General features: G+C 66.7%; 44 protein-coding genes (1 of these 44 running past the window's edge). 23 read left to right on the top strand and 21 right to left on the bottom strand.

All coding sequences use genetic code 11. From position 1 onward, the window contains the following. Positions 1-124: 124 nt before the first annotated feature. Positions 125-454: a rhodanese-like domain-containing protein gene (locus AB0N05_RS33645; protein WP_364701463.1), complete on the bottom strand. Its 330-nt coding sequence runs from the start codon at positions 452-454 to the stop codon at positions 125-127. An 82-nt stretch (positions 455-536) separates the two neighbouring features. Between AB0N05_RS33645 and AB0N05_RS33640 the strand changes: the two genes are divergently transcribed. Further along, positions 537-998 (top strand): MarR family transcriptional regulator, encoded by a 462-nt coding sequence (locus AB0N05_RS33640; protein WP_364701461.1) that lies wholly within the window; start codon positions 537-539, stop codon positions 996-998. A 421-nt stretch (positions 999-1,419) separates the two neighbouring features. Here AB0N05_RS33640 and AB0N05_RS33635 read toward each other — a convergent pair whose 3' ends face one another. After that, positions 1,420-2,241, bottom strand: coding sequence for a hypothetical protein (locus AB0N05_RS33635; protein WP_364701459.1), 822 nt, complete (start codon positions 2,239-2,241; stop codon positions 1,420-1,422). Positions 2,242-2,400: 159 nt separating this feature from the next. Between AB0N05_RS33635 and AB0N05_RS33630 the strand changes: the two genes are divergently transcribed. After that, positions 2,401-3,531: a glycosyltransferase gene (locus AB0N05_RS33630; protein WP_364701457.1), complete on the top strand. Its 1,131-nt coding sequence runs from the start codon at positions 2,401-2,403 to the stop codon at positions 3,529-3,531. 57 nt (positions 3,532-3,588) lie between these two features. Here AB0N05_RS33630 and AB0N05_RS33625 read toward each other — a convergent pair whose 3' ends face one another. Further along, positions 3,589-4,704, bottom strand: a complete 1,116-nt coding sequence (locus AB0N05_RS33625) for a hypothetical protein (protein ID WP_364701455.1) — start codon at positions 4,702-4,704, stop codon at positions 3,589-3,591. Between the two features lie 205 nt (positions 4,705-4,909). Continuing rightward, positions 4,910-5,797: an LLM class F420-dependent oxidoreductase gene (locus AB0N05_RS33620; RefSeq protein WP_364701453.1), complete on the bottom strand. Its 888-nt coding sequence runs from the start codon at positions 5,795-5,797 to the stop codon at positions 4,910-4,912. A gap of 108 nt (positions 5,798-5,905) precedes the next feature. Between AB0N05_RS33620 and AB0N05_RS33615 the strand changes: the two genes are divergently transcribed. Further along, entirely contained in the window at positions 5,906-6,214 is a 309-nt protein-coding gene (locus AB0N05_RS33615) for a helix-turn-helix domain-containing protein (protein WP_364701451.1), read from the top strand. Positions 6,215-6,394: 180 nt separating this feature from the next. Then, positions 6,395-7,501 carry an alanine dehydrogenase gene (gene ald / locus AB0N05_RS33610; protein ID WP_364701449.1) on the top strand — a complete coding sequence of 369 codons (1,107 nt, stop codon included), beginning with the start codon at positions 6,395-6,397 and terminating at the stop codon, positions 7,499-7,501. Positions 7,502-7,564: 63 nt separating this feature from the next. On the opposite strand, the gene AB0N05_RS33605 is transcribed toward ald, so the two are convergent. Next, positions 7,565-8,071, bottom strand: a complete 507-nt coding sequence (locus AB0N05_RS33605) for an Lrp/AsnC family transcriptional regulator (protein ID WP_364701448.1) — start codon at positions 8,069-8,071, stop codon at positions 7,565-7,567. A 224-nt stretch (positions 8,072-8,295) separates the two neighbouring features. Between AB0N05_RS33605 and AB0N05_RS33600 the strand changes: the two genes are divergently transcribed. Continuing rightward, entirely contained in the window at positions 8,296-9,204 is a 909-nt protein-coding gene (locus tag AB0N05_RS33600) for an EamA family transporter (RefSeq protein WP_364701447.1), read from the top strand. 126 nt (positions 9,205-9,330) lie between these two features. On the opposite strand, the gene AB0N05_RS33595 is transcribed toward AB0N05_RS33600, so the two are convergent. The 3 genes from AB0N05_RS33595 to pruA all read right to left on the bottom strand — a co-directional run bounded on the left by AB0N05_RS33595 (position 9,331) and on the right by pruA (position 13,743). Next, positions 9,331-10,764 (bottom strand): amino acid permease, encoded by a 1,434-nt coding sequence (locus AB0N05_RS33595; RefSeq protein WP_364701445.1) that lies wholly within the window; start codon positions 10,762-10,764, stop codon positions 9,331-9,333. Positions 10,765-11,122: 358 nt separating this feature from the next. Further along, positions 11,123-12,082: a proline dehydrogenase family protein gene (locus AB0N05_RS33590; protein ID WP_364701443.1), complete on the bottom strand. Its 960-nt coding sequence runs from the start codon at positions 12,080-12,082 to the stop codon at positions 11,123-11,125. Next, complete coding sequence (gene pruA, locus AB0N05_RS33585) at positions 12,082-13,743, bottom strand: L-glutamate gamma-semialdehyde dehydrogenase (protein ID WP_364701441.1); 1,662 nt, start codon at positions 13,741-13,743, stop codon at positions 12,082-12,084. The genes AB0N05_RS33590 and pruA overlap by 1 nt, the downstream gene beginning before the upstream one ends. A 160-nt stretch (positions 13,744-13,903) precedes the next feature. On the opposite strand from pruA, the gene AB0N05_RS33580 reads away from it, so the two are divergent. From AB0N05_RS33580 to AB0N05_RS33560, 5 genes are all read left to right on the top strand, one after another. Then, a complete protein-coding gene (locus AB0N05_RS33580; protein WP_364701439.1) occupies positions 13,904-15,580 on the top strand; it encodes a helix-turn-helix domain-containing protein in 1,677 nt (558 codons plus the stop codon). Between the two features lie 785 nt (positions 15,581-16,365). After that, complete coding sequence (locus tag AB0N05_RS33575) at positions 16,366-17,556, top strand: inorganic phosphate transporter (protein WP_364701437.1); 1,191 nt, start codon at positions 16,366-16,368, stop codon at positions 17,554-17,556. Between the two features lie 13 nt (positions 17,557-17,569). Then, positions 17,570-17,866, top strand: coding sequence for a hypothetical protein (locus AB0N05_RS33570; protein WP_364701435.1), 297 nt, complete (start codon positions 17,570-17,572; stop codon positions 17,864-17,866). Between the two features lie 3 nt (positions 17,867-17,869). Then, positions 17,870-18,178, top strand: a complete 309-nt coding sequence (locus tag AB0N05_RS33565) for a DUF3349 domain-containing protein (protein WP_364701433.1) — start codon at positions 17,870-17,872, stop codon at positions 18,176-18,178. Positions 18,179-18,210: 32 nt separating this feature from the next. After that, the gene (locus tag AB0N05_RS33560) at positions 18,211-18,525 is read left to right on the top strand and encodes a DUF3349 domain-containing protein (protein WP_364701431.1); all 315 of its coding nucleotides are present in this window, start codon (positions 18,211-18,213) and stop codon (positions 18,523-18,525) included. Positions 18,526-18,723: 198 nt separating this feature from the next. On the opposite strand, the gene AB0N05_RS33555 is transcribed toward AB0N05_RS33560, so the two are convergent. From AB0N05_RS33555 to AB0N05_RS33540, 4 genes are all read right to left on the bottom strand, one after another. Further along, on the bottom strand, positions 18,724-19,773 hold the full coding sequence (locus tag AB0N05_RS33555; RefSeq protein WP_364701429.1) for an ABC transporter ATP-binding protein: 1,050 nt from the start codon (positions 19,771-19,773) through the stop codon (positions 18,724-18,726). Next, positions 19,770-20,528, bottom strand: coding sequence for a molybdate ABC transporter permease subunit (gene modB / locus AB0N05_RS33550; protein ID WP_364701695.1), 759 nt, complete (start codon positions 20,526-20,528; stop codon positions 19,770-19,772). Before modB ends, AB0N05_RS33555 begins: the two co-directional genes overlap by 4 nt. A 278-nt stretch (positions 20,529-20,806) precedes the next feature. Further along, positions 20,807-21,589, bottom strand: coding sequence for a molybdate ABC transporter substrate-binding protein (gene modA / locus AB0N05_RS33545; protein WP_364701427.1), 783 nt, complete (start codon positions 21,587-21,589; stop codon positions 20,807-20,809). 5 nt (positions 21,590-21,594) lie between these two features. Continuing rightward, entirely contained in the window at positions 21,595-21,993 is a 399-nt protein-coding gene (locus AB0N05_RS33540) for a helix-turn-helix transcriptional regulator (protein ID WP_364701425.1), read from the bottom strand. Between the two features lie 182 nt (positions 21,994-22,175). Between AB0N05_RS33540 and AB0N05_RS33535 the strand changes: the two genes are divergently transcribed. Next, on the top strand, positions 22,176-22,412 hold the full coding sequence (locus AB0N05_RS33535) for a DUF6374 family protein (RefSeq protein ID WP_364701423.1): 237 nt from the start codon (positions 22,176-22,178) through the stop codon (positions 22,410-22,412). Positions 22,413-22,433: 21 nt separating this feature from the next. Here AB0N05_RS33535 and AB0N05_RS33530 read toward each other — a convergent pair whose 3' ends face one another. Beyond that, on the bottom strand, positions 22,434-22,976 hold the full coding sequence (locus AB0N05_RS33530; RefSeq protein ID WP_364701421.1) for a hypothetical protein: 543 nt from the start codon (positions 22,974-22,976) through the stop codon (positions 22,434-22,436). A gap of 384 nt (positions 22,977-23,360) precedes the next feature. Here AB0N05_RS33530 and AB0N05_RS33525 point away from each other — a divergent pair, with 384 nt between their 5' ends. Then, positions 23,361-24,845, top strand: coding sequence for an alpha/beta hydrolase (locus AB0N05_RS33525; RefSeq protein ID WP_364701419.1), 1,485 nt, complete (start codon positions 23,361-23,363; stop codon positions 24,843-24,845). A 206-nt stretch (positions 24,846-25,051) separates the two neighbouring features. Then, positions 25,052-26,527, top strand: coding sequence for a DUF222 domain-containing protein (locus tag AB0N05_RS33520; protein WP_364701417.1), 1,476 nt, complete (start codon positions 25,052-25,054; stop codon positions 26,525-26,527). A 1,292-nt stretch (positions 26,528-27,819) separates the two neighbouring features. Here AB0N05_RS33520 and bla read toward each other — a convergent pair. Both bla and AB0N05_RS33510 read right to left on the bottom strand, forming a co-directional pair. Next, positions 27,820-28,746, bottom strand: coding sequence for a class A beta-lactamase (gene bla / locus AB0N05_RS33515; RefSeq protein WP_364701415.1), 927 nt, complete (start codon positions 28,744-28,746; stop codon positions 27,820-27,822). A gap of 40 nt (positions 28,747-28,786) precedes the next feature. After that, positions 28,787-30,517, bottom strand: a complete 1,731-nt coding sequence (locus AB0N05_RS33510) for a penicillin-binding transpeptidase domain-containing protein (protein WP_364701692.1) — start codon at positions 30,515-30,517, stop codon at positions 28,787-28,789. 192 nt (positions 30,518-30,709) lie between these two features. On the opposite strand from AB0N05_RS33510, the gene AB0N05_RS33505 reads away from it, so the two are divergent. After that, entirely contained in the window at positions 30,710-31,612 is a 903-nt protein-coding gene (locus AB0N05_RS33505; RefSeq protein WP_364701413.1) for a serine hydrolase, read from the top strand. Here AB0N05_RS33505 and AB0N05_RS33500 read toward each other — a convergent pair. Then, on the bottom strand, positions 31,564-32,514 hold the full coding sequence (locus tag AB0N05_RS33500) for a LysR substrate-binding domain-containing protein (RefSeq protein WP_364701411.1): 951 nt from the start codon (positions 32,512-32,514) through the stop codon (positions 31,564-31,566). The genes AB0N05_RS33505 and AB0N05_RS33500 overlap by 49 nt on opposite strands. 195 nt (positions 32,515-32,709) lie before the next feature. On the opposite strand from AB0N05_RS33500, the gene AB0N05_RS33495 reads away from it, so the two are divergent. Further along, positions 32,710-33,717 carry an LLM class flavin-dependent oxidoreductase gene (locus AB0N05_RS33495; RefSeq protein ID WP_364701689.1) on the top strand — a complete coding sequence of 336 codons (1,008 nt, stop codon included), beginning with the start codon at positions 32,710-32,712 and terminating at the stop codon, positions 33,715-33,717. A gap of 76 nt (positions 33,718-33,793) precedes the next feature. Next, positions 33,794-34,177: a hypothetical protein gene (locus AB0N05_RS33490; protein WP_364701409.1), complete on the top strand. Its 384-nt coding sequence runs from the start codon at positions 33,794-33,796 to the stop codon at positions 34,175-34,177. Positions 34,178-34,179: 2 nt separating this feature from the next. Here AB0N05_RS33490 and AB0N05_RS33485 read toward each other — a convergent pair whose 3' ends face one another. Continuing rightward, positions 34,180-34,785, bottom strand: a complete 606-nt coding sequence (locus AB0N05_RS33485; protein WP_364701406.1) for a dihydrofolate reductase family protein — start codon at positions 34,783-34,785, stop codon at positions 34,180-34,182. A 182-nt stretch (positions 34,786-34,967) separates the two neighbouring features. Here AB0N05_RS33485 and AB0N05_RS33480 point away from each other — a divergent pair, with 182 nt between their 5' ends. Both AB0N05_RS33480 and AB0N05_RS33475 read left to right on the top strand, forming a co-directional pair. Then, complete coding sequence (locus tag AB0N05_RS33480) at positions 34,968-36,620, top strand: amidohydrolase (RefSeq protein ID WP_364701404.1); 1,653 nt, start codon at positions 34,968-34,970, stop codon at positions 36,618-36,620. An 84-nt stretch (positions 36,621-36,704) separates the two neighbouring features. Then, on the top strand, positions 36,705-37,127 hold the full coding sequence (locus AB0N05_RS33475) for a hypothetical protein (protein ID WP_364701402.1): 423 nt from the start codon (positions 36,705-36,707) through the stop codon (positions 37,125-37,127). A gap of 16 nt (positions 37,128-37,143) precedes the next feature. Here the strand turns inward: AB0N05_RS33475 and AB0N05_RS33470 are convergent, their stop codons facing one another. Continuing rightward, a complete protein-coding gene (locus AB0N05_RS33470; RefSeq protein WP_364701400.1) occupies positions 37,144-37,947 on the bottom strand; it encodes a hypothetical protein in 804 nt (267 codons plus the stop codon). Positions 37,948-38,097: 150 nt separating this feature from the next. Between AB0N05_RS33470 and AB0N05_RS33465 the strand changes: the two genes are divergently transcribed. Continuing rightward, on the top strand, positions 38,098-38,577 hold the full coding sequence (locus AB0N05_RS33465) for a hypothetical protein (RefSeq protein WP_364701398.1): 480 nt from the start codon (positions 38,098-38,100) through the stop codon (positions 38,575-38,577). Positions 38,578-38,609: 32 nt separating this feature from the next. Here the strand turns inward: AB0N05_RS33465 and AB0N05_RS33460 are convergent, their stop codons facing one another. Further along, positions 38,610-40,424 carry a serine/threonine-protein kinase gene (locus AB0N05_RS33460; protein ID WP_364701396.1) on the bottom strand — a complete coding sequence of 605 codons (1,815 nt, stop codon included), beginning with the start codon at positions 40,422-40,424 and terminating at the stop codon, positions 38,610-38,612. Positions 40,425-40,696: 272 nt separating this feature from the next. Here AB0N05_RS33460 and AB0N05_RS33455 point away from each other — a divergent pair, with 272 nt between their 5' ends. Both AB0N05_RS33455 and AB0N05_RS33450 read left to right on the top strand, forming a co-directional pair. Continuing rightward, entirely contained in the window at positions 40,697-41,401 is a 705-nt protein-coding gene (locus AB0N05_RS33455; RefSeq protein WP_364701686.1) for a VIT family protein, read from the top strand. 95 nt (positions 41,402-41,496) lie between these two features. Then, on the top strand, positions 41,497-42,285 hold the full coding sequence (locus tag AB0N05_RS33450; RefSeq protein WP_364701394.1) for a hypothetical protein: 789 nt from the start codon (positions 41,497-41,499) through the stop codon (positions 42,283-42,285). A 122-nt stretch (positions 42,286-42,407) separates the two neighbouring features. Here AB0N05_RS33450 and AB0N05_RS33445 read toward each other — a convergent pair whose 3' ends face one another. Continuing rightward, complete coding sequence (locus tag AB0N05_RS33445; RefSeq protein WP_364701392.1) at positions 42,408-47,873, bottom strand: carboxyl transferase domain-containing protein; 5,466 nt, start codon at positions 47,871-47,873, stop codon at positions 42,408-42,410. A 252-nt stretch (positions 47,874-48,125) separates the two neighbouring features. Between AB0N05_RS33445 and AB0N05_RS33440 the strand changes: the two genes are divergently transcribed. Continuing rightward, positions 48,126-48,494 carry a hypothetical protein gene (locus tag AB0N05_RS33440; RefSeq protein WP_364701390.1) on the top strand — a complete coding sequence of 123 codons (369 nt, stop codon included), beginning with the start codon at positions 48,126-48,128 and terminating at the stop codon, positions 48,492-48,494. 65 nt (positions 48,495-48,559) lie between these two features. Here AB0N05_RS33440 and AB0N05_RS33435 read toward each other — a convergent pair whose 3' ends face one another. Next, complete coding sequence (locus tag AB0N05_RS33435; protein WP_364701388.1) at positions 48,560-48,931, bottom strand: hypothetical protein; 372 nt, start codon at positions 48,929-48,931, stop codon at positions 48,560-48,562. A 321-nt stretch (positions 48,932-49,252) separates the two neighbouring features. Here AB0N05_RS33435 and AB0N05_RS33430 point away from each other — a divergent pair, with 321 nt between their 5' ends. After that, positions 49,253-49,798 carry the 5' portion of a helix-turn-helix domain-containing protein gene (locus tag AB0N05_RS33430; RefSeq protein WP_364701386.1) on the top strand. The gene runs 297 nt beyond the window's last position, so the window shows 546 of its 843 coding nt (coding positions 1-546); the start codon lies at positions 49,253-49,255; its stop codon lies beyond the right edge, outside the window.

Here is a 49,798-nt window from a genome sequence, read left to right as displayed (position 1 = left end):
ACTTTTTTAATAAAACATTGTTAAAAAATATTATGGGGGGGGGCCCCTGGGGCGGGCGTTTGGTTTGGGGGGGGGGGCCGGGGGGTTCCCCCGCGCCCCGACGCTCGGTGCGGTACCGCCGGGCTCAGTGACCGGACTCGACGGTCAGGCCCGCCTCGCTCCAATCCTGGATGCCTTCACGGTACTTGCGGACATTGGTGTAGCCCAGGGCTTCCAGCTTGGTGGCCACCTGCTGGCTGTTGCCGCAGGCGGCATTGGAGCAGTAGGTGACGATGGCCGCGGTGCGGTCCGGGAGCAGTTGCGCGGCCCGGGTTTCCACATCGCTTTCGACGAGTTCGAGCGCGCCGGGCAGGTGGGCCTTGGCGTAGTACTCGCCGCCGAGAGCGTCGATCACCGTCACCGTGCCCGCCTTGATCTGCTGCTCGAGTTCATCGCGGGTGATCAGTGCAGTCATGGGATTGCCTTTCTCCGAAATTTGCGTGCGTGCACACGCTACTAGATGCGTGCGCGCGCACGCAAATGGTTACACTGGTCCGATGCCGCACTCCCGCAATGACTCCCCGGCCGCCGCCTGGTCCGCACTGCTGCGGGTGCACGCCCAGGTGGTGCCCGCGCTCGATGCCGACCTGCGCCGCAGCGTCGGCATCCCGCTCGCTTGGTATGACGTGCTGCTGGAACTCGATGGTCTCGATCGGCTGCGCATGAGCGACCTCGGTGAGCGCGTCGTCTTGAGCCGCACCCGAGTGAGCCGACTGGTCACCGAACTCGAATCGCACGGCCTGGTCCGGCGCGAATCCAATCCCGACGACGGGCGTTCGGCATTCGTCGCCATTACCGAGGCCGGGCGGGCGAAGTTCCGCGAGGCCGCGCCGCGATACCTCGCGGGGATCGAGCGAAGGTTCGCCGCGCGGCTCGATCCGGGCGAACTGGCGGCCGTCGCGAGCGCTCTGCGCAAGGTGCTGGGGCCGGAAGAATTACCGTCACCTACGTTCCAATAATGACGTGCAATGTATCACAGATGAGACAGGAGGTCTCGCCTCCGGATAACCGTCAAGACGGTGGTGAGGCGCATGTTTACACTGTTGGATGCCATTTTGCTCGACAAATACGCTCGAGCTGATTCCCGCTTCAGTGCCTTGCTGGGTCGTATCAAGGTCGATACGTTGTGTCTTGTAAACAGAACGTATCGAACGAAAGAGGCAGTCAGACATGATCCCTTTGGGTAGCTCGATCATCGACCTGGGTTCCGCCACCGGCAGCGCGGCCCTCACCGGCATCCTGAACACGCTCTTCACCGGCTCGTTCGGCCGCTAGTCGCAGCCGACACGACCGAAACCGGCCGCGGAACCCCTCTGGGTTCCGCGGCCGATTTTTGCTGTATGTGCTATTCGATTAACCCAGCTGCGCTGCAGTCGGCAGCTATTGGATGTCGTTGACGCAGTAGCCTTCCGAGCCGACGGTCAGGCTGAAAGTCGTTGGCTGCGATACGCCTGAGGAGTTGGTCACCGGGACCGATACTTCGACATCGGAGCGGCTGATCTTTTCCGAGGTCATCTGGGAGGCGGCGAATGCGGTGGTCCCGGTGAGTTTTCCGGGGTTGTTCGCGAGGGTGGAACCGGCGCAGACCAGAGGGTATTTGCCTTCGGTGTCGTTCGCGTTCACCGGTTTGCCGATCCAGCGGGACAGGTAGCGCTGCACCGTGTATCGGGCGTCGGCGTCATTGAAGCCGATGGTGGTTCCGGCCGCGGCGACCCGGGGGCAGGCGTATCCGGAGGTGATCTCGGTGCGCTTGACGCTGACCGTCTGCGCGGGGCCCTTCCAGATGACCGCGAACTGGCCGTCGATACCGGGCTGGGCGAGGGCGGCGAGGATGCCGTCCTGGTCGGCGTACATGTCCCGCGCATTGTCGGGGTCGATGGTCCAGCATTTGCGGACCAGCGCCTCGAGGTCACCGGCGAGCAGGTCGCGCGCCCACGGCTGCAGCGCGGTGGCGGCGTTCGGATTGCCGGGGACCTCGCCGATCGTCACGTTCACGGCCGGGGCCGCACTGGTCGTCGCCGGGACCGGCTGTGCGTTCACGGTCGAACTCGCTTGTGCGGGTGCGGATGTCGTGGCTCGCGGCTTGGGTGAATCCGTGTCGGGGATGCCGACCTGGTCGTCGGTGAGGCCACAGCCGGCCACCAGGGTGCACGCGGCCACGGCGGCCAGCGCACCGGCATTGCGCGCGACGATCTTGATCATGCGCACGACCATAGCGACGAAACCGCCTGCACGACAGTTTCGGAGAGCTCGGCGGGCAATACGCGCCGACGAGGCGGTTTCCCGGGTCTTATGCCGGAGTTCACGCGATGTTGGGGGTGGGGGCGCTGAGGGGCACCCCGTGCCCTGGACGATCAGCGCGTGCGCATAGTTCAGCTGGCTAATTTCTATGGTCCGCGCTCCGGGGGGCTGCGCACCGCACTGCATCATCTCGGCGCGGGGTATGTCGAGGCGGGGCATGAGGTGGTGCTGATCGTGCCTGGTCCACGGCGCGGCGAGGAGATATTGCCATCCGGGGTCGTGCGGATCACGGTGCCCGCTCCGGCGATTCCGTGGACCGGCGGCTATCGGGCGGCTCATCCGCGCCGGGTCGCGGATGTGCTGCGGGGCCTGCGCCCGGATGTGCTCGAGGTGTCGGATCGGTTGACATTGCGTGGCTTCGGACGGTGGGCGCGGCGGCACGATATCGCCGGGGTGATGATCTCCCATGAGCGCCTGGACCGGCTGCTCGGGCAGGTGCTGCCCGGACCGGCCGCGCGCCGGGCCGCCGACGCCGCCAATCGCCGGACTGCGCAGAACTACGACATCGTGGTCTGCACAACAGAATTCGCGCGCGCGGAGTTCCAGCGCATCGATGTGCCGAATGTCGAACTGGTGCCGCTGGGGGTGGACCTGGACATGTTCCGGCCGGACCGCCAGAACCTGCGCCTGCGTACCGATCTGGGGGCCGACGGCTACCCGCTGCTGGTGCACTGTGGCCGGTTGTCGGTGGAGAAGCGGGTGGATCGCAGCATCGAGGCGGTGAGCGCACTGCGCCGCAGCGGGGTCGATGCCCGGCTGGTGGTCGCCGGTGACGGGCCGCGCCGCGAGAACCTGGAGCGGCGGGCGCGCGGCATTCCGCCGCTGCGGGCGGGATTGCCCGCCGTGCACTTCACCGGATTCATCGACGACCGAACCGAATTGGCGACCCTGCTGGCCACGGCGGACGTGTCCCTCGCACCCGGCCCGCACGAGACCTTCGGACTGGCCGCCCTCGAGGCCCTGGCCGCGGGCACCCCGGTGGTGGCCAGTCGATCCTCGGCCCTGGCCGATATCGTCACCGCCGACTGTGGCGCGGTCGCGGCCGATCGTGCCGCGGCCTTCGCCGAGGCCGTCACCGATGTGCTCGCACGTCCCACCGATGCACGCCGTCAGGCCGCGCGTAGCCGAGCCGAGCAATTCACGTGGCCCGCCGCGGTGTCGAGCATGCTGGGGCTGCTGGGCTCGGCGTAAACGACTGCGGCGCAACGGATTGCTGTGGGGGTCCGGTGCGCCGCAGTCACCCGTTGGTCAGTCGCGAGTCGGGTCGGGCTGCCACGGGAGATAATCACGGCCCTCGGTTTCGGCCGCGGTACGTGCCGAATTCAGCTGATACGGGGTGATGCCGCCGGGCTGCCACGGCCCGACCGATCCGGCGGCGACCGCCGTATCGGTCTTGGGCACCAGTCCGATCTCATTGCGCACCACCGTGATCGGACGATCGGCGAGGGTGAACCAGTCCAGGTCGAGGAAGTCGTGGCTGCCCTGGGTGAGCGCCCCGCGCCGCATGGCATCGGCCAGGCGCCCCGCCATGCCCGTCGATTGCAGATGGCCCTCATTGGCTTCGAACAGGCCCGCGCCGGTGCGCAGATACCCCGTCTCGAACAGCGAGATCACCATGGCGAGCAGGCTGAAGGCGCGCGGATCGTCATTGGCGCGCGCCATGAACGCGAACACCTCGATCTCGTTCTCCAGAGTTGTGCCGTAACCGGCCAGCACATGGACCCAATCGTGCTGGGCGAGCAGCGGTGGCGCGGAACCCTCCAGGCCGGGCGTGACGAACCCGCGGTCGCGATAGAAGTCCGCCACCCCGCGCCCGAGCGTGCCGACCGGCAGGTCGCGCAATTGCGCCCAGCGCCCGGCCAATCCGGGGTCATGGGTGACCTCGCCCCACGAGCTGTCCAGTTCCGTGGTGTGCAGCGCGCTGAGCCGACTCACGTCGAGCCCGCCCAGATACCCATTGCGTGCGAAGTCCACCGCCGCCAGATCCACCGCGCCTTCGGCGTAACTCTGCGCCACCGCGATCATGTCGTCGTCCACGCCCAGCGCGTCGGCGAATTCGCGCAGCTTGGTCGCGACCAGCGGCGGCAGCGGCCGCACCACGAGCGCCGAGAGCAGCATGGTCTGCACGATCCGCGACCGGAACACCTGATTACGCCGCGACAGACCCTGCGCGCACTCGGCCGCACTGATCGGCGTCAGCGTCTCGAGCTCCACCCGATGCCCGGTCATCGACAGGAACAGCGCCGGAATCAGCAACTGCTGCAACGGCGTCAGCCCCTCCTCCCCCGCGGCCGCGGCCACCACCCCGCGCGCCAGCAGTTCGACCTCGGCCGCATCGGGCGGAGTGAGCAATACGTCATTCATCTGGGCACCCTCCAGCGCAGCGCATTCCTATCGGATACGGCCATTCTCGACACGAATCACCAACGGTGCGTGCCCGTTTCACTACGGGCTTAAGCTAGCCCCCGTGACTGGCGGCCCGCCATCGGTCATCTGCCCCATTCGAGGCGCCTCGATCCCGGTGCCAGTCGCGGAATCGGGATCTGCGATCGCGCGGGTGATCGGCGGGTCAGTCGAGCAGTGCCGGTGCCAGCTCACGCCACTGGGCGCGCGGGAGCTGCCAGCTGTCCGGGGTGGCGTGCACCATGCCCTCGATGAGCACCGCGACCGCGACGTGATCGGCTCCGGCGTCCAGGTGTTCGTGCACGCGCTTGCGGATGGTGTCCGCATCGCCCCAGGCGACGAGGTAGTCGACCAGGCGGTCGCTGCCGCCATTGCCGAAGTCGTCGGCGGTGAATCCGAGTCGCAGGAGGTTGTTGGTGTAGTTGGGCAGCGCGAGATAGTAGGCGATATTGCCGCGGGCGATGGCGCGCGCCTTGGCCGGGTCGGTTTCCAGAACCACTTTTTGTTCCGGCGCGAGCAGCGGGCCCTCACCGAGGATCTCGCGCGCGGTGGCGGTGTGATCGGGCGTGGTCAGGAACGGGTGCGCGCCCAGGCTGCGCTGTCCGGCCAGGGCCAGCATCTTCGGTCCGAGCGCGGCCAGGATGCGGTTCTCGGTGGGCAGCGCGGCGGCGTCGAGCTGGTCGAGGTAGTCCACGGTCTTGCTGAACGGCTTCTCATAGCGCGTCCCGGAGGTGGGATCCACCGCGGGAGCATGGCTGTTACCGATGCCCAGCAGCGCCCGATTCGGGTGCTGCGCAGCGATTTCCGCGTATCGGGTGGCGAGGGCTCCGGCGGGATTGTTCCAAATATTGACGATGCCGCTGGCGACCGTCATGCGCCGACTGCCGTCCAGCACGGCCGACACCACGTTCAGGTCGCCGCCCTCATTGCCGACCCAGGTGGTGCCGTAGCCGAGTTCATCCAATTCGGCCGCGACCGTGCCGGTGTCCGATCCCGCCTTCGCCCAGACGAAGGACGCCGCCCAGATTCCCACGCGTCCGATGTCGATCGTCATCTCGAGCCTTCTCTCACTGACTGCCGCACGCGGCTAGACTGTTCGTTCAGGATCGAACAATAGCAGAGTGTTCGATGACCATCAAACACTTGGAGGTGTCCGCCCGCCATGCGCACGCTGACCCATACCCACCCGAAGGACGCCTCGCTGCACACCGTGCTCGCGGCACTCGCCGATCCGGTGCGCTTCCAGATCGTGCATGAGCTCGCCGTCGACGAGAACGAACGCGCGTGCGGGACGTTCAATGTGACCGTCGGCAAGGCGACCTTGAGTCATCACTTCGCCGTGCTGCGCGACGCGGGACTCATCGAACAGCGCGATGCGGGGCCGCGCCGGATGAATCGACTGCGCCGCGAAGAGCTCGACGAACGCTTCCCCGGATTGCTCGATCTGATCCTGCGCGAGCCGCGACCCTGACCCGAAGATGCTTCGGTGACACCACTCACAGACTCCTCGATTTCGATGATGTGAGCAATGAACTTACTGCTCAAAGAATTATCTTCAGCAATGTGGCATTGATCTCGCATAATCTTCATACTCACTTCCGAAGCGGCAGCGCGCGCCGAATCCATTCGAGACGATGCTCAGGAGTGTGAAATGAAGATCGGAATCCCCCGCGAGGTCAAGAACCACGAGTACCGGGTCGCCTGCACACCGGCCGGTGTGCACGAACTGGTGGCGCGCGGGCACGAGGCCTATATCGAGACCGGCGCGGGCGTGGGCTCCACCTTCGAGGACACGTCCTACACCTACGCCGGTGCGCGGGTGCTGGGCTCCGCCGACGAGGTCTGGGGCACCGCCGACCTGGTCCTGAAGGTGAAAGAGCCGGTCGCCGAGGAGTATTCGCGCATGCGCTCCGGGCAGGTCCTGTTCACGTACCTGCACCTGGCCGCCTCCAAGGACTGCACCGACGCCCTGCTGAGCTCCGGCATCACCTCGATCGCCTACGAGACGGTCACCGCGCGCGACGGCTCGCTCCCCCTGCTCGCCCCCATGAGCGAGGTCGCCGGACGCCTTGCGCCCCAAGCCGGTTCCTACCACCTGATGCGCAATGGCGGCGGCCGCGGCGTCCTCATGGGCGGCGTTCCCGGCGTGCGCCCCGCCAAGGTCGTCGTCATCGGCGCGGGCGTCTCCGGCCGCAATGCCATCGCCGTCGCCCACGGCATGCACGCCGACGTCACCGTCCTGGACCTGAACATCGCCCGCCTGCGCGAGATCGACGACCTCTACCACGGCCAGGTGCGCACGGTCATGTCCAACAAGCTGGAGCTGGAAAACCTGGTCCGCGAGGCCGATCTCGTCATCGGCGCGGTCCTGGTCCCCGGCGCCAAGGCGCCCACCCTGGTCTCCAATGACCTTGTCGCCCAGATGAAGTCCGGCTCGGTGCTGGTCGATATCGCCATCGACCAGGGCGGCTGCTTCGAAGACTCGCACCCGACCACCCACGCCGACCCGACCTATCGGGTCCACGACTCGATCTTCTACTGCGTGGCCAATATGCCCGGCGCGGTCCCGCACACCTCCACGGTCGCTCTCACCAACGCGACCCTCCCCTACGCCATCGCGTTGGCGGACAAGGGCTGGCGCGCCGCGGTCGACGCCGATCCCGGCCTGGCCGCGGGCCTGAGCACCCACGAGGGCGTCCTGCTCTCCGAATCCGTCGCCGCCGCACACGGTTACGCGGCTCGCAGCCTGGTCGCCTGACACCTGCCCGCACGAGTTCGCACCCCTTCTATTCGGAAGGGGTGCGTTCTGCTTCCGAGGGCCTCAGGCCGTGGGGCGGGCGCTACCGGGACGGACGTGTTCGAAGATGAGGATGGTCTCGGTCGACGCGACCGCCGGGTGGGCGCTCAGGTTTCGCAGGACGAAGTCTCGCAGGCCCGCGGAGTTGGCGGTGGCCACGTGCACCAGGTAGTCGTCCGCGCCTGCGATGAAGTAGACATTTTCTACTTCGGGCAGGGCGGTCATCTGGGAGCCGAATTCGGCCAGGTGCTTACGAGCTTCGGCATGGAGGCGGACCGCGACCATGGCTTGGAGGTCGCGGCCCAGGGCCGCGGGGTCTATGTCGGCATGGAAGCCTCGGATCACGCCTCGTTCGATGAGGGAACGGACCCTGCCCAGGCAGGTGGAGGGGGCTATGCCCGCGGCGGCGGCCAGGGCGTTATTGGTCATGCGGCCGTCGTGGGCCAGCTGGTCCAGCAGGAGACGGTCGATGTCGTCGATCGGGGCGGGGGTTCGCGGTGGTGGGGGTGCGGCCGAAGGAATTTTCGTCACGGTAGGACTGTATCGAATATTGTTCGGCCGATTGTCGAGTCGGATACCATCGTCGCGTGGGTACCTACTGGCACACCGTTACGCCGCCGCCGGCCGCCTGATCGGGCGCATCGGCTGATATTTGTTTCGCGCTCCGGCTGACTCTTTTCGAGGACAGTCCGGATTCGTCGTGCGCCCGTTTCGATTCCTTCCCCCTTCGGAATTCGACGACGGAGTACACGGCTGTGCCGAATCAGACTCTTACCCAATCCCTCTCACCCGCCAAGACCTGGCGGGGGCCCGCACCCATTCTGGTGGCCTCGGTGCTGTGGGGCAGCACGGGCACCGCTGCCTCGTTCGCACCGGACGGGACACCCGCGGCCGCAATCGGATCCGCGGGGCTCGCGCTCGGCGGGTTGCTGCTGTTCGCCTCCACTCGCGGTAATCGGCTCAAATGCACGCGATCCGAGCGGTGGTTGCTGCTGCTCGGCGCGTGTGCGGTCGCGGGATATCCGGTCACGTTCTATCCGGCGGTGGCGCGCAGCGGGGTCGCGGTGGCCACTGTGATCGCCCTGGGGAGTGCACCGGTGTTCGCCGGATTGCTGTCCTGGATCACCGGACACGGGAGGCCGACCGCACGTTGGGTGCTGGCGACCATGGTCGCTGTAACCGGTTGTGCGGTACTAGTTCTCGGTCCTGAGATCAGCGGTGGTGCCAGGCCTGTCGATCTCGTCGGCATTGCGCTCGCGGCGTGTGGCGGGCTCGCCTATGCGGTCTATTCGCTCGTCGGCGGCAAGCTGATCGCCCGGGGGCATGCCTCGGGCACGGTGATGGGCTCCATGTTCGGCATGGCTGCCGTGCTGGTGTTGCCGGTGGTGCTCGGTGCGGGCATCGGCTGGCTGGTGACCCCGCGCGGCGCGGCGGTGGCATTGCATCTGGCGGTGTTCACCACGTTCATCGCTTACACCCTGTTCGGATATGGCTTGCGGCACACCGGTATTGCCACGGCGACCACGCTGACCCTCACCGAATCCGCAGTCGCGGCCGTGCTGGGCGTGGTGGTGGTCGGTGAGCGGCTGCCGCTGATGTCCTGGTGCGGAATGGCGGTGCTGGCGGCGGCGCTGGTCTTGCTCACCGTGCCGACGCGGGAGTGACGCGGCGGCTGGGTGGGTGGCACGAAGGCCCACCCACCCAGCCGATCCGAGGAGAGGTGGCGTCGGGTCCGCTCCCCGGAGTCTGTGCGGCTCAGCGCTTTCGGCCGAGCCATTGTTCGAGCAGCATCAGCCCTTTTCGAGCAGCACCGGATTGGTGCCTTCGAGCTTGGAGTGCGTGCGCGAGTAACCGAAGTAGACGACGAACCCGACCAGCAGCCACGCCACGAACCGCACCCAGGTCTCCCACGGCAGCGACCAGATCAGGTAGATGGAGAATCCGATGCCGACGATCGGGATCACCGGCATGATCGGCATGCGGAATTCGCGGGGTTCCTCGGGCCGGGAGTAGCGCAGCACGATGACCGCGATGCTGACCACGATGAAGGCCATCAGAATGCCGATATTGGTCAGCTCGGCAACGGTATTGATCGGCAGCAGGCCCGCCAGGATCGCGGAACCGACGCCGACGATCCAGGTCACGCGGGTCGGAACCTTGCGTGTGGGATGGGTTTTGGCGAACCAGCCGGGCAGCAGCCCGTCACGGCTCATGGCGTACCAGACGCGGGTCACGGCCAGCATGAAGGCCAGCACCACGGTCGCGATGCCGATGATCGCGCCGATCGCGATGACATTCGCGATATTCGGCATGCCGACGGACTTGAACGCGCTGGAGAAGCCGCTGGTCGGGTTGATATCGCTGTACTTCTGCATACCGGTGAGCACCAGGGTCGCCAGCACATAGAGCACCATGGCGATGCCGAGCGAGTACAGAATCGCCTTGGGCAGATGCTTTTTCGCCTCGACCGACTCCTCGGCCGCGGTACTCATGGCGTCATAGCCGAAGACCGCGAAGAACACCGTCGCCGCACCCGTCCACACCGCGGCCGTGCCGTGCGGGAAGTACGGGTCGTAATTGGCGCTATTGATATGGAAGACGCCCAGCCCGATGATCAGCAGCACCACCGCGACCTTGACCGCGACGAACACCGTCTCGAACCGGCCCACGCTCTTGATTCCGCGCGAGAGCACCCATGCGGTGCCGAGACAGAACAGCATGGCGAACACATCGACCCGATGCCCGTCCCCGGTGCCCGAGGCACCGAGCATCCAGTGCGGCAGGTCTATTCCGACCTGATCGAGCAGGAAGTTGAAGTAGCCCGACACGCCGATGGCGACCACCGCCGCCACGGCCGTGTATTCGAGCAGCAGATCCCAGCCGATGAACCAGCCCGCCAGCTCGCCCATGGACACATACCCGTAGGTGTAGGCCGATCCGGCCTTGGGCACCATGCCCGCGAATTCGGCGTAGCACAGCGCCGCGCACGCGCTGGCCACACCGGCGATGAGGAACGAAATCAGCACCGCGGGCCCGGTGGTCTTATTGGCGACCGATCCGGCCAGCGAGAAGATGCCCGCGCCGATAATGCCGCCCACGCCGATGGCGGTGAGCTGCCAGAGTCCGAGGTGTCTCGCCAACTGCTGATCGGCGGGAGTGCCTTCCTCCAGGTCGGTGATGGGTTTGCGGCGCAATATCTGGCTGCGCAACTCCGCAATGGACATGCGGCATCCTTTCGTTCCTCTGCGTTCCGGCGTCGATGCAGTAACGCAGGTCACACTCGAGCTGGCTCAGCTAATACGACCACGGGTGAGCCTGTGATCGGCTGATTAGTTAAATAAAGTTCAGAAGGTTTGTACGACCGGCCGAAGCGGAGGGCCCAACTCTCGGGACTCTCAGGGGCTCCGCCCCCGAACCCCCTCGAAACCGCGGGGGCTTCGCCCCCACACCCCGGGTGGGAGGAAACCGCTGACGCGGAGTCCCGGGGGCTTCGCCCCCACACCCCCTGAGAGCTCAGGGGGTTCGCCTCCAACCCTGATTTGCTCGGGCGTCCTGCCCCTCATGGCAGGACGCCGGACCCGACTACCGCCGCGCGCCCGGGCGCAGGGAGCGCAGGAAGAAGGCCAGGTTGGCGGGGCGTTCGGCGAGGCGGCGCATGAAGTAGCCGTACCACTGGTCGCCGTAGGGGACGTAGACGCGCAGGTGCTGGCCGTCGGCGACCAGGCGTTGTTGTTCGGCGTCGCGGATGCCGTAGAGCATTTGGAATTCGAAGCGGTCGGGCAGGCGTTCGGCGGCGAGGGCGCTGCGGTGGGCGGCGGCGATCATGGCCGGATCGTGGGTGGCGACCATGGGGTAGCCGTGACCGTGCATGAGGATGTCGAGGCAGCGCAGGTAGGAATTGTCGACCTCGGCGCGGGTTTGGTAGGCGACGGCGGACGGTTCGCGATATGCGCCCTTGCACAGGCGGATTCGTGAGCCCGGGCCCGAGAGGTCGAGGCAGTCGGTTTCGGTGCGGTGCAGGTATGCCTGCAGGACCGTGCCCAGCCAGGGGAAGTCGGCGCGCAGGTCGTGGACGATGCCGAGGGTGGAATCGGTGGTGGTGTGGTCCTCGGCGTCGACGGTGACCCAGATTCCGGCGACCGCGGCGGCGGTGCAGATCTGGTGGGCGTGCTCGCGGGCGATGGCGTCGCCGTCCTTGGGCAGGGACTGGCCCAGCGCGGAGAGTTTGAGTGAAACCTCCAGCGGGCGTATCGATCCCGTGGAGTCGTGCAACTCCCCCAGGGTGCGCAAGAGGTCCAGGTAGTGCGCCACCGTCGCCTGGGCTTGGGAGATATCGGTGGTGTCCTCGCCCAGAAAGTCGATGCTGACGAAGCGGTTCGATTCCAGCAGCGAGCGGGTGGCGGCGGCCGCGTGCGCCTCGGATTCTCCGGCGACGAAGCGGTCCACCAGTTTCCGGGTCGAGGACATGGCGGTGACCTTGCGTTGCACGCGTGGCGAGCGGGACGCGGACAGCAGTGCGGGGCGCAGCACGGTGGTGAACATCAGCGATCCTCCGATTCGATTGCGGCGCTGCCCTGGTGGGGGTACAGGTGCTCGGTCGGCGGGACGAAGGTTTCCTTGATGGTGCGGGCGGAGGTCCAGCGCAGCAGGTTCTGCGGGGATCCGGCCTTGTCATTGGTGCCCGAGGCGCGCGAACCGCCGAAGGGCTGCTGGCCGACCACCGCGCCCGTGGGCTTGTCATTGATGTAGAAGTTCCCGGCGGCGAAGCGCAGCCGCTCGGTGGCGCGGGTGATGGCGGTGCGGTCGTCGGCGATGACCGCACCGGTCAGGCCGTAGGGGGAACCCTTGTCGACCAGGTCCAGGACCTTCTCGAAACCGTCCGGGGTGGCGTCGTCGTAGACGTGCACGGCCAGGATGGGGCCGAAGTATTCGGTGCGGAAGGCCTCATCGGTGGGGTCGTCGCCGAGCAGCACGGTGGGTTCGACGAAGTAGCCGACGCTGTCATCGGCCTTGCCCCCGGCGAGGATGGTGAGGCCGGAGGTGGCCTTGGCGCGGGTGAGCGCCTCGGCATTGCGGTCGAAGGCGCGCTGATCGATCAGCGCCCCACCATAATTCGTGAAATCGCGGACATCGCCGTAGGTGAGCGCCGAGACCTTGTCGATGAAGTCGCCGGACATCTTCTCCCACACCGATTTCGCGACGAACGCGCGGGAGGCGGCCGAGCACTTCTGGCCCTGATAGTCGAACGCGCCGCGAATCAGGGCGGTGGTCAGCACCTGCGGATCGGCCGAGCTGTGCGCGAGGACGAAATCCTTGCCGCCGGTCTCGCCGACCAGGCGCGGGTAGGTGTCGTAGTCGGAGATATTCGTCGCGACCGAGCGCCACAGATGCTGAAAGGTTTTGGTGGAACCGGTGAAATGAATGCCCGCCAGCCGTCGGTCCGCCAGCGCCACATCGGAGATCTTCGGCCCGGGACCGTGCACCAGGTTGATCACGCCGGGCGGCAGTCCCGCGGCTTCGAGCAGTTTCATGGTCCAGTACGCGGCGACCGCCTGGGTCGGTGAGGGCTTCCACAGCACCGTATTGCCCATGAGCGCGGGCGCGGTGGGCAGATTGCCCGCGATGGCGGTGAAATTGAAGGGCGTGATCGCGTAGACGAAGCCTTCGAGGGGGCGGTACTCCACTCGGTTCCACACCCCGGGTGTGGAGATGGGCTGTTCGGCGAGGATGTCGCGGGCGAAGGCCACATTGAAACGCCAGAAGTCGATCAGCTCGCAGGGCGCGTCGATCTCGGCCTGATAGGCGGTCTTGGACTGACCGAGCATGGTTGCGGCGGCAATGGTTTCGCGCCACGGCCCGGACAGCAGATCGGCCGCACGCAGGAATACCGCCGCGCGATCCTCGAAGGACATGGCCCGCCATTCGGGCGCGGCGCTCGCGGCGGCCTCGATGGCGTCGCGCACGTCCTGCGGCCCGGCGTAGGTGAGTGTGCCGAGGACGGCCGAATGCCGGTGCGGCTGCACCACTTCGACGAGGGAACCGGTCCCGCGCCGATGCTTGCCGCCGATGACATGGTGGATCTCGGTCGGCGTTGCCTCGAGTTCGGCCAGTTTTGCTTGCAGCCGAGCCCGTTCCGGGCTCCCCGGCGCGAAGCTGCCGACCGGTTCGTTCACCGGGCGCGGCGGGGTGGTGATGGCGTCCATGCGTCCTCCTATGGACTTGTGGGTCGGGTCACATGTCGATTGGCTCGAAGTCAACTCCGGATCGCGCCGCCGAGATTGAGCCGATCGGCCAAAGTACCTGTGCCGGTGTTGTACGGTCGGCTGAAGCTGGCAGCCGGGTCGGAAAGCGGAGGCGTGACGAATGGCCGCTGAGGATTCGGGAATCGCATTGCGCGAACTATTGGGCGCGCTGGGCAGCACGCTGGTCGAACTCGTGGACGCTCCGGGCGGGGACGGCGTCGCCATTCGCTCGGTGGCGCTGGTGGAGAGCTCGGATCTGGCGCTGGAGCAGGATTCGCGTTCGCCCCTGCCGGATATGTATCTGCATGTGGGGATCGCCGAGTCCGAGGCCGTGCGATGGTTGCGCGAGATCGCCAAGCGTCCGTCGGCGCAGCGCCCGCGCGCGATGCTGTCCAAGACCGCGCTCGAATCCCCCGCCCTGCGCCGGGCCGCGCACCGGGCCGGGGTCGCGGTGGTGGCGGTGCATCCGCAGGCGCGCTGGGATCACGTCTATCCGCTGACCCAGCGCATGCTCGATCGCTCGCGGCGGGCGTGGGAGGGCGAGGATCAGGAGCTGCTCACCACCGATACCGACCTGTTCGGCCTGGCCCGGATCGTGGCGCAGAACGCGGGCGGCATGGTGAGCATCGAGGATCCGCAATCGCATGTGCTGGCCTATTCGGCCTCCAATGAGGCCGCCGATCGGCTGCGCATTCAGTCGATTCTCGGTCGCGAAGGGCCGCGCGAATATCTGCGAGTCCTCCAGCAGTGGGGCGTATTCGACCGATTACGCCAGACCGACGAGGTCATCGATCTGCCGCCGCATGAGGATCTGGATATCAAACATCGTCTGGTGGTGAGCATTCGACGCCCCGGCGAGGGAAGCCATCCCACCTCGACGGTGCTCGGCTCGATCTGGCTGCAAGAGGGTGACCGGCCGTTCAAACCCGCTGCGGCGGAAGTGCTTCGGGGTGCGGCGGCCATTGCCGCACGCATCATCTCCCGTAATCTCGACGCGCCCTCCACCGAAGCGCTGGTGATTCAACGCCTGTTCGGCGCGCGCGGGGGCGGAGTGGACGTGCCGTCCCTGGCCAGCGCTCTCAATATCCCCATGACCGGCCCGGCGGCGGTGATCGGGTTCGCGCTCACCGCCGATTCCCCCGGCAATCAACAGTATTCGGCGCTCGGAAGCACAATGCGCCTGCACGCCAGCGCTTTCCGCCGCGATTCCCTGGCTACCGTGATCGGTGACCGCGCCTATGTGCTGCTCCCCCGCTATCAGTCCGCCCGGGCGGTGACCGCGTGGACCCGCCAGCTGGTCGAGCAGCTCGAATCGACCCGCTCGCTACGGCTGCGTGCCGCCATTGCCATCCCCGTCGCCGACCTCACCGAGGTCGCCCGCGCCCGCGTCGAAGTCGACCGTGTCCTGGACAGCACCGCCGCCACCTATCCCCGGGGCCGGGTCACCACCCTCGCCGAATCCCGGACCGCGGTCCTGCTCGGGGAGATTCTCGACCTGCTCGGTGCGCGGCCGGAACTCCAGGATCCGCGCCTCACCGCGCTCCTCGGCTACGACCGGGACCATTCCGCCGACCTCGGGGCCAGCGTCGAAACCTATCTCCACCGGCACGGGGATGTCCGTGCCGCCGCCGAGGCGCTGCGGATCCATCCCAATACGCTGCGCTACCGCATCCGCCGGGTCGAGCACATCACCGGCATCGACCTCGCCGATCCCGCCGACCGGCTGCTGCTCGAGCTCCAGCTCGCGCTCCGTCGCCGCACCGAGAGCCACGCCGACGAACCGGCCCACCTCGGGTGAATCGACGGATTCGAGTCTGGGGCGCTTGACTTCGCCGAGGGATTCGAGCTCGGCGCGCAGGGCCGCGACCTCGGCGGCCAGCTTGTCGCGCAGTAGTTCACGCTCTCGCAGGCTGGCGCGCAGGCTTTCGATGGTGTCGTCCATGGCGGCCAGGTCCACGTCGGCCCCGCGTAGTCGCCAGCGGATGACGGCTCGGCGGTCCACGTCATAGCTGGCGTTCTCGACCCATTCGACGACGTATTCGAGCCAGTCGGGCTGCTTGGGCATGGGGGTGGAATCCCAGCCCTTACGCGCTGCGGCCTTGAGGGCCAGGACTCGTTCGCCGCCCTGTTCTTCGGTGGGGGCGGTCATTTGCACGAGGCTGAGTTTTCCCGCGCTGGTCACCACGGCCAGGAGTCGATAGCGACCGGCGAGGTGCATGCGCAGTTCCGCGGTGCCGCGGCCGTCGGCGTCCATGGTGCCGAGCCACGGGCCGTCGGCGGAGTCGATAATGGACTCCAGCACGCCGAGCTGCCCGATGCCGCGTCCGAGTCGCGTCGCCCGCCTGCGTAGGTCGTCAGTCGTGGCGGTCATCTGATCCCAGTGCATCGCACTCCTGCTTCCTCGTCGACCGGCTCCCAGGCCCGGGAGCATGAACGAACATATCGCGCCGACGCATGATTCTCCGTATGTCCTCGCAGCGGCTGGTCATTTTCTGGACACGGCGCGAAATCCAGCGGTTGAACAACCAGTGAATAGACATTGGGGCGCGGCCCGGCCGTGCGCGGACGCCTGACACTGAAGCGGTGAGCTCCGAGGTTATTGTTCTCCTGATCGTGATATTCACCGCATTGGCTTTCGATTTCACCAACGGCTTTCACGACACCGCGAATGCGATGGCCACGTCTATCGCCACCGGCGCACTGACTCCCCGTGTGGCAGTAGCGCTTTCGGCCGTGCTGAATCTTGTCGGCGCATTCCTGTCCGTCGAAGTGGCCAAGACCGTCTCCGGTGGGCTGCTCAGTATCGGGAACGTTCACCATATGGCCCTGCTGCACATAGTGTTCGCGGGTTTGGTGGGCGGGATCCTGTGGAATCTTTTCACCTGGCTCTTCGGTATTCCGTCGAGTTCCTCCCATGCCTTGTTCGGTGGTCTGATCGGTGCGGCGCTGGCCGCGCTGGGGACCAGTGGCGTCCTCTGGACCGGGGATCAGAAGACGGGGGTGATCAACAAGATCATCGTTCCGGCGGTGCTGGCACCGTTCGTCGCGGCCCTGGTCGCGGGGCTGGGCACCTACCTGGTGTACCGGCTGACCCGCCGGGCCCGGCCGGACAAGGTGCAGACCGGTTTTCGCTGGGGCCAGATCGGTTCGGCCTCGCTGGTCTCGCTCGCGCACGGCACCAATGACGCGCAGAAGACCATGGGCGTCATCTTCATGGCGCTCGTCGCGCACGGCACCTTCCAAGGCACCGAGGACATTCCGTTGTGGGTCAAGGTCTGTTGCGCGCTGGCGATTGCCGCGGGCACGTACCTGGGCGGGTGGCGCATCATCCGCACCCTCGGCAAGGGCCTGGTCGAGATCGACTCGCCGCAAGGCTTCGCGGCCGAGACCTCGTCGGCCGCCATCATTCTCACCTCGGCGCAGTTCGGCCTGCCGCTCTCGACCACGCAGACCGCGACCGGGTCGATTCTCGGCACCGGACTCGGCAAGCCGGGTGCGGAGGTCCGCTGGGGCGTCATGGGCCGCATGGCCACCGCGTGGCTGTTCACCCTGCCCCTTGCCGGGTTGGTGGGCGCATTGTGCTGGTGGATCGCGGATCTCGCGGGCGGGCTGCTCGGCGTGCTGATCGACTTCTCGGTCCTGGTGGCCCTGTCCGCGTACATGTATCTGCGGTCGCGGCGCAGCCCGGTCGACACCAGCAATGTGAATGCCGAATGGGACGAGGGCGGGCTGACCCCGCCGAGCGCCCGCACCAAGACCGGCGCGTCGGCTTGAGGAGGCCCCTGCCATGCATACCTTCACCGCCCTCGTGAAATCTCTCGCCGAGGTCATGGCGATCGCCCTCGTCCTGGGCGTGGGAGTGCCGCTGATCTTCGCGATCGGCATCCGGTTCTGGTCCATGGAACCCGCGACGGCCGACGGGCGAGCGGTCACCACGCGTTACTCGGTGCCGCAACTCGTCGCCTACCTGTGCTTCGCGGTCGTGGCGATTGTCGTCGGGGTCGGAATCCTCTATGTCGCCAGGGATTTCATCAGCCACACTTTCGACATCCAGTTGCTGGGCGCGAAACCCAAGAAGAAGTGAGCCATGACGACGAACCGCTCGATACTTGCCACGATCCTGCACTGGTTGCGCGCGGGGTATCCGCACGGTGTCCCGCGTGAGGACTATGTGGCGCTGTTCGCGGTCCTGCACCGCAGGCTCACCGACCAGGAGGTCATGGAGATCTTCGAAGAACTCGTCGCGGCCGACACCGACGGGGTGGTGGAACGCGGCGAGATCGAGGCGGCGATCGCCGCTCTCGCGCATGAGAAGGCGGGCGAGGACGATGTGAACCGGGTCGCCGCGCGCCTGGCCTCCGGCGGCTGGCCGCTCGCCCATCCCTCCGATATCTGAAACCCGAACTCACACAAGGGAACCCCGTATCGATGGCGCTATCGGATTTCCTCGGCAAGGTGGTCGAGTGGTTGCGGGCCGGGTACCCGCAGGGCGTGCCGGACACCGACTATGTCCCGCTCGTCGCACTCCTGGCGCGGCGGCTCTCCGAGGACGACGTGCGGCAGATTGCCGCCGCACTGGTCCAACAGGGGTCGCTGCCCGCGGACAAGGCCGATGTCGGAGTGATCATCACCCAGTTGACCGACGAGATGCCCCGCGAAGCCGACCTGGCCCGCGTGCGGGCGCAACTGCGCGCGGGCGGATGGCCGATCGATGACAGCTGGCCCGGGCACGACGGCCAATAGTGCGGCGTGCGCGTGTCGAATCGGGCCGGTAGGTGTGGATTCGGTGGCCTGTCCTGGGCAGGACGGTGAGTAGGCCGGGCGTTCGTGTCGAAGGCGCGGACTGAGTCGAATTCGGTCAGGTCGAGTGGGAGCGATGCGCGGTGCTCGCCTCCCAGCAGTGATCCCGCCGGGCGGTAGCCCACACCCGGGGGCCAGGAATCAGGCCGGGTAGGTGTGGATTTCGGTGGCCTTGAGCGACGCCCACAGGCGTGCGCCGGGGTGTAGACGCAAGTCGGCCACCGCGGCCGTCGTGATGTCCGCCGAGACCGGGGGTAGGCCGTCCAGGCGGACGCGGGTGGTGTTGGCGTACTGCTCGAGGCCGATGACGGTGACGGGCCAGGTGTTTCGGGGGCTGCCATCGGGCCGGTCCGCGTGCAAGCTGACCGCGGTGGGCGGGAAGGCCGCGTACACCGGGCCGGTGGCGGGGTCGGAGACGGTGAGCACGCCACCGTCCTCGAGGGTGACGTGGGTGCCGTCGGCCTTGCCGCGATACAGGTTGAGGCCCACCAGGTTCGCGACATAGTCCGAGCGGGGGCGACGGGCGATCTCGGCGGGCGGCCCCTGTTGGACGACCTTGCCGTTCTCGAGAATGATCAGGCGATCGGCCAGCACCATCGCATCGAGCGGGTCGTGGGTGACAAGCACGGTGTGGCCGGTGTAATCGCGCAGATGATGGGCGAGGTCGGCGCGCACCTGGAGCCGGGTGCCCGCGTCCAGGGCCGACAAGGGTTCATCGAGCAGCAGCAGTTGCGGCTCGGTGGCCAGCGCGCGGGCGAGCGCGACACGCTGGGCTTGGCCGCCGGAGAGCTGGCGGGGGCGGTCATTCGCGAAGTCGGACAGGCCGACTCGGTCCAGCCAGTGCGCGGCGCGGGCGCGGGCGGCCGGGCGGCGCTCGCCACGCGCACGCAGGCCGAAGGCGACATTGTCGAGCGCGGACAGGTGCGCGAAGAGCAGATAATCCTGGAACACGACCCCGGCCGAACGGCGCTCGGGCGGCAGGAATACCGAAGGGGGTGCGTCCCACGTGGTTTCACCGAGCCGGATGGTGCCCTCGGTCAACGGCGTGAGACCCGCGAGCGCCCGCAATGCGGTGGTCTTGCCCGCCCCATTCGGGCCGAGCAGCGCGATCACCTCGCCCGGCGCGGAGGTGAAGTCGAGGTCGAGCGCGAATCGTCCACGGTCGATCCGCAATTCGGCGTGCAGCGTCACACCGCACCTCGAATCCAGCGCTCCCGCAGGGCCACCAACACCACCACCGAGACCAGCAGCAACACCAGGCTGAGCACGATCGCGGCATCCGGATCGGTTTCCAGTGCGAGATACACGGCCAGCGGCATCGTCGTGGTCCTACCGGGGAAATTACCCGCGAAGGTGATGGTCGCGCCGAACTCCCCCAGCGCGCGAGCCCAGCACAACACCGACCCCGCAACGACTCCCGGCAATACCGAAGGCAACGTGACCCGCCGGAAGGTATACCAACGCGAGGCACCCAGCGTCGACGCCGCCTCCTCGAATCGCGGATCCGCCGCGCGCAACGCCCCCTCGACCGAGATCACCAGAAACGGCATGGCCACGAAAGCCTCAGCCACCACCACCCCCGCAGTAGTGAACGGCAGCGAAACCCCGAACCATTCATACAAATGCCGCCCCACCAGCCCCCGCCGCCCGAGCACCAGCAGCAGCGCCACACCACCCACCACCGGCGGCAACACCAGCGGCACCGTCACCAACGCCCGAATCAATCCGCGCCCAGGCAATTCCGCCCGCGCCAGCAACCACGCCAGCGGAATCCCCAGCACCAGACAAATAACCGTCGCCGACGTGGCGCACACCAGCGAAAGCCGCAGCGCCTGACCGACTTCGGCACTGAACAGCCGATCCGGCAGCGTCTCCCAGGGTGCCCGCGTGAGCAGCCCGATCAGCGGCCCGACCAGAAAAATCAGGCCGCCGATCGCGGGGACCATGAGAATGAGCGGCCGCCGCCCACGAACCGCACGCCGCCGGGCGAAGCCCGCACTCCTACGGCCACCCCGGCGCACTGCACCGAGCGAGCCTGCAGGCATGACCTCACGCGACTTCCCCGCTGTGCGCTGAGCATCGGGAGAAGGTTCGGTCTCCTGTGAGCCACCCACGGCGCGTTGAGCTTCGAGTGCGGGGCTGCTTCCGCGCGGGGAATCGGTCCGCTGCCCGGTCCCTACTGGGATATTGGGCAGCGGGCTGTCGTCCCCGCGCGGTAGGTCATTCACGCCGCGTCGAATCCTGCCTGGGTGAAGACGGTCTTGGCCTGGTCGGACTTGATGAAGTCGACGAAAGCGGTCGCCGCGGCGGCATTGGGGGCCTTGGCGAGCGGGGCGATCGGGTAGTCGTTGACGGCCTTGGCGGACTCGGGGAACTCGATGCCCTCGACCTTGTCGCCCGCGGCCTTCACATCGGTCTTGTAGACCAGCGCGGCGTCGACCTCGCCGAGGGTCACCTTGGTGAGCACGGCCTTGACGTCCTGCTCGCGGGTGTCGGGCTGCGGGGTGATTCCGGCGGTCTCGAAGACCGTCTTGGCCGCGGCGCCACAGGGCACCTGCTCGGCGCACAGCGCGATCTTGGGTTCGGCCTTGCCGAAGTCCGCCAGGCCGGTGACGTGTCCCGGATTACCCTTGGGGACAGCGATTTCCAGGCGGTTGTGCACGAAAGTGGCGGGGCTGCCGGTGATATCGCCCGCGTCCACGACCTGCTGCATATTCTTGGGTGCGGCGGAGGCGAAGACGTCGGCGGGGGCGCCCTGTTTGATCTGTTCTGCCAGTGCGGAACTCGCGCCGAAGCTGTAGACCACCTTGACGCCCGGATGCGCGGCCTCGAACTGCTTGCCGAGCATGGTGAATGTCTCGGTGAGCGAGGCGGCGGCGAAGACCGTCACCGTGCCGGAGAGCTTGTCGCCCGCCGGGGCGGACTTGGCGTCATCGGAGCCACAGCCCGCGACCGAGACCGCGACCAGTGCGGCGGCGCCCACGCTCAGCGCGCGAATCATTCTCATTCTCATCAACTTTCCGGTACCTCGACCACTACATGGGTGGACTTGACGGACGCGACGGCAATGCTGCCGACCTCGAGCCCGAGCTCATCGACCGATTCCCGGCTCAGCAGCGAGACCAGCCGGAACGGCCCGGCCTGCATCTCCACCTGTGCCATCACGGTGTCCTTGACGATCCGCGTCACGATCCCGCGCATGCGATTGCGCGCGGACGCGGCCACTGTCACGCCGGGTTCGGGAGTTTCGGCCGTGGCCCGCAAAAACTCGGCCACCTCCCGCCCGCTGACACCCTTGCGCCCGTTCTCGAGCTGGATCGCGGTCAAGCGGCCCTGGTCGATCCAGCGCCGCACCGTGTCATCGCTGACCCCCATGAGCGCGGCCACCTCACTGATCCGCAGATTCGTCACAGCGAGGAGCATATTGCCCGATCTGCGGACCGCAAACCCCGAAGTCTCCGAAAACGCCGAACCACACGATCCGCGATCCTGGACGATCCTCCACACCGGCGGCGACGAGGCTGTCCTCCGAAGTCTGTCGGACCCCCCGCCTACTATCGAAAGTTTGTTCGACTCGAGGTAAATTTCCCGCCATGCCGGAACCGTCCCGCCTCGAATGGGCGCACACGAACCTCGATCAGGTGCGCAGACAACTCCTCGACGCCGCCGCGTGGGGCAAGTACCTCACGCCCGATCAGTTGGAGCATGCGGCGGGCAAGATCGCCGCCGGGCTACGGGTGTACCGCGAGCAGGTCGGCGATGCGCAGCCCGGTAAGCAGCCGGATACGCGGCCGGTGTGCCCGGACCCTCGGCGCTATCGGAGCCGGTGAGGCAGGACCACGGTCTGCTGGTCATTTCACGGAGGTGAGCCAGTGGCCGTATCCATGTTCGGTTCCCTGCTGGGCCAGTGCGTCGAGCGCAGCGAGGACACGTGGGTTGGCGAACCGTGTCCAGGCGACGGTGGCAATGATGATTGCCCCGACGATGGGCATGTCGAGGCCGCCGACGTAGGGGGATTTCAACGCGAGGAGTGCGGAGACGAGTACGCAGTACGACCCGACTGCCAGGGTGAACCAGGACAGTGCGAGTCCGCTGCGGCGGCGGGTGCGTTCATCGATGATCGATCGGTTCCAGCGAATCGCCTCCTCCGCCGTCGTCAACGCAGGCAATTGCCGTGCATGCAAGGCGTCGTAGAACTCGCGCATCCGCTCACGACCACCGTAACGTCGGCGCTCCTGCACCACGGCGATCACGAAAACCGGTGTGCAGCAGGCCGCAAAAAAAACTTCGAACCAACTGAATCCGGTCACCGCCATGTATCCCCACAGCCCCGCCCATACGGCCGGGAGAACAACCCACAACGGGGCGAAGCGCAGCTCTCGCAGTCGCTCCATCGGCACATCCATTCCGGTAGTTAACCAGTAACTTGACCTGCCCACTCGTCCACAAATCGAAGCTGGCTGTTTGCTGCGAGAAGATCCGCGTCGTCAGCTATTTCGGAGCCCCTTATCGGAAGGTGGTTTTCGTGGCATTGATGGCATCCATGTGCAACCGGCCCACGTCATCTGCTTCGAACAACCACGCTGATCTGATGCGGTAACTCGGGTAACTCCTCCTCACCGTGCAACTGGAAGTGGTGGTGCGGGCAGGAGGTGGATTTCGGGGGTTAGCACGATGGGCAGGGGTGCGTGGGTTTCCTACTGTGAATTTCCGACGGGTGTGGTGTCGTGGGAAGGGATCAGGTGAGGACGAAAAGGGTTCGGCTGTGGGTTGTTTCGGTGGTTGCCGCCGCAGTGGGTGTGTGTGCGGTGGCCGCAGAGGGGGCGACCGGGGCGGGACCGGCCGCCTCGGAAACGGGTGATCTGAGCCGATTCACGCAGCAGCGCCTGGACTGGCAGCCGTGCCATGAGGACACGCTGGATAAGGCGGGTGCGCAGTGCGCCGATGTGACGGTGCCGTTGAATTACGCGGATCCAAGGGGGCGCAGCATCACTGTCGCGATCTCACGAGTAGCGGCTGCGGACCCGTCTCATCGGCGCGGGATCATGCTGTCCAACCCGGGTGGACCCGGCGGGGTGGGGCTGGCGTTCACGGTGAATCTGAATCTGGGACTTCCCGATTATCCGTGGAGCCAATATGACCTGATCGGGATGGATCCGCGCGGTATCGGCCGGTCGACGCCGGTCGACTGCAAGTGGCCGGTCGGAACCTATGGGCAGTCGGCGGGTGTGGGGCTCACCGGATTCGAGGAATCCGTGGCGGCGCAAGCTGATTTGGCCGCGCGGTGTCAGGCCGAGGCGGGAGATTTGTTGCCGTACATCACCACTCGCAATACCGCCCGCGATATGGATGTGATCCGCGCGGTTCTCGGCGAGGACCGGATCAACTATTTCGGCCTCTCCTACGGCACGTATCTGGGATCGGTCTTCACGCAGATGTTCCCCGAGCGCAGCGATCGGATCGTGCTGGACAGCGCCGTCGATCCCGAACGCTGGGCCATCGGCACCTTCGCCGATATGGGCGCGGCCGATGAGGCCGTGCTCGACGCCTGGGCCGACTGGACCGCAGCCCGCGACAGCGAATACCACCTCGGCGCAACCCTTTCCGAAGTTCGGGCAGTCGTCACCAACCTGATCGAGCAGGCGGCGCGGCACCCCATCCGGATCGGCACCTACGACCTCGACGACCACTGGCTGCCCACGGTGGTGTTCGACAATCTCGGCCCCCGCTCCTTCGAAACGCTCGCCACCATGATCCGCCAACTCGCCGACGCAGCCGCCGGTGTGCCCGTACAACCCGGCCCGAATCTCGAAGCCGAACTGAGCCATCTACTCAATGCGACGCCGACCGACGAATTCGACGATGCGGGAGCCGCCGTGCGCTGCGGTGATGTCTCGGAATCCCGCGACCCATCCTCGTATTGGCGCGCCATCGAGACCGCCCGCGCCACCCAACCAATATTCGGCCCACTAGCCAACAACATCTCCCCCTGCGCATTCTGGCTCCCGCCCACCGAACCGCCTACCGCCGTCCACAATTCGGTCCCCGCCCTGATCCTGCAAGCCACCGGCGACCCACTGACCGCGTATCAGCAAGGAGTAGGCCTACACCGAGCCATGACCGCCTCCCGGCTGCTCACCCTCCAAGACGTAATCGTGCACGGCGTCGTCACCATCCCCAGCACCTGCGTAACGCAAACCGTCAACGCCTACCTCCGAAACGGAACCCTCCCATCCACCGACCTCACCTGCCACGCGGACTGACTCCGCCCAAATATTCCTGGCTGACATAGCGTTTCGTGCCCGTCACAAGAACCACCTCCGTAAGTTCGTAGCCGCTCGATCAGGGAGAGTTCGAGGCTGTATAGCGCCACTGAGGGGTGAATGCGAACAATGTGATTGTCTGAATATCTGCAGTTCAGATGGTGTTTTCCCTTCTCTGCGTTGATCATTCGCGGTAGAATTAGCACATGAGTTCGAGCAGCGAAGCATTCACCACAGCGGGGGCCAGTGACCTGGCCGCCGCGGTGAACGCCCTGCTCGAAACCTCCCTGGTCGCCGTGCCCGAAGCGGGGATCACCGCGCTGCTGCGCGAGATCGAAACCAGCACACGCCGTTTGGCGGCCGTCGGGCATCGCCTGATCGTCGAGGCCTGTGAGCGCTCGATCCCGCAACGGGTCGGCGCGGGTAGCCCGGTGCGGTACCTGGAGGAAACCCTGCGGCTTTCGCACGCGGATGCGGTGGCGCGGGTGAAGGCCGCCAAGGCGCTGGGGACCTGGCATGATGTCGGTGGTCAGGCCTTGGAGGCGATGCTGGCGCACACGGCGAAAGCCCAAGCCGCAGGGGAGATCTCCGCCGATCACGCGCGTGCGATCGGGAAGGTCACCGATCGGATCCCGCGCGGGGTGTCGCGCGAGGATCGGGAGGCGGCCGAGCAGATCCTGGTCGAACTCGCGCGGTCGGCGACACCCGATGACGTGTCGAAGGTCGGGGAGCGGGTCATCGCGCACCTGGACCCGGACGGGACGCTCACCGACGACACCGATCGCGCGCGGATGCGCGGGCTCGTGCTCGGTCGCCAGCGTGCCGATGGCATGTCCCCGATCACGGGCGAGATCACCCCGACGTTGCGGGCGTTGCTGGATCCGGTGCTCGCCAAGCTGGCGCGCCCGGGCATGTGCAACCCCGACGATCCGCAGAGTCCGTGGACCGCTGATGATTCGGTGCCGCGCGAGCAGGTCGAAGAGGCCGCCGCACGGGACAATCGGTCAGCCGCGCAACGCAATCATGATGCGCTGCTGGGGTTCCTGCGCCCGGAAATGGGGCCGAGTGCACTCGGTTCACATCGGGGTTTGCCGGTGTCGGCGGTGTTCACGATGAGTGTGGCCGAGTTGGAGCAGGCCGCCGGGGTGGTCACCACCGCGTCCGGGGGCACGGTGTCGATCCCGCAGGCATTGCAGCTCGCTGAGCAGGCGATGCCGTTCCTGGCACTCTTCGACCACACCGGGATGCCGCTGCACCTGGGACGCGGACAGCGCCTGGCCAACCCCGCCCAGCGCTTGGCGTTGATCGCGGCCGAGCGGGGCTGCACCCGCCCGGGCTGCAACGCACCTGCCACCTTGACTGCGGTGCACCATGTTTCGGAGTGGGCTGACGGTGGCGCGACGGACATCGACAATCTCACCCTCGCCTGCGATCACTGCCATGCCTTGGTCAATGACGGGCCGGGTGGCTGGAAGACGGTGAAGTTGGGTGCGGACTCGCAGTTCCCCGGCCGGACCGGGTGGATCGCTCCGGCGCATATCGATCCGACCGGTACGCCCCGAGTGAATCACCGCCACCACGCCAAAGAGTTGCTTGCCCAAGCGCAATCGCGGATCCGTGCGCGTAATGAACGCGCGGCGTTGTGCCATCGCCAATGGCTGGGGCAACGCACCACCGTTTGAACACACGTCACCGCCCGTGACGCCGACAGCTGCTGTCGGCGGCACGGGCGTTCGTGTTTCCTGGGTCGGCTCGGCCTGCGGCCATCGCTTTGATCAACCGCGCTGCTCCGGAGGGTCGACTCGGGAAGCGCGGTACGCCAACGGCAGAACAAAAGCTTGTTGCGTGGTGGCGTCGTCTGCCGTACCCGACTTGAGCTCCCCCATCGGGTGCCGTCGACCGGCGATTCCGGCCTGGCTGGAAGGTTGTGGTCCCGTTCCGGGACCAACAACCAAAGAACAAGAAAGACAAGAACAAGACTTGAGGCACTCCAACGGGGGGCCTGTTCATCGAGGGGGGCATGAGCCGGGGTTTTGTCCGGTTAGACCAGTCTCATGTACCCCTGAACGTGTTCTACCCCCGAAATATGCAGCGGCAGGGCCACTTAGGGCCTTCACGGCTGCTCGTTGGTCTTCGTTGTTGTTTTCTTGTCTCTTGTTTGGTTTCTTCTCGTCCAGGCGCTTTTGTCTCTGTCTCTGTCTCTAGTCCGCAGACCAGACCATCGACCGGATTTGCCGCTACTGCAACGGTTGTCGCGCGGTGTTGCTGGCGATGCCGGGGCAAGGTCGCTACCGCCTTGCACGCCGCACAGTCCCCAACGGCGATTGCGGCATTGTCGGGCGGTCTGGTGCAGATCCCGAAGGAGTTGGACCAGACCGCTGCCGCCTACAACGATTGGGCGGGGATCGCTCAATTCCCGGGGCGGTCAGACACTTCGAACCACACGGCGACGACTTCCTTCGGCATGCAGTATGCCGCTGGGAACGGGCCGCCCGGCCACGGCCCCGCCGCATACCAGTCGCTGTGCACCACGGTTCCGTCATCGCACGCACCGGATGCGCGGTAAAATCCGTCCCCACTCCGGCAATATGCCTTGGGGCCGCTGGAACCGACCCCCCACGCCTCGCAGTCGGACGGCAACGCGTTCGCCGCTGGTGCGCCGAGGGTGACCACCCCAGCCGCGAAAATGGTTGCTGCAGCGGACATGGCAAGTTTCTTCATACGTTCCCCCCGATGGTTCAGTTGGCTTGCGTCGCCGATGCTACTCAGGCTGCACGCGGGGGGCGTACCGATTTTCGGGGCGTCGTCCAGGCAGGGGTACCCGCGTATGTGATCCGTACGGCAACCGTGGATCCGCCGTTGGCCGCGGGTTGGCGCTGTTCACAGGCTTGGCCCCGGCAGTGAGTCTTACCATCGAGGTCGTGACCACGCGCTGATCGCCTGCGACTATTGGGCGAACTTCGTAATTACTTGGCTAGTGGATGGTTTCGACCGTGACCTTGGCTGCTGCTGCGACGAGGGGGTTGTCGGCGGGGGCGTTTTGGTCGAGTTTGGTGGATTGGATTGCGATGACGAGGGGGGCGGCTGCGCCGGTGGGCCAGGTTATGGCTACGTCGTTGGCGGTGGCGTAGTCGCCGGTGCCGGTTTTGTCGGCGGTTTTCCAGTCTGTGGGGAGGGCTGCGCGGATTCGGGCGTCGCCGGTTTTGTTGGCGAGGAGCCAGGTGGTGATTTGTTGGCGTTCGGGGGTGGCGAGGACGTCGCCTAGGACGAAGGCTCGGTAGTCGGCGGCTAGGGCGGCGGGGGTGGTGGTGTCGCGGTCGTCGCCGGGGATGTTGGTGTTGAGTAGGGGTTCCCAGCGGTCTAGGCGGGTTACCTGGTCGCCTATTGAGCGGGTGAAGGCTGTGAGGGCCTCGGGGCCGCCTAGGAGTTTGAGTAGTTGATTGCCTGCGGTGTTGTCGCTGCGGGTGATGGCTGCGTCGCAGAGTTCGGTGACTGTCATGCCGGTGTCTATGCGGGTTTCGGAGATTGGGGAGTTGGGGATGATGTCGGCTTGGGTGAAGTGGATGGTCTGGGCGAAATAGCCTGTGCTGAGCGGGTGGTCGCGGAGTAGGGCTGCGCAGGCTATGCCCTTGAAGGTGGAGCCGATGCCGAAGCGTTCGTCTTGGCGGTAGCCGAGGGTTTTGCCGGTGCCGGTGTCGATGGCGAATACGCCTAGGCGGGCGTCGTGTTCCTGTTCGAGTGGGCGCAGGCGGTCATCGGCGGACACGGTGATCGTGGCGGCTGGTGCCGTGGAGGATGCGGAGGGCGAGGACTCGGTGGCGTCGGACTTCGTGTCGCAGGCCGCGAGCAGTGGCGCGATGAGCAGCAGTGGGACTAGTGCGCGGTATTTCAGGTACGACAAAATAAACCCTCTCAGTGTTGTACGGGAAAGAGCAGAGCTGTTAGCGCGTGGCGCGGAGCATGCGGCCTGCGGCCTCGACTGCGGGGCCGGAACTGCCTGCGTCGCTGATGAATACCGCGAACGCCAGGTCGCCGTCTATGCCGACGAACCAGCCGTGGGCGTGCTTGTCGTCGATGTATTCCGCGGTGCCGGTTTTGCCCAGCAGACCGGGAATGTCGCGGAGTGCGGTGGCGGTGCCGCCTGTAATCGTTTCTCGCATCATGGTTTTCACCTGGTCGGCGATTCCGGCGGGTAGTGCGGGCGGCTGCTTGTCGGGGGTTCCGGGCTTGCCTTGGACGATGGTCGGCGGTGGGACTGATCCGTGTGCGAGCGAGGCGGCGACCAAGGCCATGCCGAACGGTGTGGCGGTCACCTTGCCTTGGCCGATGCCCTCTTCGACGCGCAGTGCCGGGGTGTCGGCGGTCGGCACCTTGCCGGTGACGGTGGTCAGGCCGGGCGTCACATAGTCGATGCCGAGCCCGAGTTGCGCAGCGGCATTGGTGAGCCCGTCCGGTGCGAGCTGCACCGCCAGCCGGCCCATGGTCGTATTGCAGGACTTGGCGAATGCGGTGTGCAGCGGCACCTGGCCGAGGTCGAATTTGTTCTCGTTAGGGATCTGACGGCCCTCGATGTTCTCCTCACCGGGGCAGGCAAGCACGGTATCGGGGGTGACCTCGCTCGCCTGCAATGCGGCGGACACGGTGACGGTTTTGAAGGTCGAGCCGGGCGGGTACAGGCCGGTCAATCCGATCGGACCCTGGGCGTCACCGGGCGCATTCTGGGCCATGGCCAGCACATTTCCGGTCGAGGGCTGCAAGGCGATGATTGCTGCGGGCGTGGTGATCGGCGCCAGTGCCGACTCGGCCGCGCGTTGCCACGCGATATCGAGGGTGGTCTTGATATCGGTGACGGGCTTGGCGTCGGGTCCGCCGACACGCTGCGTGCCATCGGTCCCCTGGGCCCGAACCGCCCAGCCCGCCGCCGCATCGGCCTGTTGCTGCCACAGATCGCTCAACCCCGAGAAGGTCGGCGACGCGAGGCTTCTATCGCTGGCGAGCAGTCGCGTCTGCGGTGCGAGGGTGACATTCGGTAGCGCCGTGAGGGCCGCCTGAACGGTCGCGATATCGGCTGGGCGCAAGGTCACCGCGGTAATGGACTTGCCTTGCGCCGCAGCCAGATCCGCTTGCAGACTCTGCGCGGTGACATCGGGTGCAACCGGCTGCAAGGCCGCCGCCACGGCCGCGGTATCCGCGCCGGGAGCCACATTCACCAGCGTGACCACCTGCTGCGCAAGCAGTTCCCCGCCGGTGCTGTCGAGCACTCGTGCCGGGTCCGGGTAGACCGTGCTGTAGGACAGCGGACCGATATTCAACCCGGGCGCGATAGCCGCCGGATCCCACCGCACTTTCCAATCGTCGCCGGATTTCTCCGCCTGCCCGGTGGTCGAATACGTCCACTCGTTCTTGCCGTCGGACCCGAGCTTCCAGGTGGCGGCGAGGGTGAAGGTGCCGCCGCTGTCGGTTTTGTCGACCTTGCCGACCTCGAATTTCACGTTCTTACCGAGGCCGTCGTAGAGCTTGCCGAGGGTGTCGGTGGCCTGGGTCGGGTTGGTGGTCGCCGCGGCGGCCGCGCTCACATCGTCGCGATTGAGGGCGTCGGCGAATCCGTTCACCGCCTTGGACAGCGCGTGTGCGGAGTCGGAACTCGAGCAGGCGGTCGCTGTCACCAGCATGACCGCCGCGCAGGCACCGGTGAGCGCTCTCGTGCTGAACTTTGCCATGTAGGCCACCCCAACATGGATGCGCTACCGCTGTCCAAGACCAACACGGGTGGAAACCGATAAGACAATGAATATCGTTGCAGCGTGCGGGCTTGTCCGCCCGACCGGTTTCCTCCGGAACCGCCGGTCGGGAATGCTGGCGGGGTGGACGAAATCTTCCGGAAGGTCGGTACGCGCGGTCGGGTGCACGCCCGGTGCTTCGACTGCGAGGGGGAATTCGGGTCCGGGGCGGATGAACCGGTGGTGCTGTCCTCGGTTGTGAAGGTGCCTCTCGTCTTGGAGTTCGCGCGCCAAGTGGCGGCCGGTCAGCTCGATCCGACCGATCGGGTGCGGGCCACGGCCGCGGACCGGCTCGGCGGGATCGCCACCGCGGGTTGCCTGGACGATGTCGAATTGAGCCTGCGTGATGCCGCGTTCTTCGCGCTCACCATGAGTGACAACACCGCGGCGGACCTGCTGTTCGACCGCGTCGGCGTCGACAATGTGCGTTCCCTCGCGCGCGAGCTCGACCTCACCGAGACGCGAATCGTGGGCTCGCAGCGGCACATTCTGCACACCATGGTGGAGGACATCGGCGCGCGCGATCCCCTCGAATTCGCGCAGCGCTTCCGTGAGGTGAGCGCCGAGGGTGTGTTCGGCATGCGGGCCTTGGATCCGCTGCGGACCACGGCGAGCACTCCCCGCGATATGACCCGCCTGCTCATGCTCATCGGGCAGGACCTGGCAGGCAATCCCGACGCGTGCCGGTGGGTGCGTGATGTCATGCGCCAGCAGATCTTCGGGCATCGTCTGTCCTCTGGCTTCGGGCCCGATGTGCGGACCTGGTCGAAGACCGGCACGCTACCCGGTATTCGCAATGAGATCGGCGTTGTCGAATATCCGGGCGGAAGTCGTTATGCCGTAGCGGTATTCACTGTCTCGGAGAATCTTGCGGAACGGCAGCCCGAGGTGGATCACACCATCGGCGTCGCGGCACGGCAGGCGATCGAACGCATCGATCACGCCCGGCCGTACACCACATTCCAGGGCCGCTGCATGACCTCCTGAATCGGCGCGGGGCGCGACGCGCCATCGCCCTGCACGACTTCGACAATCAGATCGGCGAGCTCCCGGACCAGCGGATGCGGTGCCGCCGCGGGCCAAGCCAACGCGAAACGCCAGCTCAGCGAGCCGGGCGGCAGCGGCCGCCACACCACGCGCGGTTCCTTCTGCGCGACCATGCCCTGATCGAAGGCGACGCCGCGCCCGGAGAGCACCATGCCGAGCACGAATTCGGGATTGCGGGCATGCTGCACCGAGGTGGGCCGGAAACCGTGCTCCCAGCAGGTCCGCAGCGTCGCATCGTAGAGGCCGGGCGCGGCGGCGCGGGGAAAGATCACCAGGCCCTGACCAGCGAGATCGGCCAAGGTCAGCGAGGCGCGCGCGGCGAGCGGTGAATCCCGCGGCAGGACCACGCCGAGCGGCGTGTCCACGGCCGGGCCCGATTCGAGGCCGACCACATCCACCGGATGTTGCAGCAGCCCGGCGTCGAGCTGCCGGTCGGCGAGCAATCGCACCTGCTCGGCGGTGGTCAGCTCCTGAAGATCCACCCGCACCTCACGGCTTTCGAACGCGGTGAGAATGGCGGCCAGCACTCGTCCGGCCAGCTCCGGCGGCACACCCACGCGCAGCGCGTCGATCTCACCCCGATGTGCCTTGCCCACAAGCGATCTCGTGCGTTCCCACCGCGCGATCAGATCCCGCGCCTCGGCCAGGAGGATCTGCCCGGCCTCGGTGAGCTCGACTCGGCGGCTGTCGCGATCCAAAAGCCGCGCGCCGAGATCATTTTCGAGTTTGCGGATCCGCTGGCTCAAGGCGGGCTGCGCAATCCGCAGCCGTTCGGCCGCGCGCCCGAAGTGCAGCTCTTCGGCGACGGCGATGAAGTACCGCAGCTGACGTAGTGGATCCACACGGCGACGATATCGGTTTCGCTATCGCCGACTCGCCGCCTGGTCTGCACCGCAGGTCAGGCTGGGTGCGGGACCTGCCGGGAATGTGGAGGGAACGCCTCAGGTTCCAGTAGCCGAGACCTGCCGCGACGATGCCCGACCCGTGCGTCGCCCGACAATTTCATCGTGTCCGCAGCCCACGAAAGGCGATTTCCTATGCCCCCGGCCCTATCCATCCTCGACCTGGCATCGATCGCACCCGGTCAGACCGCGCGTGACAGTTTCGAGAACAGCGTCGCCCTGGCCCGGGCCGCGGAACGCAGCGGTTATGAGCGCGTCTGGTACGCGGAGCACCACAATATGGGGTCGATCGCGTCCAGCGCGACGAGCGTGCTGATCGGTTATGTCGCCGCCAATACCGACAACATTCGGCTGGGCGCGGGCGGCATCATGCTGCCGAATCATTCGCCGCTGGTGATCGCCGAGCAGTTCGGCACGCTCGAGACCCTGTTCCCCGGCCGCATTGACCTGGGTCTGGGCCGTGCGCCCGGCAGCGACCAGAACACCATGCGCGCCCTGCGCCGCAACCCATCCTCGGCGGACACCTTCCCCCAGGACGTGCTGGAACTCCAGGGCTACCTCAGCGGCAACTCCCGCATCCCGGGTGTGAAAGCGGTCCCGCGCGCGGAAGGCATTGTCCCCCTCTACATTCTGGGCTCCTCCCTCTTCGGCGCCCAGCTCGCCGCCCAGCTCGGCCTCCCCTACGCCTTCGCCTCCCACTTCGCCCCCGACGCCCTGCACCAGGCCACCGCCGTTTACCGCGAGCGATTCCAGCCCTCGGAACAACTGGCCGAGCCCTACGTGATCGCCGGTGCGAATGTCTTCGCCGCCGAATCCCACGACGAAGCCCAAGAGCAAAAGACCATCGCCTACCGTGCCCGCACCCGAGCCTTCATCAAGCGAGGCGCGGCAGGCATCGACTACACCGACGACGAAATCGACGCCTTCCTGGCCTCCCCCAACGGCCGCCACCTCGCCTCGATGACCCAATACACCGCAGTCGGCACCCCCACCGAAGTCCGTGCGTACCTGGAAGATTTCGCCTCCTCCGCCCAGGCCGATGAACTAATCCTCGCTCACCACGCCACCCGCATCGAGGACCGCGTGCGCTCGGTAGAGCTCACCGGCGCGGTAATGGAGGCGGCCGCCGCGACTGTCGAATAGCGCGAGTAGTCGGCGCCGTACAGAGATACGCTCCTAGTTACCTGGCTTCCCGGCGGTGAACAGAAGGGGGACGATCATGAGGGGCATTCGTGGCGGGGCGCTCACGGCACTGTCGGCCATTGTGCTGGCGGTGGCCGGGGCGCCGGCAGCGTCCGCGAATCCGGTGCCGACGGTGGATCTCGGCCTGCACAACGGCTACTGCTCGACAACGTGGGTCACCGCACCGGCGGACACCCCATTCAATATCCGGGTGGATACCGCCTTCCTGTTCACCGACACAGCAAACCTCAGAATCCCGTCGCTGAACATCCGCGTGATCCTGCCGAGCGCCTATTTCAACCCCGTCGCCTGGGTCGCCATCGACCCGCAGCCGCCGGGCCCGATTCCCTTCGAACTCATGACCCCCACCGTGTCGGGCAGCGCAGGCAAGGGCTGCTGGGGGACCATCCAGGTCGGGTGACGTTACGCAGGGGCGGCGAGCGGCGGGTGCTCGAGCACGCGGGGCCTGTACTCGACCAGCTGGATGCGGCCGTCGAATGTGCGGTGCTCGATCATCTCGAGTGCAACGTCCGGATAGCCGTCGTAGATGCGTTCTGAGCCCGTGGCACCGGTGATCACCGGGAACATCACGACCCGGAACCGGTCGACAAGTCCGGCTCGAAGCAGGGACCGGCACAGGCTCAGGCTGCCGATCGTGCTGAGCAGGCCCGAGCCACTCGACTTCATGGCGCGGACCGCCTCGACGGCGTCGTCGCGGACGAGCGTGGAGTTGGCCCACGTCGGTGGGTCCTCGAGTGAGGAGGAGAACACCACCTTGGACGCTTGCGTGAGCTCATCGACGGACGCCTCTTCTTCGGGCCTGAACTCGTCTTGGCCCTTCGGGACCTCGCCGGCGGCGAAGCCCGACATCAGGCGGTAGGTGTTCGCTCCCATCAGGTAGGTGACTTTGGGCTGCTCACCGAGCCATTTGAGGTATTCCGGGCCCTCGAGGCCCCAGAATCCGGGCCATCCCTCTCCCGATGCGTAGCCATCGAGGGAGGTGATGAAGTCGACGAGAAGCTCCGACATGACGGTGTCCTTTCCTAGGGTGTCACGAGCTTTGACCGGCCGGGAGCCACAAATTCATCGGCCGCGCTGCGAGGCGTCATCCAGAGCTGGGGCCGTCTCGGTGTCGTAATTGCTTGGATTATCACGGCATCATGGGTGCGAAGCAGCCATCGGCTCGTAGAACGAATGGTATGGAGACGAGCATGAGTATGAGCGGTGCCGATCTGGTAATCCGCGCCGAGACGGTGCACACCCTGGTGCCGGGCCTGGAACCCCAACGGGCCCTTGCGGTTCTGGGCGATCGCATTGTGGCGGTGTCGCCTGATCCCGATGGTCTCGACCAGTGGATATCCGAGAAGACTCGGGTTCTCGAGGTGCCCGGGTCGACGGTGCTGCCCACGTTCGATGACACCCACACTCACCTGATCTTCGCCGGGCACAGTGCGCACGATGTTCCCGTGCACGAGGCGCATACCCTCGCGGAATTCCTCGACCTCATTCGTGAGCGGGCGCGGATCACGCCGGAGGGACAGTGGATTCGCACCACGACCAACTGGCAGGAACTCAATCTGCGTGAGCGGCGGATGCCGACCGCGGCGGAACTCGATCAAGCCACCGATCGGCACCCGGTGCTCGTCAAGCGGGGCGGCCACAACGATGTGGTGAATACGTACGCCTTGAAGCTGGCCGGTATCACCGAGGACACGCCCGTTCCGGCGGGCGGCGTGATCGGCCGTGACGCCGAGGGCAGGCTCAACGGTCGTCTGATCGATAATGCGATGGGGCTGGTGGAACGCCTGCTGCCCGCTGCCGATCGGGAGCAGGGCATCGAGGGACTGCGGCTGGCCAGTAGTCGTTATGCCGCAACCGGTATCGGTGCCGTCCGGGACTGCATGGTGACGCTCGAGGACTTCCGGACGTTGCGGGCGGCGCGGCGGGCGGGGGCGTTGAGCACGCGGGTTCGGGTGCTGATCGCCGCATTCGGTTTAACCGGGCCGGACGCGCTGGAGAGTTTGCTCGAGGCCATGGAGGAATGGCGGTACCTCGACGATCCGTGGCTGCGGGTGTGGGGCGTGAAGTTCGTCCTCGACGGTGGATTGGAGGCCGGGGCCACCGAGGAGCCCTATGCGTGCGATCACGGTTTCCGCGGGATGCTGACGGCCAATCCCGGCACCCTGACCGAGCAGATCGAGGCCGTGGTCCGGCGGGGCTGGCGGGTCGGCACCCACGCCTATGGCGATCGTGCCGTGCGGATTCTGCTCGACATCTATGAGCGTGTGCTGCAACGCAATCCGGGCTTGCCTGCTGGCAGCCTGGTCATGGAGCATGGCGGCCTCACGGGCGAGGAACAACGCAAGCGGGCTGTGGCGCTCGGTATTCCGGTCACCATTCAGCAGCCGTTGCTGCACGACACCGCCGAAGTCGAGCGGGAGTTCTGGGGACCGGAGCGGGTCGCGGCGCTGTTCCCGGCGCGCGGATGGATCGACCAGGGCGCACTCGTGACCGCCGGGTCGGATTTTCCCGTCGGGCGTTTCGGTGCCATGCGATCGGTGTGGGGTATGACCACCCGCCAGACCGTCATCGGCGTGCAAGGGCCCGAACATGCCGTCACCTATGACGAAGCCATTGCGCTGCATACGACCAATGCCGTGCGACTACTCCGTGAGGAACATCTGCGCGGCACACTGACTCCCGGCCGTCTCGCCGACCTCACGATCTGGGATCAGGATCCGGGCAGCTGCGAGGCCGAGGCCCGTCGGGACCTGAATCCGACGCACACCTTCGTAGGCGGGATTCAGGTGTACGGTCCCTCACCGCACTATGAGCGACGGACCGAACCGACCGGTGTCGCGTAACGAATCCCTCCCATGATCGATTAACCACGAGATTGCCGCGATTCGTCGGGCACAGTTCCCCCGTACCTATAGAAGGGTCTCTCCATGAAGATCGCTCGTAGGCTCGCTCTCGGTGCCGCCATGGTCGCCGTCCCGGGATTGGCGTTTGCCGGTCAGGCCTCTGCGGCCACCACCATTCCGTTCCAATTCAATATCTCGCCGTTCGGAAACCCGAACGGGAGTTTCGACGCGGCGGCCGCGCACTGCGTCGCCGTTGTCGATGAGCAGCCGGGCGTGGCGCTGATCACGGGCGCGGACCAAGGCAATTGGGGCTGCAGCATTTCCGCGAATATCCAGTGGATCAACCTCTCCACCGGTGCGACCGGGGCCGCTCAGATGTCGAATGGTCTGAATGGAATCCCGGCCGCGGCAACGCTGTACACCGGTTCCGGTCAGGTCGCGCTCATCATGACCCCGGCGGGCAGCAGCATCAGCACCCCCGGCCTCGCGTCCTTCTTCGTGCCCTAGAGCTCTCGGGCGATCCTCAGCCGAAGTCGGCGGTCGAATCCGCGCCGCGATAGTCGAGCAGGCGCAGGTCGGGCGGGACCAGGGTGGTGCTTTCCATGAGTACGCGGATCAGGTTGTGGTTCAGCATGTTTCCGACCGGTTCGCCCACCTCTTCGCGGGTCAGGCCGGGCACTCCGCCGGCCGAGAGGCGGGTCCGGACGCGTTCGACCAGGTGCTCCACGCGTTTGGGCGTCCACCCGGCGCCGGGCTGGCGGTCATCGAGGTGAATCGCGGCCTGCCGCCAGGCCATCGGCTGCGGGTAGGCCTCCTGCAAGAGATAGCGCTGGGCGAGCACGACCAGGGCCAGCCGCTCGGCCGGGGCCAGCTGCCAGGTCCGGGGCGGTGCGGTGGGGTCGGCGGGATGGACGGGCCTGCGAGGTTCCTCCGCGCCGGTGACATACAGCTCCAGCAGATGTTCGCGGCGGCCGGATCCGGGGACGAACAGCGGGGTGTATCCGGCGTCGAGCGGGATCGGCTCCTCCTCGGTGAACAGTGTCCGCGAGCCGGGCAATCGCATGGGCAGGCGCCCGGTGTTGGCTACCCACCAGCGGTTCAGGTGATGGGTCAATAGGCCCTGGCAGCGGCTGACCTTGCGATCGTCGCCGCCGACGCACACATCGACCTCGGGGCGATTGCGCCCGAACCGGATTCGCCGTCCCTCCTCGGGGTCCGCGCTGACGCCGCCGGTCACCGCGAGCGCGTAGATGGTGCCGGTCGCGGATTCGGGCACCCCGAAGGCCAGGCTGTCGTGACTCTCCGACAGCCGCCGCAATCCACTCATCCCGACCTCCGTCGTCGACGTCGGAATCCAAGGTAGGCACCGGGTTCGGGACCGGTCCCCGGCCGTGCTGCCACGCTGTGTCGCATGCGGGGTACATCAAGAATAGGCAGGTTGGGTCTCGTATTCTCGATTGCCGCAGTGTCTTTGGGGATGACGGTGGTGGTCGCGTGCGGGGATACCGTCAGTGGGACGGCCTTGCCGAATCTGGTGGTCGCGACGTCGCTTTCCCAGGAGCATGCTTCCTCGTCCGCCGCGGCGACTTCTGTGGCGCGCATGCGGGCGACGCGCGCGGCGTGCATGGCGCTGAGCGCCTATGACGATGCGGCGGTGACGGCATACAACGCGATGGTCGACGCCTTGAACGCGGGCAGCGGCTGGTCCGGAGCCAATGTCGACACCACCGCCGCGGCGGCGGTCACAGCGATCCGGAATGTCGCGGATCGAATCAGCACCGCCCTCGCCCAAGACGCGGATCAAATGATCGCCAACCTGCTACGCGACGTCGCGACCAAGTACCGAGCCGAAGTCGACCTCATCATCGCGCACGGCACGGCCGACACCATGAACGCGGCAAAGGATGCGGCGGCAACGGCACGGGATACGGCGATGGACGCGTGTGACAAGTATTGAGAGCGAACCGGTTTCGCGCGGACCGATCAACGTCATGGCGGCGGCATCGCGGCCGCCACCGAGGTGGCCAGGCTGGTCGCGAGCTGGCAGCGCCGCTCGGGGGCCTGCGGGCCCTGAACCACCACCTGAACGACCTCGACCTTGCGGGTCGAATCGGAGCTGACGTACTCGCGATGCACGATGCCGACCCGGCAGGTGTCCTCGGTGGCATCGAGTTGCAGGTATCCGGTGTGCCCGGGCAGCGTGATGGGCTGCCCGTCGCCCGCGGTCATCGGGTCGCGGCGATCGAAGCCGATACGCAGATAGCCGGGCGCGGTGGTGCTGCGCCAGCGGCATTCCCAATTGCCGAAACCAATTTCGGGTTCCTTGGCATTCACGCCCGGATACTGCGACAGGCCTTCGGGATTCAGGAGATTGCAGGCGTCGGCGTGGAACAGCGAGGCCGTCGGGCGCAGGGCGGATCGGCGCGGCAGGGTGCCACGCGCCGCCACATCGACCGCACCGGCCGCGGCGGCGTCCGCGATCGCGCACAGGTCGAATTGGCCGTCGCGGAACTTCTTGGCTTCCACGCCGATCTGAAATCGATCGGGTAGCAGCACGATTCGGAAGCATCGATCCGCATGCGCGGCGGCACGCAGGAGTCCGAAGGGGCCGGTCTGTTCGATGGAACCGGTCGGGGTCTCCGGCGTCGGATTCTCCAGGCTGAAGGCGATATTCACCACGCCGCCGCCCGGATGCAGCAGGATGTCGCAGCGGTTGAAATCGCCTGCCTCCGGGTCCTGCCGGGAGGAGCCGTCGAATTGGGCGACGGTCTGCGGATCGGCGAGCGCGCAGGGGTCGGCTGAGTGGACGTCGCCGATTACCGAAAGGTGTTGTGGGACATCCGATGTGCGGGTGGGGGTGAATGGGCGGGCGTTCGTGATCCAGACGAGAAGTGTCAGTAGGAGAATCAGGGCCGCGGTGGCTGTCGCCCAGCGAGTGCGGCCGGAAAGCCTTGCCCAGCGAGTATTGCCGGAAGTCTTCGGGTGGCGAGAGGCGGTCGTGGGAAGAGTGGCCAGGTCTTCGAGCCGCTCGCGGACCTGACCTGCGGTGGGACGCTTGGATGGGCTGGTGCGGAGCATGTCGGTCAGCAGTGGGGTGAGCGGCCCGGCCCGGCGGGGTGTGTCGATATCGCCGTCCATGGTCCGGCGCAGGATCGAGGCCGGGTGACCGGAATCGCCGAACGGTGGCTTCCCCTCGACAGTCGCGAAAAGTGTTGCCCCCAGGGAGAACACGTCCGAGCTGGCGGTGGGCTCGCCCTGTTCGGCAGCCATTTCGGGGGCCATATAGCCGAGCGTGCCCGCGAATGAGCCCGTGCCGGTGAGGGTTTCGTCGGCATAGACCGTGCGCGAGATCCCGAAGTCGCCGAGTTTGGCTCGATCATTGTCGGTGACGAGCACATTGCTCGGCTTGATATCGCGGTGTACGACCCCGGCGGCGTGCACCGCCTCCAAGGCCCCGGCCACTTGTGCGCCGAGGTGGGCGGCGCGTTCGGGCGGCAGTGCGCCGAGGTCGCGCAGGCTGTGCCCCGGCACGTATTCCATGACCAGCCACCATTCGCCGTCCTCGGGAACGACGTCGAAGACCGTGACGATGTTTGGGTGGTTGAGCTGGGCGAGCATGCGGGCTTCTCGTTTCAGCGCCGCGATCCGCCCGGTCCCGCCCTCGCCCTCCTCGGACAGTGCGTGTTTGAGGGCGACCGTCCGCCGCAATCGCTCATCGACGGCCCGCCACACCGCCCCGTGCGCGCCGGATCCGACCCGCTGCCGCAGCCGATACCGCCCGGCCACCAGTTGATCGACGCGCATCTATCCCCTCCGATCGACGCGAGTTCGACAATAGAGACATTTCACCTCCATGTGTCGCGCATCGCTCCGACCCGGGGTAGCTGAACATTTCCCCGTAGGATCGGCTCGGCAATCCTGACCGTCGCTAATCAGGTATGGAATACCTTGGTGTGCAATGCATTACCTCACTTCGGAGAGCCTTTCATTGCTGGCGGCCGCCGCCGGTAACAGATACCGTTCGCGGAATGAGCCATGAATTAGCACCGCCGACTCCGGACCTGACGTCGGCCGCCATGGCCCCGCATCCGTCCGAGCCGCATAACGGCGGGCTGTCCGGCCGCCTCAACTGGTTGCGCGCCGCCGTCCTCGGCGCCAACGACGGCATCGTCTCCGTGGCGGGCATCGTCGTAGGCGTCGCCGCCGCCACCGCCGAACGCGGCCCCATCCTCACCGCGGGCATAGCCGGATTGACCGCGGGCGCGGTCTCCATGGCCATGGGTGAATACGTCTCGGTCAGCACCCAACGCGACAGCGAATACGCCCTCCTGGCAAAGGAACGCCGCGAACTGGCCGAACAACCCGACGAAGAATTCGCCGAACTGACCGCCATCTACCGAGCCAAAGGCCTATCCCCCGCCACCGCTCTCGCGGTAGCCGAAGAACTCACCGCCCACGACGCCTTCACCGCCCACGTGGAAGCCGAACTGGGCATAGACCCCGACGACCTCACCAACCCCTGGCAAGCAGCCATCTCCTCCGCCATCTCCTTCACCCTGGGAGCCCTCCTCCCCCTCCTGGCGATTCTCATTGCCTCCCAACCCGTCCGAGTCCCCGTCACGGTCGTCGCCGTCCTGGTCGCCCTGGCCATCACCGGTGCCGCGGGCGCCTGGCTCGGCGGGGCAGCTCCCACCCGAGCGGCCCTGCGCGTAGTGATCGGTGGCGCACTAGCCATGACCGTCACCTTCGCGGTCGGCCACCTGGTCGGCACCGCCCTCTGATCCCCCTGCGGCCCAGCTCGGTTCGTTGATCGAACGCCAATCCAATTGTGATTCGCGGCATCCCGTCGACCGTACGATCGCTCGACGGAGGAAGTATGGCGAAAAAAGCTGTGGCCCTGCTCGCGCGCATCGCGGAGTTGCTGGTAGGGATCATCGCCTACGTGACAGTGATCCTCGGCATCACCGGCGTCCTCGCCATGATCGTGGGGATCGCCAAATTGTCCTCGGACAAGGACGCCTCGACCGGAGCGTTCAAGGCCGGAGGCGTGGCATTGGGTGTAGCCGTGCTCGGCCTCGTCCTGATCGTGTCCATCAGCTCCCGACTCCCTGAACGCCCCCCGAAACCGGCACCGGCACCATCGCGGAAACCGCAGGCGCCGGGCTTTTTGGTCGGCGTCCCGATGCACAGCACCGTGGAGTTGGCCTTGCGCGCGGCCGCTGCGCAAACCATCCCCGAGCCGCTCAACACCCAGCGACTCCTTGTCACGCTGATGCGAGCCGACTCCTCCGGCCAGTGGTACCGACTATGGCTGCACGCGGGCGGAATCAAAGCCATCACCGGCAAATTCGTCCTCGACCCCACCAACTACACCGCCGCCACCTGGGACGGCGTCCCCCTGACCTTCGCCTGCGCCCGAGCCCTCGACATCAGCGCCCGCCTCTCCCACCGCTACGACATCTGGCCCCTCACCGTAGGCATGGTCACCATAGGCCTCATAGCCGACCAATCCTCCGGCGCAGCCCAAGCCCTCACCGACAACCTCGACCGCGAAACCCTCCTGGAAATCCTCCAAACAGACGTCCTAGGAGTCCGCCTAACCAACCTCGACGACACCCTGACAACAATCCTGTCCGAGATGTCCGGCCCAGCCTGGAATCAATAAGCGTCCAGAGTTCAGCGCACCGGACCAATCGTGGTGGCCAACGCACAAAGCAAGATCCGGTACGAGCGTGATACGACGAAGGCCCCGGCTTGGGAGCCGGGGCCTTCGTTTCAAGGTGGGTGTTACGCGGGCAGGCCCGCTTGGATGGCCTCGATTATGCGGGGGCGCATTTCGGCGGTGCTGATGATGGCGTCTACCGAGCCGACTTCGACTGCGCGTTGGATGTTGTGTACGCGGTCGAATTCGGAGGCTACGTCGCCGAGCTTCTCGGTGCGGACCGAGGAGCGGATGTCTTCGAGTTCGGCTGTGAGGGCTACGCGGTCGGCGCCGGTGGCGTTGGCTGCGCGGGACTCGAGGTCGCGGACTCGGGGGTCGGCGGCGGTGCGGGTGCTGACCTCGTTGGAGAAGACGACGGCCGCGGCGGGGGCGCCGCCGAGGACCGACGCGAAGGAGCCTTCGAGGGCGAGCACGGTCATGTTCGGGTTCAGGGCCTTCGAGAAGACTACGAAGGCTCCGCCGTGGTAGCGCGAGATCACGCAGAACACGATGGGGCCCTGGAAGTTCACGATGGCACGGCCGATCTCGGCGCCGTACTCGAGCTGGAGCTCGCGCAGGGACTCCGGGGAGCCGTCGAAGCCGGACAGGTTCGCCAGCACCACCAGGGGGCGGTTGCCGCTGGCGGCGTTGATGGCCCGGGCGGCCTTCTTCGACGACCGCGGGAACAGGGTGCCCGCGGTGTAGGTGTCGGGGCCGTCGGTGGACGGGAACCCGCGGCGCGGCACGCTGCGGGATTCGATGCCCAGCAGACAGACCGGGATGCCGCCGAGGCGCGCGTCCTGAACCACTGCGGTTTCCGCGTCGGCCATGCCCGCCCAACGTTCCAGGACCGGGTGGTCCTGATCCGAGAGCGCCCGCATGACGGTGCGAATATCGAAGGGCTTCTTGCGATCCGGATTACCGGCGGCGGAGAAGATCTCGCCGACGGTCTGGAAATCGCTGTCCGCCATGGCATGCGGGAAACCGGACACGTCACGATCGACGGGGTCGCTCGTTTCGGACCGGCGCGGCGTCTGCTCACCCGGGGCCACATAGGTGTGGTCATAGTGCGACATCAGCACATTCCGGGCGGCGAGCAGGTTCGGCGCCCAGTACTGCGCCTGACCGTTCGGGCCCATCACGCGGTCGTGGCCGCCGATACCGAAGTTGTCCTCGGCCGACACACCACCGGAGAAGTCCAGGGCCTGCTTACCGGTGAGCACCATGGCGGAGTCCGGCGTCATGACCAGAATGCCCTTGGTGTGCATGAGCATGGTGGCCTCGGCGTTCCAATACGGCTGCGCGCCGACATTGATGCCCGCGACGACAATATTGATCTCGCCACCGTCCTGGGTGAATTCGACGATCCGCTTGAGCGCGGCCGCCACCCAGTCCATGTTCTCGGTGCCCGATTCCATCGAGATCCGCGCACCCGAGGACAGCGCGTACCACTCCAGCGGCACCTGCATGCGCTCCGCGAGATCCAGTGCGGCGATCACCCGTCGGCATTCCGGCTCCGACAGTGCGCCAAGGGATTTCGTCGGATCGCCGAGCAACACCACGCGGGTGATGCCATCGGGATGCTGCGCGGTCGGCGTCTTGACCACACCCGCGACGATCGCCGCCGAATTGCGTCCCTTCGGCCGATCCACGCGCACCAGCGCATGCTCGGCGTCGAGGTCGTACTCCGTGAACTGGCCGAGCTGATCGGTCAATTCGTAGGGGTACACCGTGTTCCGGCTCCCGGCGCGCAACACCTTCTGCCGGTACGCGTCGATCGGCTCGACCGACTCGTCGGTGCGCTCCCCGATGGTCACCCGCGTGCCGCCGGTGATATCGAAGGCGACCTGCACGGCGACCTTCTTCAGATCACCGGTCACCGGGTCGCGATGCCGCGCGATGAGCAGGATCTCCTCCAGCCCGGCGCCCGCGGTCGTCGGCTGCACACGATCGACGATCGACTGCAACTCCGCGCGCGTGATATCGGCGGGCGGCCACACATACATGATGATTCGATTGGTGTGGAAGCGTTTCGCCGAAGGCCGCAGCGCCTGCGCCCGCCGGATCGAGTCCAGGCAGGTGGCGATCGTGCTCTCCACCGTCGGCAGCGCGAGCAACCGGCCGTCATGCTCACGCAGCGCGGCCAAGTCCCGCACCTGCGCGAACGCAATGAGCCGATCGTCGGAGGGGTTCTCCTTCGCGACGCAGCGGAACAGGTAGATCTCCTCGTCGTCCGAGGACGACAGGCGGGTGAGATCGAACTTGCGCAGCCGCGTCATCTGCATGCGCTGCGCGATGTACGGGTGCAGGCCGCGGATCAGGCGTTCCTCGGCCATACCGGTCGCGGACGGCCGGAAGGTGAAGTGGTGGTGCATGACCGCGCCGCCACTGCCCGCGACCGTCGCGGTGATCCGGTGCACCTGATTCGGCAGCGGGTGCACATCGAGCACCTCCTGCAAAGCCGCAGCCATGGCATCGAAGTCCTCGGGCTGCCGCTCCCAGCTGAGGTAGATATCCGCCTCGATGGACACCGTGCCGCTCGCCAGATCGGCGAGACCCTTGAGCGCGGTGCTGAGCGCATCGAAACTCACCGCGGCCGAAACCAGGCTGGTGCCTTTACGTTCGGCGATCACGAAGGTGCAGCCCGCGGCTTCGCGGGTGTGCACGCCGGTGAGGCCCTTGTTGCCGTAATACCGGCGGGTCAGCACCTCGAGCATGGCGGTGTTGTCCGCGCTGCCGCGCACCAGCCGCTGACCGAGCAGCCGCACCAGCGGTTCGGTGCTGCGCACCATGTCGGAGATGCGTTCGACGCGATCGGGCGTCTCCGGATGCGCATCGAGGTAGGTCAGCTGCTTGCGGACATTGGTGTACACGCGAGCCCGATTGCGCCGCAACAGCGGAAGGCCGTACCAGGCGTACACCACGCCGCGGGTGAGGTCGGCGACCGCGGGGAAACGCACCTGCGTCGCCGCGACGAGACGCTCCAGCATCAGGCCGACGGGTTCGCGCAACGCACGCTCCGGCACCGGCTCACGCAGCCACTCCCGCAGCAGCGTCGTAATGATCGCGACGGTGTCGGCCGGACGCTGCTGGGCCAGGAAGATGCGGAATACCGCGGCCTCGAGGTCGGGCGTGCGATCCAATTCGGTGACGCCGTAATGCCCGAGCGCCTTGGTGAGCCGCTCCTGATACGACACCGGCAGCCCGGCGCGCTCGACATCGAGGCTCTGCAAATAGGTGTGGAAGTACTCGCGGGCACTGTGCACATGCCCGTGGCCGCCGTCCTCTTCCCAGGAACGGTTGTGGCTGAGTTCGGCGAGATCGGCGAACACCTCCAGCAGTCCGAGTTCCTCGGCGAGGGGACGACGATTGTCGGCGAAGGCGCTCTCGCGCGCGGCCAGGTAGTCATCGACCACACGGCGATCATCGTGCGGATCGACATCGAATCCGAGCAGCAGGCTGCGCAGATCCTGCTGACCGCGAGCCACCCGCACATGCGGTTGCACCGGCACGGTCTCGGCGGGCAGATCCAGCGTGATCGCACCGACCGCCGCGGTATCGGCGGGCTCGTCGTCATCGGCGAGGGGTTCCAGCCGCATGAGCGGTGCACCGGTCTCGACCTGGGTGCCGACCGAAACGGAGCATTCCTTCAAGCGAGCCCGGAACGGCGCGCGCAGCACCGTTTCCATCTTCATGGACTCCAGCACCAGCACGGGCGCGCCCGCCTCGACCTCGTCGCCGACCTGCAATGGCGTGGCGACGACCAGCGCGGGCGCGGGCGAACGGACCACGCCGCCCTCGTCGCGGCTGATGCGATGGGTGACACCGTCCACGTCGACCATGTGGATCGGGCCGTGCGTGCCGGTGATCAGGCGGTAGCGGGTGCCATTGACCACGATCTGCCCGGCGTGCCGATCGAAACGCTGCAGATCGACATCGGCGGTGCGAATATCGCCGCCCGCCTCGACACCGACCCGGAAGCGATGCGCGCCGATGCGGGCCACGCGCACGCGGTAGCCGACGCCGCGCAGCTTGAGGTCGCGCGGACGTCCGCTCTCGTGCTGCACCTGCGGGCGGCCACCGGATGCGGTGGACAGCAAGCGGTTTCGCTCGATCCGCTCTTCCTCCTCGTACGCATCGATGGCGGCGGCCGCCAGCGCGATGGTCGAGTGGCTGTGCGAGATGAGCCGGCCCTCGGTGCGCACGCGATCGATCCAGCCGGTGTCGGCGCTGGCGTCGAGCACCTCGGGCTGGATGAGCAGGTCGAGGACGAAGCTCTTATTGGTCGCGCCGCCCTCGATGACGACCCGGGTCTCCAACAGGGCGCGGCGCAGGCGGCCCAGGGCCTCCTCGCGGTCGCGGCCGTAGGCGATGATCTTGGCGATCATGGAGTCGAAGTCGGCGGGGATGGTGTCACCCTCGCTGACGCCGGTGTCCACGCGAATGCCCGGGCCCGCAGGCAGATCCAGGCGCGCGATGCGGCCGGGGGCGGGCGCGAAGTCCCGGTCCGGATCCTCGGCATTGAGCCGGGCCTCGATGGCGTGCCCGCGTTCGGCCGGGGGCTCGCCCTCGAGCTTGATTCCGGAGGCCACCTGCAACTGCGCCCGGACGAGGTCGAAACCGGTGGTGGACTCGGTGATCGGATGCTCGACCTGCAGGCGGGTATTCACCTCGAGGAACGCGAACAGCTTGTCACCTGGGTGGTAGAGGAATTCGACAGTCGCCGCACCGCAGTAACCGACGGCGATCGCCAGCCGCTCGGCCGACGCCTTGAGATCGGCGGCCTGCTCGGGGCTGAGCACCGGAGACGCCGACTCCTCGATGACCTTCTGATTGCGCCGCTGCACCGAGCAGTCACGCACGCCCAGCGCCCACGCGGTGCCCTGGCCGTCCGCGATCACCTGGACCTCGACGTGCCGCGCACCGGTCACCAGGCGTTCGAGGAACACCACGCCGCTGCCGAACGCGCGCGCGGCTTCCTGCCGGGTGCGCTCATAGGCATCGACCAGCTCGGCCTCATCGGTGACCATGCGGATGCCGCGCCCGCCGCCACCGGCGGTGGCCTTGAGCATCAGCGGATACCCGATCTCGGCCGCCGACGCGATGGCGTCCTCGACGGTGTCTACCCCACCGCGACTCCAGGGCGCGACCGGCACACCGACCTCTTCGGCGATCAGCTTGGCGCCGATCTTGTCGCCGAGCTTGCGCATGGCCTCGGGGCTCGGACCGATGAAGGTCACCCCGATCTGTGCGCATAGTTCCGCGAAGGCGGGGTCTTCGGCGACGAATCCCCAACCGACCCAAGCGGAATCGGCCTCGGTCGCGACCAGGGCGGCCTCGAGGACCTTCAGGTCCAGGTAGGGGCGCGCGGAGGCGGGACCGAGGTCATAGGCGATGTCGGCCTCGCGCACGAAGGTCGCGTTCCGATCGACATCGGTGTACAGGGCGACAGTTTCGATCTGCTGACCGGTTTCGGCTGCCAGGTCTCGGGCAGCGTGGATGAGCCGCATAGCGGCCTCTCCCCGGTTCACGATGGCGATGCGTTTGAACACTCGCCGGCTCCTTTCCACAGCATTCGGCCCGGTCGGGCGAGAACTTCCGACTCCCGATTCCGCGTAAGTGTGCACCGCGGACCCCCGAATGTGCACCGCGAGCGTGGGTTACCGACCCGTATGTTGAGAGTCTTCTGTGGATATCGCGGTATTTCGCCAGGTCATTAATCGGATGGCGGTAGCTTGCGAAAGCTTCGATACACTCGCCGTCGACCAGCCCCGAACGCTCAGCTCCAGTGTGGGAGGTGATTCGTGCCCGACATTCTCGATGTACTGCAGGCGCGTTGCGCCGAGATAGCCGGGGAGGCGATCCTCTCCGGAGACGAGCATCCGAACCTGGCCTTGAGCACCCGCGAGGTGCAGGACCTGCTCGAGCACATCACCGACCTCCGCCGCCGGTACGGCGATCTGGATCTGGCCTACCGTGACCTCGAGGATCGTCACTTGGCGCTGCGGGATGCGGCTGTCGAAACCTCGACTTCACTGGAACGCATTCGTACCGCGCTGGAGCAGCGCACCGCGCATCCGGAGGCCAATACCCGGCAGGCGGCCACCATCGCCCGTTTCGCCGCTGGCAACCTCACCGCCGCGAATCTGAATGCCGAAGGTTTCGAGAACTGACACGCAACATGGAGGCCCCCGGCTATCAGCCGGGGGCCTCCATGTTTGCCGGGATCAGTACTCCCCTACCAGTCCTGGACGACGATCAGGCCGCCATCGCCGGGAGCCACGAACAGGTCGACATGGCCGCCGGGCTGGGTGGTGGTCTCGCCGATGATGTCGCGCAGCGAGGCGTACTTCCACGCGTCATTGGCGGCGAGCTGGGAGCCGGGCGCGAGGGCCACCGAGGTCGCGTCGTAGGGGATCACCTTGTCGGCGAGGGCCAGTACCGGGCCATTGGCCAGCGCCGCGGTCTCACCGGGCGAGAGCTGAACGCCGACCGCACCGGGTGCGGTGAGGGGGGTGGCGGCACTGGCGAATCCATCCCCCAGCAAAGCGGTGGCGACTACGCCGGTGGCGACTGCGGTGAGGGTGAGGGCAATGGTGCGAGTGCGCATGAGAACTCCTCCGGGTGAAAGGTCAGCGTGTGGATCCGACTTGCGGTTGAGCGATGCGGTCGGCGTGCAATGTCAGTAGGTTGGCACGCTGGTCATTCGCCCAGGAATGGAAAGCGACGGCCGCCACACCGTCCGGCCGGTGGTGGTGCAGGCTACATTTCTCCCTTGTCTCAGGTGAAAAATATTGCGGTAGCTGAAAATTCGCTGATGAAGTGAAGTGGATCGCGTCGCGCGAGGCCCTCGGGCTGTCCGGATTGTTACCTTTGGCGAGACCCCGGTCACAGGCAAATCCGCTGTTCGAGCGGCTCGTACGATGGCGATATGCGACCGGTCGAGGTGGTTCCCGGGGCGGTGTGTGACATCGCGGTCCCGGCACTGGCGAGCCGGATGGCGGGGGTCCATATGGCGGGGTTTCAGGGCCGGGCGACGAGCCCGATCGACTTCCGGGTCATTCCATATCCAGCATTGACGGTGTTCCTCACCGTTGGCGACATAACGCTGGTCGACGGCTCCGGAGCACGGGAGGGCGGTGGGGTCGTGGTCGGTCTCGCCTCCGGCGGCGTCCGGGGATGCGGGCGTGGCCAGGTCGACTGCCTGCAACTGCGGTTGTCGCCGGTGGTCGCGCATGCGGTGCTGGGCGTCGGTCCCGAGCTGGGCGGGACCGTGGTTGCCCTGGAACAGCTTTGGGGGCGCGACGCGCTGCGGATCCGGGAGCAGCTGTATGCGGCCGGATCGTGGGAGGACCGGTTCGCGATCGCGAAGGCCGCGCTGACCCGGCGCTCGGAGGCGGGGCACACGGTTGCTCCGGAGGTCGCGTACTGCTGGGAGCGGATGGTGCGGAATCGGGGGCGGGTTCGGGTCGAAGGG

Origin of the sequence: Nocardia sp. NPDC051030 (assembly GCF_040683015.1) — a bacterium.
GTDB lineage: Bacteria > Actinomycetota > Actinomycetes > Mycobacteriales > Mycobacteriaceae > Nocardia.
The sequence above is the reverse complement of the archived record's forward strand: the minus strand, read 5'-3'. Positions and strand labels throughout refer to the sequence as shown.

Coding starts and splice junctions, on each gene's coding strand:
- AB0N05_RS33595 (WP_364701445.1), bottom strand. CDS start 10,764: ATGTCCATTGCGGAGTTGCGCAGCCAGATATTGCGCCGCAAACCCATC.
- AB0N05_RS33435 (WP_364701388.1), bottom strand. CDS start 48,931: ATGCGCACTCGCACCATTGCCCTCACCCTCACCGCAGTCGCCACCGGC.
- AB0N05_RS33635 (WP_364701459.1), bottom strand. CDS start 2,241: ATGATCAAGATCGTCGCGCGCAATGCCGGTGCGCTGGCCGCCGTGGCC.
- modA (WP_364701427.1), bottom strand. CDS start 21,589: ATGAGAATGATTCGCGCGCTGAGCGTGGGCGCCGCCGCACTGGTCGCG.
- AB0N05_RS33485 (WP_364701406.1), bottom strand. CDS start 34,785: ATGTCGGAGCTTCTCGTCGACTTCATCACCTCCCTCGATGGCTACGCA.
- AB0N05_RS33470 (WP_364701400.1), bottom strand. CDS start 37,947: ATGAGTGGATTGCGGCGGCTGTCGGAGAGTCACGACAGCCTGGCCTTC.
- modB (WP_364701695.1), bottom strand. CDS start 20,528: ATGGTCCCCGCGATCGGCGGCCTGATTTTTCTGGTCGGGCCGCTGATC.
- AB0N05_RS33560 (WP_364701431.1), top strand. CDS start 18,211: ATGGCGCTATCGGATTTCCTCGGCAAGGTGGTCGAGTGGTTGCGGGCC.
- ald (WP_364701449.1), top strand. CDS start 6,395: ATGAAGATCGGAATCCCCCGCGAGGTCAAGAACCACGAGTACCGGGTC.
- AB0N05_RS33475 (WP_364701402.1), top strand. CDS start 36,705: ATGAAGATCGCTCGTAGGCTCGCTCTCGGTGCCGCCATGGTCGCCGTC.
- AB0N05_RS33465 (WP_364701398.1), top strand. CDS start 38,098: ATGACGGTGGTGGTCGCGTGCGGGGATACCGTCAGTGGGACGGCCTTG.
- AB0N05_RS33615 (WP_364701451.1), top strand. CDS start 5,906: ATGCGCACGCTGACCCATACCCACCCGAAGGACGCCTCGCTGCACACC.
- AB0N05_RS33450 (WP_364701394.1), top strand. CDS start 41,497: ATGGCGAAAAAAGCTGTGGCCCTGCTCGCGCGCATCGCGGAGTTGCTG.
- AB0N05_RS33490 (WP_364701409.1), top strand. CDS start 33,794: ATGAGGGGCATTCGTGGCGGGGCGCTCACGGCACTGTCGGCCATTGTG.
- AB0N05_RS33565 (WP_364701433.1), top strand. CDS start 17,870: ATGACGACGAACCGCTCGATACTTGCCACGATCCTGCACTGGTTGCGC.
- AB0N05_RS33455 (WP_364701686.1), top strand. CDS start 40,697: ATGGCCCCGCATCCGTCCGAGCCGCATAACGGCGGGCTGTCCGGCCGC.
- AB0N05_RS33460 (WP_364701396.1), bottom strand. CDS start 40,424: ATGCGCGTCGATCAACTGGTGGCCGGGCGGTATCGGCTGCGGCAGCGG.
- AB0N05_RS33570 (WP_364701435.1), top strand. CDS start 17,570: ATGCATACCTTCACCGCCCTCGTGAAATCTCTCGCCGAGGTCATGGCG.
- AB0N05_RS33520 (WP_364701417.1), top strand. CDS start 25,052: ATGAGTTCGAGCAGCGAAGCATTCACCACAGCGGGGGCCAGTGACCTG.
- AB0N05_RS33480 (WP_364701404.1), top strand. CDS start 34,968: ATGAGTATGAGCGGTGCCGATCTGGTAATCCGCGCCGAGACGGTGCAC.
- AB0N05_RS33580 (WP_364701439.1), top strand. CDS start 13,904: ATGGCCGCTGAGGATTCGGGAATCGCATTGCGCGAACTATTGGGCGCG.
- AB0N05_RS33640 (WP_364701461.1), top strand. CDS start 537: ATGCCGCACTCCCGCAATGACTCCCCGGCCGCCGCCTGGTCCGCACTG.
- AB0N05_RS33495 (WP_364701689.1), top strand. CDS start 32,710: ATGCCCCCGGCCCTATCCATCCTCGACCTGGCATCGATCGCACCCGGT.
- AB0N05_RS33590 (WP_364701443.1), bottom strand. CDS start 12,082: ATGTTCACCACCGTGCTGCGCCCCGCACTGCTGTCCGCGTCCCGCTCG.
- pruA (WP_364701441.1), bottom strand. CDS start 13,743: ATGGACGCCATCACCACCCCGCCGCGCCCGGTGAACGAACCGGTCGGC.
- AB0N05_RS33645 (WP_364701463.1), bottom strand. CDS start 454: ATGACTGCACTGATCACCCGCGATGAACTCGAGCAGCAGATCAAGGCG.
- AB0N05_RS33620 (WP_364701453.1), bottom strand. CDS start 5,797: ATGACGATCGACATCGGACGCGTGGGAATCTGGGCGGCGTCCTTCGTC.
- AB0N05_RS33530 (WP_364701421.1), bottom strand. CDS start 22,976: ATGGAGCGACTGCGAGAGCTGCGCTTCGCCCCGTTGTGGGTTGTTCTC.
- AB0N05_RS33535 (WP_364701423.1), top strand. CDS start 22,176: ATGCCGGAACCGTCCCGCCTCGAATGGGCGCACACGAACCTCGATCAG.
- AB0N05_RS33625 (WP_364701455.1), bottom strand. CDS start 4,704: ATGAATGACGTATTGCTCACTCCGCCCGATGCGGCCGAGGTCGAACTG.
- AB0N05_RS33510 (WP_364701692.1), bottom strand. CDS start 30,517: ATGCTGGTGACAGCGACCGCCTGCTCGAGTTCCGACTCCGCACACGCG.